This window comes from Streptomyces sp. NPDC002044 (assembly GCF_040296725.1).
Classification (GTDB): domain Bacteria; phylum Actinomycetota; class Actinomycetes; order Streptomycetales; family Streptomycetaceae; genus Streptomyces; species Streptomyces antarcticus.
Genome location: NZ_JBEOXU010000017.1, coordinates 1 through 57,671, shown reverse-complemented (window position 1 = coordinate 57,671; position 57,671 = coordinate 1). Strand labels below are relative to the sequence as shown.

40 protein-coding genes (1 of these 40 running past the window's edge) are annotated in these 57,671 nt (G+C 72.4%); 32 read left to right on the top strand and 8 right to left on the bottom strand.

Annotated features, from left to right (window positions below):
• From ABT106_RS07215 to ABT106_RS07200, 4 genes are all read left to right on the top strand, one after another.
• A protein-coding gene (locus tag ABT106_RS07215; RefSeq protein ID WP_502979248.1) for an IucA/IucC family protein crosses the window boundary here: on the top strand, window positions 1–1,126 show its 3' portion. Its footprint begins 926 nt before the window's first position; 1,126 of the gene's 2,052 nt are visible here — the last part of the coding sequence; its start codon lies off the left edge, out of view; its stop codon occupies window positions 1,124–1,126.
• 32 nt (window positions 1,127–1,158) lie between these two features.
• Window positions 1,159–1,842 (top strand): GNAT family N-acetyltransferase, encoded by a 684-nt coding sequence (locus tag ABT106_RS07210; protein WP_502979244.1) that lies wholly within the window; start codon window positions 1,159–1,161, stop codon window positions 1,840–1,842.
• Between the two features lie 101 nt (window positions 1,843–1,943).
• Window positions 1,944–3,857: an IucA/IucC family protein gene (locus ABT106_RS07205; RefSeq protein WP_502979243.1), complete on the top strand. Its 1,914-nt coding sequence runs from the start codon at window positions 1,944–1,946 to the stop codon at window positions 3,855–3,857.
• A gap of 52 nt (window positions 3,858–3,909) precedes the next feature.
• Window positions 3,910–5,880, top strand: a complete 1,971-nt coding sequence (locus ABT106_RS07200) for an ATP-dependent DNA helicase (protein WP_351273531.1) — start codon at window positions 3,910–3,912, stop codon at window positions 5,878–5,880.
• Between the two features lie 67 nt (window positions 5,881–5,947).
• Here the strand turns inward: ABT106_RS07200 and lexA are convergent, their stop codons facing one another.
• Window positions 5,948–6,739, bottom strand: a complete 792-nt coding sequence (lexA, locus tag ABT106_RS07195; RefSeq protein WP_150517501.1) for a transcriptional repressor LexA — start codon at window positions 6,737–6,739, stop codon at window positions 5,948–5,950.
• Window positions 6,740–7,207: 468 nt separating this feature from the next.
• On the opposite strand from lexA, the gene nrdR reads away from it, so the two are divergent.
• Both nrdR and ABT106_RS07185 read left to right on the top strand, forming a co-directional pair.
• Window positions 7,208–7,720, top strand: coding sequence for a transcriptional regulator NrdR (gene nrdR, locus ABT106_RS07190; RefSeq protein ID WP_351273527.1), 513 nt, complete (start codon window positions 7,208–7,210; stop codon window positions 7,718–7,720).
• 145 nt (window positions 7,721–7,865) lie between these two features.
• Window positions 7,866–10,754: a vitamin B12-dependent ribonucleotide reductase gene (locus ABT106_RS07185; RefSeq protein ID WP_351273524.1), complete on the top strand. Its 2,889-nt coding sequence runs from the start codon at window positions 7,866–7,868 to the stop codon at window positions 10,752–10,754.
• A 153-nt stretch (window positions 10,755–10,907) separates the two neighbouring features.
• Here ABT106_RS07185 and ABT106_RS07180 read toward each other — a convergent pair whose 3' ends face one another.
• The gene (locus ABT106_RS07180; protein ID WP_351273522.1) at window positions 10,908–11,867 is read right to left on the bottom strand and encodes a DUF1152 domain-containing protein; all 960 of its coding nucleotides are present in this window, start codon (window positions 11,865–11,867) and stop codon (window positions 10,908–10,910) included.
• 69 nt (window positions 11,868–11,936) lie between these two features.
• Between ABT106_RS07180 and ABT106_RS07175 the strand changes: the two genes are divergently transcribed.
• From ABT106_RS07175 to ABT106_RS07145, 7 genes are all read left to right on the top strand, one after another.
• Complete coding sequence (locus tag ABT106_RS07175) at window positions 11,937–12,773, top strand: arylamine N-acetyltransferase family protein (RefSeq protein ID WP_351273519.1); 837 nt, start codon at window positions 11,937–11,939, stop codon at window positions 12,771–12,773.
• Window positions 12,774–12,805: 32 nt separating this feature from the next.
• Window positions 12,806–13,411: a YdbC family protein gene (locus ABT106_RS07170; protein WP_267723847.1), complete on the top strand. Its 606-nt coding sequence runs from the start codon at window positions 12,806–12,808 to the stop codon at window positions 13,409–13,411.
• Between the two features lie 72 nt (window positions 13,412–13,483).
• Window positions 13,484–14,143 (top strand): histidine phosphatase family protein, encoded by a 660-nt coding sequence (locus ABT106_RS07165; RefSeq protein WP_267723845.1) that lies wholly within the window; start codon window positions 13,484–13,486, stop codon window positions 14,141–14,143.
• An 11-nt stretch (window positions 14,144–14,154) separates the two neighbouring features.
• Window positions 14,155–15,069: an ADP-ribosylglycohydrolase family protein gene (locus ABT106_RS07160; RefSeq protein ID WP_351273514.1), complete on the top strand. Its 915-nt coding sequence runs from the start codon at window positions 14,155–14,157 to the stop codon at window positions 15,067–15,069.
• A 193-nt stretch (window positions 15,070–15,262) separates the two neighbouring features.
• Complete coding sequence (locus ABT106_RS07155; protein WP_351273511.1) at window positions 15,263–16,999, top strand: DUF4153 domain-containing protein; 1,737 nt, start codon at window positions 15,263–15,265, stop codon at window positions 16,997–16,999.
• 383 nt (window positions 17,000–17,382) lie between these two features.
• Window positions 17,383–18,093 carry a ribonuclease HII gene (gene rnhB / locus ABT106_RS07150; protein WP_351273509.1) on the top strand — a complete coding sequence of 237 codons (711 nt, stop codon included), beginning with the start codon at window positions 17,383–17,385 and terminating at the stop codon, window positions 18,091–18,093.
• An 8-nt stretch (window positions 18,094–18,101) separates the two neighbouring features.
• Window positions 18,102–18,800 carry a hypothetical protein gene (locus ABT106_RS07145; RefSeq protein ID WP_351273506.1) on the top strand — a complete coding sequence of 233 codons (699 nt, stop codon included), beginning with the start codon at window positions 18,102–18,104 and terminating at the stop codon, window positions 18,798–18,800.
• 172 nt (window positions 18,801–18,972) lie between these two features.
• On the opposite strand, the gene ABT106_RS07140 is transcribed toward ABT106_RS07145, so the two are convergent.
• Window positions 18,973–19,602: a hypothetical protein gene (locus ABT106_RS07140; protein ID WP_351273504.1), complete on the bottom strand. Its 630-nt coding sequence runs from the start codon at window positions 19,600–19,602 to the stop codon at window positions 18,973–18,975.
• Window positions 19,603–19,955: 353 nt separating this feature from the next.
• On the opposite strand from ABT106_RS07140, the gene ABT106_RS07135 reads away from it, so the two are divergent.
• The 8 genes from ABT106_RS07135 to ABT106_RS07100 all read left to right on the top strand — a co-directional run bounded on the left by ABT106_RS07135 (window position 19,956) and on the right by ABT106_RS07100 (window position 33,089).
• Window positions 19,956–22,115 carry a RecQ family ATP-dependent DNA helicase gene (locus ABT106_RS07135; protein WP_351273501.1) on the top strand — a complete coding sequence of 720 codons (2,160 nt, stop codon included), beginning with the start codon at window positions 19,956–19,958 and terminating at the stop codon, window positions 22,113–22,115.
• A 300-nt stretch (window positions 22,116–22,415) separates the two neighbouring features.
• Window positions 22,416–23,681 carry a DUF4192 domain-containing protein gene (locus ABT106_RS07130; protein ID WP_351273499.1) on the top strand — a complete coding sequence of 422 codons (1,266 nt, stop codon included), beginning with the start codon at window positions 22,416–22,418 and terminating at the stop codon, window positions 23,679–23,681.
• Between the two features lie 209 nt (window positions 23,682–23,890).
• Window positions 23,891–25,879 carry a glycogen debranching N-terminal domain-containing protein gene (locus ABT106_RS07125; RefSeq protein ID WP_351273496.1) on the top strand — a complete coding sequence of 663 codons (1,989 nt, stop codon included), beginning with the start codon at window positions 23,891–23,893 and terminating at the stop codon, window positions 25,877–25,879.
• Window positions 25,880–26,239: 360 nt separating this feature from the next.
• The gene (locus ABT106_RS07120) at window positions 26,240–26,986 is read left to right on the top strand and encodes an NUDIX hydrolase (RefSeq protein ID WP_351273493.1); all 747 of its coding nucleotides are present in this window, start codon (window positions 26,240–26,242) and stop codon (window positions 26,984–26,986) included.
• A gap of 131 nt (window positions 26,987–27,117) precedes the next feature.
• Window positions 27,118–28,935, top strand: a complete 1,818-nt coding sequence (locus tag ABT106_RS07115) for an ATP-binding cassette domain-containing protein (protein WP_351273491.1) — start codon at window positions 27,118–27,120, stop codon at window positions 28,933–28,935.
• A gap of 137 nt (window positions 28,936–29,072) precedes the next feature.
• Window positions 29,073–30,014 carry a FadR/GntR family transcriptional regulator gene (locus tag ABT106_RS07110; RefSeq protein WP_351273489.1) on the top strand — a complete coding sequence of 314 codons (942 nt, stop codon included), beginning with the start codon at window positions 29,073–29,075 and terminating at the stop codon, window positions 30,012–30,014.
• Window positions 30,015–30,478: 464 nt separating this feature from the next.
• On the top strand, window positions 30,479–32,056 hold the full coding sequence (locus tag ABT106_RS07105) for an RNA polymerase sigma factor (protein WP_351273486.1): 1,578 nt from the start codon (window positions 30,479–30,481) through the stop codon (window positions 32,054–32,056).
• A 97-nt stretch (window positions 32,057–32,153) separates the two neighbouring features.
• Entirely contained in the window at window positions 32,154–33,089 is a 936-nt protein-coding gene (locus tag ABT106_RS07100; protein ID WP_351273483.1) for a serine protease, read from the top strand.
• Window positions 33,090–33,350: 261 nt separating this feature from the next.
• Here the strand turns inward: ABT106_RS07100 and ABT106_RS07095 are convergent, their stop codons facing one another.
• The gene (locus ABT106_RS07095; protein ID WP_351273481.1) at window positions 33,351–33,587 is read right to left on the bottom strand and encodes a DUF7455 domain-containing protein; all 237 of its coding nucleotides are present in this window, start codon (window positions 33,585–33,587) and stop codon (window positions 33,351–33,353) included.
• Window positions 33,588–34,034: 447 nt separating this feature from the next.
• Here ABT106_RS07095 and ABT106_RS07090 point away from each other — a divergent pair, with 447 nt between their 5' ends.
• The 3 genes from ABT106_RS07090 to ABT106_RS07080 all read left to right on the top strand — a co-directional run bounded on the left by ABT106_RS07090 (window position 34,035) and on the right by ABT106_RS07080 (window position 38,399).
• Window positions 34,035–36,155, top strand: a complete 2,121-nt coding sequence (locus ABT106_RS07090; RefSeq protein ID WP_351273478.1) for a DNA gyrase/topoisomerase IV subunit B — start codon at window positions 34,035–34,037, stop codon at window positions 36,153–36,155.
• A gap of 169 nt (window positions 36,156–36,324) precedes the next feature.
• Entirely contained in the window at window positions 36,325–36,810 is a 486-nt protein-coding gene (locus ABT106_RS07085) for a DUF485 domain-containing protein (protein ID WP_351273475.1), read from the top strand.
• A complete protein-coding gene (locus ABT106_RS07080; protein ID WP_351273472.1) occupies window positions 36,807–38,399 on the top strand; it encodes a monocarboxylic acid transporter in 1,593 nt (530 codons plus the stop codon). Before ABT106_RS07085 ends, ABT106_RS07080 begins: the two co-directional genes overlap by 4 nt.
• Window positions 38,400–38,465: 66 nt before the next feature.
• On the opposite strand, the gene ABT106_RS07075 is transcribed toward ABT106_RS07080, so the two are convergent.
• Complete coding sequence (locus tag ABT106_RS07075) at window positions 38,466–39,173, bottom strand: response regulator (RefSeq protein WP_351273470.1); 708 nt, start codon at window positions 39,171–39,173, stop codon at window positions 38,466–38,468.
• A complete protein-coding gene (locus ABT106_RS07070) occupies window positions 39,170–40,786 on the bottom strand; it encodes a sensor histidine kinase (protein ID WP_351273467.1) in 1,617 nt (538 codons plus the stop codon). The genes ABT106_RS07075 and ABT106_RS07070 overlap by 4 nt, the downstream gene beginning before the upstream one ends.
• A 216-nt stretch (window positions 40,787–41,002) precedes the next feature.
• On the opposite strand from ABT106_RS07070, the gene ABT106_RS07065 reads away from it, so the two are divergent.
• The 6 genes from ABT106_RS07065 (at window position 41,003) to ABT106_RS07040 (ending at window position 51,672) form a co-directional block, all read left to right on the top strand.
• Window positions 41,003–45,289, top strand: a complete 4,287-nt coding sequence (locus ABT106_RS07065) for a galactose-binding domain-containing protein (protein ID WP_351273464.1) — start codon at window positions 41,003–41,005, stop codon at window positions 45,287–45,289.
• Between the two features lie 188 nt (window positions 45,290–45,477).
• Window positions 45,478–46,488 carry a LacI family DNA-binding transcriptional regulator gene (locus ABT106_RS07060; RefSeq protein ID WP_351273461.1) on the top strand — a complete coding sequence of 337 codons (1,011 nt, stop codon included), beginning with the start codon at window positions 45,478–45,480 and terminating at the stop codon, window positions 46,486–46,488.
• 213 nt (window positions 46,489–46,701) lie between these two features.
• Window positions 46,702–48,099, top strand: a complete 1,398-nt coding sequence (locus ABT106_RS07055; RefSeq protein WP_351273458.1) for an ABC transporter substrate-binding protein — start codon at window positions 46,702–46,704, stop codon at window positions 48,097–48,099.
• A gap of 93 nt (window positions 48,100–48,192) precedes the next feature.
• Window positions 48,193–49,101, top strand: coding sequence for a carbohydrate ABC transporter permease (locus tag ABT106_RS07050; RefSeq protein ID WP_351273455.1), 909 nt, complete (start codon window positions 48,193–48,195; stop codon window positions 49,099–49,101).
• 28 nt (window positions 49,102–49,129) lie between these two features.
• Window positions 49,130–50,005 carry a carbohydrate ABC transporter permease gene (locus ABT106_RS07045; protein ID WP_351273452.1) on the top strand — a complete coding sequence of 292 codons (876 nt, stop codon included), beginning with the start codon at window positions 49,130–49,132 and terminating at the stop codon, window positions 50,003–50,005.
• Between the two features lie 59 nt (window positions 50,006–50,064).
• On the top strand, window positions 50,065–51,672 hold the full coding sequence (locus ABT106_RS07040) for a glycoside hydrolase family 13 protein (RefSeq protein ID WP_351273449.1): 1,608 nt from the start codon (window positions 50,065–50,067) through the stop codon (window positions 51,670–51,672).
• A gap of 84 nt (window positions 51,673–51,756) precedes the next feature.
• Here the strand turns inward: ABT106_RS07040 and ABT106_RS07035 are convergent, their stop codons facing one another.
• A complete protein-coding gene (locus ABT106_RS07035) occupies window positions 51,757–52,986 on the bottom strand; it encodes a citrate synthase (protein ID WP_351273447.1) in 1,230 nt (409 codons plus the stop codon).
• A gap of 70 nt (window positions 52,987–53,056) precedes the next feature.
• On the opposite strand from ABT106_RS07035, the gene ABT106_RS07030 reads away from it, so the two are divergent.
• Entirely contained in the window at window positions 53,057–54,208 is a 1,152-nt protein-coding gene (locus ABT106_RS07030; RefSeq protein ID WP_351273444.1) for a citrate synthase, read from the top strand.
• A gap of 14 nt (window positions 54,209–54,222) precedes the next feature.
• Entirely contained in the window at window positions 54,223–55,365 is a 1,143-nt protein-coding gene (locus ABT106_RS07025) for a CobW family GTP-binding protein (protein WP_351273442.1), read from the top strand.
• 110 nt (window positions 55,366–55,475) lie between these two features.
• Here the strand turns inward: ABT106_RS07025 and ABT106_RS07020 are convergent, their stop codons facing one another.
• A complete protein-coding gene (locus tag ABT106_RS07020) occupies window positions 55,476–57,551 on the bottom strand; it encodes a restriction endonuclease (protein ID WP_351273439.1) in 2,076 nt (691 codons plus the stop codon).
• Window positions 57,552–57,671 lie beyond the last annotated feature (120 nt).

Sequence of the window (57,671 nt, the reverse complement as noted above, 5' to 3'; positions counted from 1 at the left end):
GGCCGCCCGGCTCCTCGGCCGGCTCGCGCCCGGAATCCCGCTTCCCGACGGCGCCACCCCCCTTCCCCTGCACCCCTGGCAGGCCCGCGAACTCCTCCGGCGCCCCGCCGTCGCCGCACTGCGCGACGCGGGACTCCTGCACGACCTGGGCCCCTACGGTGCCCCCTGGTACCCCACCTCCTCGATCCGCACGGTCCACCGCCCCGGCGCCCCGGCGATGCTCAAGCTCTCCCTCGGCCTGCGCATCACCAACTCCCGCCGCGAGAACCTCCGCAAGGAACTCCACCGCGGCGTCGAGGTGCACCGGCTCCTCCGCACCGGCCTCGCCGAGCAGTGGCAGGCGGCTCACCCCGGCTTCGACATCGTGCGGGACCCCGCCTGGGTCGCCGTCGACGCCCCGGACGGCACACCCGTACCCGGACTCGACGCCCTGTTGCGCCACAACCCCTTCCGCTCCGGCGACGACGCGGTCTGTGTCGCCGCACTCACCTCCCCCCGCCCAGGGCCGGGGCGGCCCGGCATGCGCTCCCGGCTCGCCGACATCGTGCGCGGCCTCGCCGTCAGCACCGGGCACACCACGTCCGCCGTCGCCGCCGAGTGGTTCCTGCGTTACCTCGACCACGTGGTCCTGCCGGTCCTCGCCTTCGACGCCCTCGCCGGAATCGCCCTCGAAGCGCACCAGCAGAACACCCTGGTCCTCCTCGACCCGGCCGGCTGGCCGGTCGGTGGCCGCTACCGGGACAATCAGGGCTACTACTTCCGCGAATCCCACCGCGGGGAACTGGAAGCCCGACTGCCCGGCATCGGCGGCGCCAGCGACACCTTCGTCTCCGACGCCGTCACCGACGAACGGTTCGCCTACTACCTCGGCATCAACAACGTGCTCGGGCTGATCGGCGCCTTCGGATCCCAGCAGCTCGCCGACGAACGTGTACTCCTCGCCGCCTTCCGCCGCTTCCTCGGCAAGGCCGCGGGCCTCGGCCCGCTCCCCACACGGCTGCTCGACTCACCCACCCTGCGGTGCAAGGCGAATCTGCTCACCCGCCTGGGCGGCCTCGACGAACTCGTCGGTCCCGTCGACACCCAGTCCGTCTACGTCACCATCGCCAACCCCCTTCACGATTGACGCGTCACCACCGACGCGGAGAAGAGCCTCCGATGCCCTCCACCGACACCCCCACGCATCCCGCGGCCATGGCAACCACCCACGGAACCGGCCGCATCGGCGCCCCGCGACGCCCCGCCCAGCTGCTGCCCCTGCTCGCCGAGGCGGACCTCCTCGACTCCCCGGCGGCCTGGGGCAGCGCCGCCACCCCGGCCGGAGCTTTCCGCCTCGAACCCGTACGCCCGGTCCGCGACCTGGAACTCCTCACCCACTGGATGAACGACCCCCAGGTCAACGCCTACTGGGAGCTGGCCGGCCCCGCCGACGTCACCGCCGCCCACCTGCGGCCCCAACTCGACGGGCACAGCAGCAGCATCCCCTGCCTCGGCCTCCTCGACGGCACACCGATGAGCTACTGGGAGATCTACCGGGCCGACCTCGACGCGCTCGCCCGGCACTACCCGGCGCGCCCCCACGACACGGGTATCCACCTGCTCATCGGAGACGGCACGAACCGCGGCCGGGGTCTGGGCACCACCCTGCTGCGCGCCGTCGCCGACCTCGTGCTGGACAACCGCCCCCGCTGCACGCGTGTCATCGCCGAACCGGACATCCGCAACACCCCCTCCGTAACAGCCTTCCTGAACTCCGGCTTCCGCTGCTCCGCGGAAATCGACCTGCCCGAGAAGCGGGCGGCTTTGATGATCAGGGAGCGGGCGCTGCGCAATCTCCTCTGAATGCCGCCCCGCGTCTCCCGGTGACCCTCACCGCTCGCTCACACCTCTCCCTTCGAAAACTCTGCGCGACGCAGCAAAGTTCCCGATCTTCGAGGAGTCCCGTGCCGAATCTCCCCGCAGCCCCCGACTCCGCGGAAACCTCAGTGCCGCCGTCCCCCCAGGACCCCCGCACACCCCCCGAGCTCACCCGGGCGACCTGGGACGCCGTGGCCCGGCGGCTGCTCGCCAAGATGCTCGCCGAGTTCGCCTACGAGGACATCGTCACCCCGGCCCCGGCCCCGGTCCCGGTCCCGGTCCCGGCCCCCGCCCCGGCCTCGGACCCGACTTCCGTCACGGTCCCCGCCGCCGGCACTGTCTGGACCCTGACCCTCGACGACGGCAGCACCCTCGCCTTCCGGGCCCGCCGCCGCGCGTACGGCAGCTGGCAGGTCGACCCGGACACCATCACCCTCGCCCCGGCCCCGCCCTCCGAGCAGCCCCCGACCGCCTTCGGCGACCCGTACGCCTTCCTGATCCGCGCCCGGACCCTCCTCCGCCTCGACGGGCCCACCCTCGGCCACCTCGTCCGCGAACTCAGCGCCACCCTCTGCGCCGACGCGCGGATCGCGCACACCGCCCTCGCCGCCGGAGACCTCGCCGCCCTCGACTACGCCGCCCTCGAGGGCCACCAGACCGGTCATCCCTGGCTCGTCCTCAACAAGGGCCGGATCGGCCTCTCCGCCTCCGACACCACCGCCTGGGCCCCCGAGGCGCGCACCCGGCAGCGCCTGCCCTGGCTCGCGGCCCACACCTCCCTCGCCGCCTACCGGGGCACCGCCGGACTCGAAGACCCCGCGCGCCTCTACGCGGCCGAGCTGGATCCCGCCACCCGCGCCGCTTTCGGCCAGACCCTGCGCGACCGCGGACTCGATCCCCTTCAGTACCTCTACCTCCCCCTCCACCCCTGGCAGTGGGACGAGGTCGTGCTCCCCCTCTTCGCCCCCGCCCTCGCCTCCGGGGCCCTCGTCCCGCTGCCCGCCGACCCGGACGTCCGCCTGCCCCAGCAGTCGATCCGTACCTTCCTCAACCTCACCCGCCCCGAGCGTCACAGCGTCAAGCTCCCGCTGTCCGTCTTCAACACCATGGTCTGGCGGGGCCTGCCCACCGAGCTGGCCCTCGCCGCCCCCGCCGTCACCGCCTGGATCCACTCGCTGCGCGACGCCGACCCCTTCCTCCGCGACGAGTGCCGGGTGATCCTGCTCGGAGAGGTCGCCTCCGTCACCGTCCGCCACCCGGTGTACGAGCAGCTCCCCGAGGTCCCCTACCAGTACAAGGAGCTCCTCGGAGCGATCTGGCGCCAGCCCCTGACCGGCCTCCTCGCGCCGGGCGAGCGTGCCCGCACGCTCGCCTCGCTCCTCCACACCGATCCGCGCGGCCGGTCCTTCACCGCCGAGCTCGTCGCCCGGTCCGGGCTGGCCCCGGACGTCTGGCTCCAGCGGCTCTTCGACGCCCTGCTGCCCCCGCTGCTCCACTTCCTGTACCGCTACGGCACCGTCTTCTCCCCGCACGGCGAGAACGCCATCGTGGTCTTCGACGAGCACGACGTCCCCGTCCGCCTCGCGGTCAAGGACTTCGTGGACGACGTCAACATCACCGCCGAACCGCTTCCCGAGCTGGACTCGCTCCCCGACCGGGTCCGGGCGGTCCTGCTCACCGAGCCCGCCGACTTCCTGCCCCAGTTCATCCACTCCGGGCTCTTCATCGGCGTCTTCCGCTACCTCGCGACGCTCTGCGACGACCAGCTGGGCGTTCCGGAACACGCCTTCTGGTCCCTCGCACGGGCGGAGATCCTGCGCTACCAGTCCCGGTTCCCCGAGCTCAAGGACCGCTACGAGCTCTTCGACCTGCTCGGCGAGCGCATCGGCCGCCTCTGCCTCAACCGGAACCGGCTCTACGAGGACGGCTACCGCGACCGCTCCGACCGCCCGCACGCCGTGGTTCACGGCACCGTGCCCAATCCCCTGCACCAGCCGTGAACCCACATCGGTGCAGCGGCTGTCGGTGGCGCCCCTTAGGGTTGGCAGTGCTATGACGAAGCCCTCCCTCCCCGACCTGCTGCACGCCGCCGTCTCCGCCGTCGGCGGCACGGAGCGCCCCGGCCAGGTGGCCATGGCCGAAGCCGTCGCCGCGGCGATCGACGACAGCTCGCACCGGCTCATCCAGGCCGGCACCGGCACCGGAAAGTCCCTCGGCTACCTGGTACCGGCCCTCGCCCACGGCGAGCGCGTGGTCGTGGCCACCGCCACCCTCGCCCTCCAGCGCCAGCTCGTCGAGCGCGACCTGCCCCGGACGGTGGAGGCGCTGCATCCGCAGCTGCGCCGCCGCCCGCAGTTCGCCATGCTCAAGGGCCGCTCCAACTACCTGTGCCTGCACCGTCTGCGCGAGGGGGCGCCGCAGGACGAGGAGGAGGGCCTCTTCGACCAGTTCGAGGCGGCCACCCCCACCAGCAAGCTCGGCAAGGACCTGCTGCGCCTGCGCGACTGGGCGGACGAGACGGAGACCGGCGACCGCGACGACCTGACCCCGGGCGTCTCGGACAAGGCCTGGGCGCAGATCTCCGTGTCCTCCCGCGAGTGCCTGAGCGCGACGAAGTGCGCGTACGGCGCGGAGTGCTTCGCCGAGGCCGCCCGCGAGCGGGCCAAACTGGCGGACGTGGTCGTCACCAACCACGCGCTGCTCGCCATCGACGCCATCGAGGGCGCCCCGGTGCTGCCGCAGCACGAGGTGCTGATCGTGGACGAGGCCCACGAGCTGGTCTCCCGGGTCACCGGCGTCGCCACCGGCGAGCTGACCCCGGGCCAGGTCAACCGAGCCGTGAAGCGCGCGGCCAAGCTGGTCGACGAGAAGACCGCGGACTCCCTCCAGACGGCCTCCGAGACCTTCGAACGGGTCATGGAGCTGGCGCTCCCGGGCCGCCTGGAGGAGGTCCCCGAGGACCTCGGCTACGCGCTGATGGCATTGCGTGACGCCGCCCGCAACGTGATCTCCGCGATCGGATCCACCCGCGACAAGTCCGTCCACGACGAGGACGCGGTGCGCAAGCAGGCCCTGGCCGCGGTAGAGAACGTTCACAGCGTGGCGGAACGGATCAGCAACGGTTCCGAGTACGACGTCGTCTGGTACGAGCGGCACGACCGGTTCGGCGCCTCCGTCCGCGTCGCGCCGCTCTCGGTGTCCGGTCTGCTGCGGGAGAAGCTGTTCGAGGACCGCTCGGTGGTCCTGACCTCGGCGACCCTCAAGCTCGGCGGCGATTTCAACGGGGTCGCGGCCTCGCTGGGGCTGTCCCCCGAGGGAGTCGAGGGCGAGGACGTTCCGCTGTGGAAGGGCCTGGACGTCGGTTCGCCCTTCGACTACCCGAAGCAGGGCATCCTCTACGTCGCCAAGCACCTGGCCACACCGGGCCGCGAGGGGACCCGCGGAGACATGATCGACGAGCTGGCGGAGCTGATCGAGGCGGCCGGCGGCCGTACCCTCGGACTCTTCTCCTCCATGCGCGGAGCCAAGGCGGCGGCCGAGGAGCTGCGCGGCCGGATCGACAACCCGATCCTGCTCCAAGGCGAGGAGACCCTCGGCGAGTTGATCAAGACGTTCGCGGCCGACGCGAAGACCTGCCTGTTCGGGACCCTGTCGCTCTGGCAGGGAGTGGACGTGCCCGGCCCTAGCTGCCAGCTCGTGATCATGGACCGGATCCCGTTCCCGCGCCCCGACGACCCGCTGATGAGCGCCCGGCAGAAGTCGGTCGAGGAACACGGCGGGAACGGCTTCATGGCCGTGGCCGCCACGCACGCGGCCCTGCTGATGGCCCAGGGCGCGGGCCGGCTCGTACGGGCCACGGGCGACCGGGGCGTCGTCGCGGTGCTGGACCCCCGGCTGGCGACGGCCCGGTACGGGAGCTTCCTCCGGGCGACCCTGCCGGACTTCTGGTACACCACGGACCGCAACCAGGTCCGCCGGTCCCTCGCGGCCATCGACGCGTCCGCCCAAGCGGACGGAAAGTAGCCCTCCGGACGCAAAGCAGCCCTGGGACCGGCGCAGTGAGTCCCAGGGCTGGTTGGTGGCGGCGGAATCAGATCCGGCGCAGTACGGCGACGACCTTGCCGAGGATGGTCGCTTCGTCGCCGGGAATGGGCTGGTACGCGGCATTGTGCGGCAGGAGCCACACGTGGCCGTCCTCGCGCTTGAAACGCTTGACCGTGGCTTCGCCGTCCAGCATGGCGGCGACGATGTCACCGTTCTCCGCGACCGGCTGGCGACGGACCGTGACCCAGTCGCCGTCACAGATGGCGGCCTCGATCATCGAGTCGCCGACGACCTTGAGGACGAAGAGCTCGCCGTCGCCGACCAGCTGGCGGGGGAGCGGGAAGACGTCCTCGACCGACTCCTCCGCGAGGATCGGGCCGCCGGCCGCGATCCTGCCGACCAGGGGAACGTAGGAGGCGGCGGGCTTGCCGGTGGTGTCGGTGGGCTGCGAGCTCGGCTGGTCCGAGCCGCGCACCTCATAGGCCCGGGGGCGGTGCGGGTCGCGGCGCAGGAAGCCCTTGCGCTCCAGGGCCATCAGCTGGTGGGCGACCGACGAGGTGCTGGAGAGGCCGACCGCCTGGCCGATCTCACGCATCGACGGCGGGTAGCCGCGACGCTGCACCGAGTCGCGGATGACTTCGATGACCCTCCGCTGCCGGTCCGTGAGTCCGGAGCTGTCGGCGCGGATGCCTGGAGGTCGACCTGGCAGCGAGCGTGCGGGGCGTACGGGCTCCGCCTCCGGGTTCAGGTTTGCGTCATTCATGGCATGCACCGGCTCAAGTCGGCTCTGGGAGCGGTTCTGGGCAGTGATGGTGGCACTGTCTGCGGTGGTGGTCACGTCGGCCCCTCTCGAAATGTTCTCCCTAGCTGGACAACGGTAGTTGCTTTCGAAAGGTTGCGCCAAACACACGTTCGAGTGAAAAAACGCAGATTGCCCGGCGTGGCTATATGCAGAGGTGTATGGGCTATCGGTTTGCCGAACGCGGGTTCGGCCCGGCGTCCGCCGCCTACGGTACCCTTCCGGGTCGGATCGCCACCGGCCGGGCCGGGCCCAGTGTGACATCGGCAGACCGCGTGTCCGCCCTTCGGGCGTTGCGACACGCGGAGCCGTGAAAATCCACCACAACCCCAGATCTAGTGGTTGGATGAGCGCTGCCGCCCAGAGGTTGTGGTTCCTCGGTCTTCCGTGGGTCCCGACATCGCCTATGCTGGTGGCTGCTTCACAGGCCCCCGGAAGAGCACTTCTCTGCCGTTGAGGGGCCTCGTGGAGTGATTCAGCCGTGCCGAGAAGGAGGGTGAGGGAACCATGCACTGCCCCTTCTGCAGGCACCCCGACAGCCGCGTCGTCGACAGTCGCACCACGGACGACGGCACGTCGATCCGCCGTCGCCGTCAGTGTCCCGACTGCTCCCGTCGTTTCACGACGGTGGAGACGGCCTCGCTGATGGTGATCAAGCGCAGCGGGGTGACCGAGCCCTTCAGTCGTACCAAGGTCATCTCCGGCGTGCGCAAGGCGTGCCAGGGGCGGCCGGTCACCGAGGATGCCCTCGCCAAGCTCGGCCAGCGGGTCGAGGAGGCGTTGCGCGCCACCGGGAGCGCCGAGCTGACCACCCACGACGTGGGTCTGGCCATACTCGGCCCGTTGCAGGAGCTCGACCTGGTCGCCTACCTCCGGTTCGCGTCCGTTTACAAAGCGTTCGACACGCTCGAAGACTTCGAGACCGCCATCGCGGAACTCCGCGTGCACCGGCCTCACCCCGGCGAGTGTGAGCACGGTGGGACCGCTCCGGTCCCCGTGCCCGCCTCCGCCGCCGACTGACCGGACGGTCCGCGACGGGGAGCCTTTCGCCCCGAGGTGCGGCCGGTCGGCCCGGCGAAGAAACGTAGATACAGAGACACAGCACCGTGCCGCGGAATAACGCGCGCACTTTAGGGCGTTTTTGCCCTCACATGGGAGGCCTGGCATGACAGAGACGGCGAGCAGCTCGGCACGTGGTTCCCGCGCCAAGGGGACCAAGGCTGCCAAGGGCGGCCTGCGGATCGAGCGCATCCACACCACCCCCGGCGTGCACCCGTACGACGAGGTGAGCTGGGAGCGCCGTGACGTCGTCATGACCAACTGGCGCGACGGCTCGATCAACTTCGAGCAGCGTGGCGTCGAGTTCCCCGACTTCTGGTCGGTGAACGCGGTCAACATCGTCACCAGCAAGTACTTCCGCGGCGCGGTCGGCTCCGCGCAGCGCGAGACCGGTCTGAAGCAGCTCATCGACCGGATCGTGAAGACGTACACGAAGGCCGGTGAGGACTTCGACTACTTCTCCTCGCCCGCCGACGTGGAGATCTTCGAGCACGAGCTCACCTACGCCCTCCTGCACCAGATCTTCAGCTTCAACTCGCCGGTCTGGTTCAACGTCGGCACCGCCCAGCCGCAGCAGGTCTCCGCGTGCTTCATCCTGGCCGTCGACGACTCCATGGAGTCGATCCTCGACTGGTACAAGGAAGAGGGCATGATCTTCAAGGGCGGCTCCGGCGCCGGCCTGAACCTCTCCCGCATCCGCTCCTCCAAGGAGCTCCTGTCCTCCGGCGGCAACGCCTCCGGCCCGGTCTCCTTCATGCGCGGCGCCGACGCGTCCGCAGGAACGATCAAGTCGGGCGGCGCCACCCGCCGCGCGGCCAAGATGGTCGTCCTGGACGTGGACCACCCGGACGTCGAGGACTTCATCGCCACCAAGGTGAAGGAAGAGGAGAAGATCCGCGCCCTGCGTGACGCGGGCTTCGACATGGACCTGGGCGGCGACGACATCACGTCCGTCCAGTACCAGAACGCCAACAACTCCGTCCGTGTGAACGACGAGTTCATGACGGCCGTCGAGAACGGCACCGAGTTCGGCCTGCGGGCCCGCATGACCGGCGAGATCATCGAGAAGGTCGACGCCAAGGCGCTCTTCCGTCAGCTCGCCGAGGCCGCGTGGGCCTGTGCCGACCCGGGCATCCAGTACGACGGCGTGATCAACAACTGGCACACCTGCCCCGAGTCCGGCCGCATCACCGCGTCCAACCCGTGCAGCGAGTACATGCACCTGGACAACACGTCCTGCAACCTCGCCTCCCTCAACCTGATGAAGTTCCTCAACGACGACGGCAAGGGCAACCAGTCCTTCGACGCCGAGCGCTTCGCCAAGGTCGTCGAGCTCGTCATCACCGCGATGGACATCTCCATCTGCTTCGCGGACTTCCCGACGCAGAAGATCGGCGACAACACCCGCGCCTTCCGCCAGCTGGGCATCGGCTACGCCAATCTCGGCGCCCTGCTGATGGCCACCGGCCACGCGTACGACTCGGACGGCGGCCGTACCCTCGCCGCCTCGATCACCTCGCTGATGACCGGCACCGCGTACCGGCGCTCCGCCGAGCTCGCCGCCATCGTCGGCCCGTACGACGGCTACGCCCGCAACGCCGAGTCGCACAAGCGCGTCATGAAGCAACACGCCGACGCCAACGCCGTCGCGCCGCGCACCGAGGACCTGGACAACACCATCTGGGCCGCGGCCACCGAGGCCTGGCAGGACGTCCTGCGCCTGGGCGAGAAGAACGGCTTCCGCAACGCGCAGGCGTCCGTCCTCGCGCCGACCGGCACCATCGGCCTCGCGATGTCCTGCGACACCACCGGTGTCGAGCCGGACCTGGCCCTGGTCAAGTTCAAGAAGCTCGTCGGCGGCGGCTCGATGCAGATCGTCAACGGCACCGTTCCGCAGGCCCTGCGCCGCATGGGCTACCTCGAGGAGCAGATCGAGGCGATCGTCACCCACATCGCCGAGCACGGCGTGGTCGTCGACGCCCCGCACCTGAAGCCCGAGCACTACTCGGTGTTCGACTGCGCCATGGGCGAGCGTTCCATCTCCGCGATGGGCCACGTCCGCATGATGGCCGCGATCCAGCCCTGGATCTCCGGCGCGATCTCGAAGACGGTCAACATGCCGGAGACGGCGACCGTCGAGGAGATCGAGGAGATCTACTTCGAGGCGTGGAAGCTGGGCGTCAAGGCGCTCGCGATCTACCGCGACAACTGCAAGGTCGGCCAGCCCCTCTCCGCGAAGAAGAAGGAAGCGGAGAAGACCGAGGTCACCGGGAAGGCCGAGGAGACCATCCGCGCGGCGGTCGAGAAGGTCATCGAATACCGCCCGGTCCGCAAGCGCCTCCCGAAGGGCCGCCCGGGGATCACCACCTCCTTCACGGTCGGTGGCGCCGAGGGCTACATGACGGCCAACTCCTACCCGGACGACGGTCTGGGCGAGGTGTTCCTGAAGATGTCCAAGCAGGGCTCGACCCTCGCGGGCATGATGGACGCCTTCTCGATCGCCGTCTCGGTCGGTCTGCAGTACGGCGTCCCGCTGGAGACGTACGTCTCGAAGTTCACGAACATGCGCTTCGAGCCGGCCGGCATGACGGACGACCCCGACGTGCGGATGGCGCAGTCGATCGTCGACTACATCTTCCGCCGCGTGGCGCTCGACTTCCTGCCCTTCGAGACCCGCTCGGCCCTGGGCATCCACTCCGCCGAGGAGCGTCAGCGGCACCTGGAGACCGGCTCGTACGAGGCCTACGAGGAGCAGCTGGACACCGAGGCCCTGGCCCAGTCCGCTCCGCTGGCCGCGGTGCCCTCGGCGCCGAAGCCGGTCGCGGTCGCGCCGGTCCCGGCACCGAAGACGGCGCACAGCAACGCCGAACTGGTCGAGATGCAGCTCGGAGTCTCCGCCGACGCCCCGCTCTGCTTCTCCTGCGGTACGAAGATGCAGCGCGCCGGCTCCTGCTACATCTGCGAGGGCTGCGGCTCCACCAGCGGCTGCAGCTGACACCGCACGGGACCGCGCCGGACGTACTGTCCGGCGTGGCCCGCACGGATGGCTGACCAGCAGCTTACGAAGGGGACCGGCCACGGGCCGGTCCCCTTCGCCGTGGTTCGCGGACGTCAGACCCCCCAAGCGGTGCCACCTGCATCCTCACTGTCAGTGGGGGATGCGCCGGGCCGGGCGGGTGACGAGGTCCTCGCGGAACTCCGCGATCCGGGAATGGACCTGCCGCATCAGCGACGTGTCCTCGATACGGTCCAGGTAGAGACAGCGGGCCGCCAGCGCCGGCAGTTCGAAGGCGAAGCACAGCGACATCAGCGGGTTCACGAAGAGCTCGCCGTCGCGGGTGCGCTCGGTGAACCGGACGTCGCCGAAGCCACCGCGGACGGCCGCCGCGATGGAGCCGTTCACGATGCTGGGACGGTCGGGGGTGCGCTCCTGGGCGTGCGCCACCGCGTCCAGGAAGAGGGCGCCCTCGCGGGTGGCCCGCGGTATCGAGAACGCCCCGAGGTACGCCCCCTCGCGTTCCAGCGCCGCGATGTTCTCCAGCACCAGGCCGTGGCTGACTCCGTGGTACGCGTCCACGCCGAAGCCGACCGACACGACGAGGCGTTCCGGTACCTCGTCCAGTGCCGCCAGCGCCGCGACGCTGGCCAGGTCCTCCTCGGGGGTGCCGAGCCCGGCCTCGTCGCCGCGCATCAGGATGTCCGTTCCCCCGTCGACCAGGACGACCGCGTCGATGCGGTGGAGGTCGATCAGTGCCCGGTAGGCCGCGCGCAGGGGCTGCACCCCGACCTGGGGGAAGGCGTACACCGTGGACGGGTAGCCGAGTCTGCGGAGCCACTGGGCGAGGGTGCGCTCGGGGAAGTAGGCCTGGTGGGGCGCCGTCTCGGCGGTGATGGCGGCGAGGTCGGGCGCCACCCAGTCCTCGGCGGGCAGACCGGCGAGGGAGCTGAAGGAGAGGTTCGCCAGGTGGACGTCCTTGCCCTGGTGCATGAGGGAGAGGGCGACGGGGAGTCCGGCGTAGATGTCGAACCCGCCGCCCGCGCCCGCCACCAGGATGCGTTCGGCACGGTCGAGACGGGCGAAGAGCGGGTTGGCGTGCAGGGCGGTCATGCCGATCATTGTGGGGGCGGCGTGGAGATCACGCCCCGGAATTTCCGTGCTGGTCGGAGTGGGGGAGCCATGTGGAGCGGTGACGAGCTGGACCTGGACGCGTACCTGGCGCGGATCGGGTACGAGGGCGGGCCGGCGGGCGGGGAACTCCGGGCGGACCTCGCGACGTTGTACGCAGTGCACCGGGCCCACACCGCCACCATCACCTTCGAGAACCTGGACGTCGCGCTCGGCCGCCCCGTCGGGCTGGACGTCAAGGCGCTCGAGGCCAAGCTCGTGCACGCCCGCCGCGGCGGCTACTGCTACGAGCAGAACTCGCTGCTGGCCGCCGCCCTCGAGCGGATCGGCTTCGAGGTGTCCGGGCGTGGTGCCCGCAACCGCACCCGCGGTGACTCCCTGCTCGCGGTGACGCACGCCGTCCTCGTCGTCACCGTCGACGGGGAACCGTGGCTGTGCGACGCGGGGTTCGGCTACCTGACTCCCACCGAGCCCGTTCCGCTGGCGAGGACCGGGGCCGTGGTGGCCCAGGGGGAGTGGAGCTTTCGCGTGCGCGAGGAGGCGGGAGGCGTCCTCGTCCTGTGTTCGCCGCGCGCGGGGGCCTGGCGTGACCTGTACGCGTTCTCCCCGCAGCCCTACCACCCGGTCGACTACGTCGTGCTGAGCCACTACAGCTCCTCACACCCCGCGTCCTCCTTCGTCGGGCGGGTCGTCGTCCAGCGGCCGGGCGAGCACGTCCGGCAGGCACTGGTCGGGCGCCGGCTCACCTCCCTCCACCCCGACGGGCGGACCGGGGAGCGGCTCGTCGGCCCGGACGAGCTCGCCGTCCTGCTCGACCGGGAGTTCGGTCTTCGGCTACCCGAACGGGAGACCGCGGAACTGGTGGCGATCCACGGCGCCGGGGACTGACCCGGGCCGCATCGGGACCGTACGATGGCGCCGTGCTGGTCAAGTGGATTCGCTGCACGGTGACGGACCGACGCGGGTTCGAGCGCGGGCAGCGCAAATGGGCGGGGCTGCCGGGAGAACCGGGTTTCCGGGGACAGGGCGGCGGCTGGAGCCGGGGCCGGCAGGGGGTCGCGCACGTCTTCACGTTCTGGGAGAGCCGTTCCTTCTACGACTCCTTCATGGCGCGGGCGCACGACCGGCTGGCGGCGGCCCAGAACGGCACCTACACCGACCTGCGGGCGACGCTCTTCGACCACCGCTTCGACGTGAAGACCGGCTTCGAGCCGCGGTTCACCGACGCCGACGTCGTCCGGGTCGCCCACACCCGGGTCCGGGAGGGCCGGGTCGACCACTTCGCGCTCATGCAGGAGAAGGTGTGGAATCCGGCCATGGCGGGCTCGCCGGGCATGGTCCGGGGCCTGTTCGGCGAGGCACCGGGCCGCGAGTTCCTCGTGCTGTCGATGTGGCACGCGGCCGGCGAACACGGCAAGTACCGGCAGGAGCGGGTCGAGAGGCTCTCTCTGCGCGCCCAGATCCAGGCCGACGTGGAGGCCCTGACCGGGGACGTCGTCGACCTCGAACCCTCCTGGACGGTATGACCGTAGGACAATCGCCGTCCTGATCGGCGTGCCCGACGGGTCGGCCCGCCGGTGGCCGAATAGGGTCGTGGGATGGTTCGACCACGGCGCATCGTCCTTGTCCGGCACGGGGAATCGGAAGGGAACGCCGACGACTCGGTGTACGAGAGGGAGCCCGATCACTCCCTGCGACTGACCCGGAACGGACGGGAGCAGGCGGCGGAGGCGGGCGAACGCCTGCGGGAGCTGTTCGGCGACGAGACGATCAGCGCGTACGTCTCCCCGTACCGCCGGACCCTGCAGACCTTCCGGGAACTGGGGCTGGACCCGGCGCGCGTGCGGATGCGCGAGGAGCCGAGGCTGCGCGAGCAGGACTGGGGCAACTGGCAGGACCGGGACGACGTACGGCTGCAGAAGGCGTACCGGGACGCGTACGGACACTTCTTCTACCGTTTCGCACAGGGCGAGTCGGGGGCCGACGTCTACGACCGGGTCGGCTCCTTCCTGGAGAGCCTCTACCGCAGCTTCGAGGCGCCGGACCACCCGCAGAACGTACTGCTGGTGACGCACGGGCTGACGATGCGGCTGTTCTGCATGCGCTGGTTCCACTGGTCGGTGGCCGAGTTCGAGGCCCTGTCCAACCCGGGGAACGGCGAATTCAGGATGCTCCTGCCCGGTCCGGACGGCCGGTACCGGATGGACCGCCCGTTTGAGCGCTGGACCACACCCGAGCCTTATGACCTCGACGGCTAGAGTGACGCGCGATGACCTCTGACTCCTCTTCCGAAAGGCGCTACGCACGCGCCGTGGCCAGCCTCCGAGGGCTGGCCCTGGGTGACGCCCTGGGCTCCCAGTACTTCGTCCCCGTGAACTATCCGCTGCTCAAGCGGCGCGAACTGCCGGCCGACGAGACCTGGCAGTGGACCGACGACACCGAGATGGCCTGCTCGGTGGTGGCGGTGCTGGCCGGGCACGGCCGCATCGACCAGGACGCCCTGGCCTCCTCCTTCGCCCGCCACCACGACTTCGACCGCGGGTACGGACCCGCCGTCAACCGCATGCTGCGACTGGTCCGGGAGGGCCAGGACTGGCGCACGCTGGCCGCCGAGCTGTTCAACGGGCAAGGCTCGTGGGGCAACGGCGCCGCCATGCGGATCGCTCCGCTCGGTGCCTGGTACGCCGACGACCCGGAGCAGGCCACGCATCAGGCGGAGATCTCCGCCTACACCACCCACCAGCACCGCGAGGCCGTCTGCGGGGCCATGGCCGTGGCCGCGGCGGCGGCGCTCGCGGCGGCCCCGGGAGGCCCGCCGAGCCCCGCCGACCTGCTGGACGGGGTGATCGCGCTGGTGCCGCGCAGTGCCGTCGGCGCCGGGGTGCGGCGGGCGCGGGACATGCTGGACTACGGCGACGCGACCACGGTCGCCGCGGTACTGGGCTGCGGGCGGCGTACGAGCGCGCACGACACCGTGCCGTTCGCCCTGTGGTCGGCGGCCCGGGCCCTCGACGACTACGAGCGGGCGTTCTGGACCACCGCCCAGGTCGGCGGGGACGTCGACACGACCTGCGCGATCGTCGGCGGGGTCCTGGGCGCGCGGGGGGAGGCGGTGCTTCCGGCGGCGTGGCTCGCGCGCACCGAGGCATTGCCCGCCTGGCTGCCGGAGTCGGCGGGGCGCTGAGGGATACCGGTCCGGCCGGATCCAGCCGGTCCGGCCGGTCGTTTCCGGGGCTGAATCAAGCCGTTCTCATTGTCACGGTCCTGCCACAGGGCCCTGCTGGATCTGGCTGGAATCGCACGTCACGGGCCTACTCTGTCCGCTTCGCCGTACCCGTGGGAAACATCCGGGGCGGCCGGCAGGGGAGGGGAACCCGATGTCAGACCAGAGCGACGGGGCGGACAGGACCGGGGCGGCCGCGGCGGCCGCGGCGCAGGCGGCCGACGCGGCCGGGCCAGGTGCGGCGGGAGGTCCCGCGGCGGCTTCCGCCCCGGGGACCGCGACCGCCGGAGCGGCCCGGGCCGTTCCGCCCCGGCCGACCCCGGGCGACGCCGCCGCCTGGCACGCCTGGCAGGAGCACCTCTTCCAGCAGCGGGCCGCCGCCGCGCGGGCCAAGGCCGCCGCTCCCGCCGACTGGACCGTACGGGTGAGGCCCGCCGAGGCCGCCCCCGTTGGTACCGCCACCCTCGCCGCGGCCCTGGTCGCGGGCCTCGGCTCGGCCCTGCTGCTGGGGGACGGCCTCGGGCCCGGCCTGCTGCTCGCGGTGGTGCCCGCCGCCCTCGCCGCGTACGCCGCCGCCCGCACGGCCCGGCGTACCGCCCGCCCCTGGAGCGTGGCCTGGGCGGTCGGCTGCCTCGGACTCCTCGCGATACCCGCCCTGCGCGACTCCGCGTGGCCGTCCACGCTCGCGATCCTCGCCGCCGTACTGCTCGGGGCGCTGGCCCTGCACGGCAGCCGTACCTGGCCCGGCATCGTGCTCAGCCCGATCGGTTTCCTCGAGGCCGCCGTGTCCGGCGTCGGCTGGGCCTGGGCCGGGCTGCGCTCCCGCAGCGGAGGCAGCCGGGACCGCTGGCTGCCGGTGGCCAAGGCGACCGCCGTGGCCGCGGCCCTGCTGCTCGTCTTCGGCGCCCTGTTCGCCTCCGCCGACGCCGCCTTCGCCGATCTGCTGGGCGGCCTGACGCCTGACGTGTCCGTCGGCGACGGGCCCGTACGCGTCGTGCTCTTCCTCGCCGGAACCGTCCTCGCGCTCGCCGCGGCCCGGATCGCCGCGGCGCCGCTGCGCTGGGACCGGATCGAGACGGCTCCCGGCAAGCCGCGGTCCCGGGTCGAATGGGCCCTTCCGCTCGTCGTGCTCAACCTGCTCTTCGCGGGCTTCAACGCGGTACAGCTGGCCGTCCTGTTCGGCGGGTACGACAAGGTCCTGCACAGCACCGGCCTGTCGTACGCCGAATACGCCCGCCAGGGCTTCTGGCAGCTGCTGTGGGCCACGCTTCTGACCCTTGCGGTGATCGCGCTCGCCCTGCGCTGGGCCCCACGCGACGGCGTCGGCGACCGGCGTTTCGTCCGCGTCGTGCTCGGCTCGCTCTGCGTCCTGACCCTGGTCGTGGTCGCCGCCGCGCTGCGTCGGATGGACCTCTACGTGGACGCGTACGGGCTGACCCGGCTGCGGGTGTCGGTGGCGGCCATGGAGCTGTGGCTCGGGCTGGTGATCGTACTGATCATGGCCGCCGGGGTGTTCGGCACGCGCCGGCTGCCGCGCGCCGTCGCGGGGAGCGCCGCGGCCGCCGTCCTCGCCTTCGGACTGCTGTCCCCGGACGGCATGGTCGCCGAGCGGAACGCGGCACGCTTCCAGCAGGACGGCAAGATCGACCTGGCCTACTTCCAGTCCCTGTCGGCGGACGCGGTACCCGCCCTCGACGGCCTGCCGGAGCCCCAGCGGTCCTGCGCGCTGCGCGGGATCGCCGCCGGGCTGGCCAGGTCCGCGGACGCCCCCTGGTACGCGACCAGCCTGGGCGAGTACCGGGCGCGCCAGATCCTGCGCGAGCGTCCGGTCACCGCGTCGTACGAGGTCTGTTCGCGCCTCGGGGCCTTCGGCAGCCGCGTCGCGTACTGACGCCCTTACGTCCGTGGGGGCGGGGATGTCAGGCACCGGCTGACGTACGTCCTGGCACCGCGAGAGGTGCTTCACGAATGCGACCCAGCCGTGCCGAACGCCTTGACCGGGTCTCCCGGTCCGGGCCCGTACCGCCCCGGGCGGAGGTGGGTCGGGGCAGTCATCGAGCCCGTAATCACAGGGGATGACGCGAGACCGGACACGCCGCCTCCGCTCGTCGTGGACGTGGTTCCGGCGGCGTTGATCCGCTGAGAGGGGTGTGCGGGAGCGAAGGGCGGGAGGCGGATCCCGAAGGGACGGCCGGCCGTCGGCCCCGTGGGGCCGGGGCCTGCGCGGGGCCGGGGTGTGCAGGCGGCCCGGGGCGGCGTAACCTTGCTGGCGCCATGCCGTACGAAGCACCCACCCACACCGTCGAACGCTCCCTCCGTGCAACCACCGGCGCCAAGGTCATCGCCGGGGTCGACGAAGTCGGACGAGGGGCCTGGGCCGGTCCCGTCACCGTGTGTGCGGCGGTCACCGGTCTGCGCCGGCCGCCCGCCGGACTCACCGACTCCAAACTGCTCACCCCCAAACGACGCGAGGCGCTGCTCGACGTCCTGGAGGGCTGGGTCACCGCGCACGCCCTCGGCCATGCCTCCCCGGAGGAGATCGACGAGCTGGGCATGACCGCCGCCCTGCGGCTCGCCGCGGAGCGGGCGCTGGGGGCCCTGCCCGTGCGGCCCGACGCGGTGATCCTCGACGGCAAGCACGACTACCTCGGCCCGCCCTGGCGGGTCCGGACGGTGATCAAGGGCGACCAGTCCTGCGTCGCCGTCGCCGCCGCCTCGGTCATCGCCAAGGTCCGGCGCGACCGCATGATGGCCGAGATCGGCCAACAGGACGCCGGAATCGAGGGTTTCGCCTTTGCCGCCAACGCCGGGTATCCCTCGCCGGTGCACCGGGCGGCGCTGGAGGAGCAGGGTCCGACCCCCTACCACCGGCTCTCGTGGTCGTACCTCGACGCGCTGCCCCGGTGGCGCCACCTCAAGAAGGTGCGCCGCAGCGAGGAAGCGGTGGAACTGGAAAACGGAGGCCAGCTCGGCTTCGATTTCTGATCGCACCCATGTGCCACCGACCGGTACGTTTCGTACCGGTGTTTGATAGACATCAACTCCCGCCTCTCACCCCCGCCATCGAGGAGCCTCAGATTCACGAGAGTGCCCAGGGTCCCCGCGTCACGCCGGCCGCGAGCCGCACCGCGCAGACCCCCCGTCCCGTACCTGGTCCGCGTCCCGCCGCCGTACCGCGGCCCGGACGCCCCGGTCCCGTCCGGCCCGCACCGCCCGCGCAGCGTGCGCCGCAGGCCACCCCCGGACCCGTTTCCGCAGCCGCCCCCGCCCCGGCCTCCCCCGCGCCGTCCGTCTCGGCGGCGGTGCCGCAGGTCCAGCTGATCCCGGCCTCGGCCGAGGGCGCGCTGGACGCGGCCGAAGAGGCCGTCGACCTGCTGCTCGACACCGGGCGCGCGCCCGGCGACATCCTGGTGCTCACCACCGGCGACCCGCACCCGTGGGCCGCCCACGAGCTGTCCTTCGGCGAGGCCGCGTACTGGGCCCTCCACGCCGCGGGGGACGACGTGTTCTACGCGGACGCGGCGCAGGTCCGGCGAGCCGGCGGCCGGCCGGTCGTGGTCGTCGCCGCCAACGGCGGACCGGCCGACGCGCTCGCGGCCGTACTGCCGCTCGCGCGGGCCGGTGCCGGCGCGCTGCTGATCGTGTGCGGCGAGACGGAGCTGGTCAACTCGGTTCTGGGTGCGGGCGTCTGACGCACCGCAGCCGGATCGGGCACGGGCGGCGGGCGGGGCGGGCCACGGAGCCCGCCCCGCTGAAGCCCGGGGCCTGATCCGTCGTGCGCCCGGTTCCGCCGTGCCCGGTTCCGGACGCGTACGCCCGTCCGCGTACGCACCCGCGTACCGGGCCGGGCGGTGGTGGCGGGGGTCAGCGCGCGGCGGTCCGGCGCAGCACGTCGCTCGCGCCGCCCCCGGTGTGCAGGGCGAGCGGGGCGAACTCGGCCCTCGTGTCGCCGAGCCGCTCAGGCTTCGAGTCGGAGCTCGGCCGCCGTCCGCCCCGGCCCTCGCCGAGCACCTGCCAGCCGCCGCGCGTCAGGGTGATGTAGGCGCCACAGCGCAGCCCGTGCAGGGTGCAGGCGTCCCGCAGCCCCCACATCCAGGCGCCGTCCTCCTCGGTCCAGCGCTCGTCACCCTCGCGGCAGTAGAGCAGTACCGCGGTCCGGACCGGCGTCCGGCGCCGCAGGTCGTGCGGGAGGACCCGGCGCAACCGTGACAGCAGTGCGTTGCGGTACTCCCAGCCGTCGGCGGAGGGCGACCGCTGTACGAACGAGGCGCTCGCGACGAGCCGCTCCTCCGGGCCGAGGACGGCGATCACCGCGGTCGACGGCACGGGGCCGTGCCGGGAGTGGAGCCCGCTGACGATCTCCCGCGGATTGCGCAGCAGCGGAATGCCCGCCGCCGTCCACTCCGCGGGTTCCAGTCGCCGGCCGTGCCGGCTGGCGCCGCCGCTGAGCATGGCCAGGGACGTGGTCGAGGGCTGGGCGAATCCGAAGGTCACGGTCCTCCCTTCGGGTACACGCCCGCGAGCGGGCACGGCTGGAGTGTGGGCGCGCCGCGGCCGGGCCCGGGAGGGTGCCGGGAAACCGAGCGGGAACACTCCAATTCTCGCGTGGGCCCCGAGCATGCGGCAACGAGCAATTGCCGCCGCCGACCGGAATTCGCCGGTATGCCGTTCATATCCTTGCCCCACCGCGCCGAAGATGACGCATTCGGGCCCGGCGGGAGCGCCCGTACCAGCGGGAACCCCCGCGCCCCCGCCCGGGCGCTGGGGGGCCGGAGGGGCGCTCGTGAGCCCCGGGTCACGCTGGGTGAGTTGCGCGATTTTCCGTGCCATCGGGTTGCATGGGGGGCATGGACAACCTGGAGCTCCGTACTGAAGCCGACGCCATCCTCGCTGAGCTCGTCGGTGACCCCGGGGGCTCGGCGCGGCTGCGGGAGGACCAGTGGCAGGCGGTGGCGGCCCTGGTGGAGGACCGCCGACGGGCGCTCGTGGTGCAGCGCACCGGCTGGGGCAAGTCGGCGGTGTACTTCGTCGCCACCGCGCTGCTGCGCCGGCGCGGCTCCGGCCCGACGGTGATCATCTCGCCGCTGCTGGCACTGATGCGCAACCAGGTCGATTCGGCGGCCCGGGCGGGAATCCAGGCCCGCACCATCAACTCCGCCAACCCGGAGGAGTGGGAAACGATCTACGGGGAGGTCGAGCGCGGCGAGACGGACGTCCTCCTCGTCAGTCCGGAACGCCTCAATTCCGTCGACTTCCGTGAGCAGGTGCTGCCCAAGCTCGCGGCCACGACCGGCCTGCTGGTGGTCGACGAGGCGCACTGCATCTCCGACTGGGGCCACGACTTCCGCCCCGACTACCGCCGGCTGCGGGCGATGCTGGCCGAGCTCGCCCCGGGCGTGCCGGTGCTGGCCACGACCGCCACGGCCAACGCGCGCGTCACCGCGGACGTCGCCGAGCAACTGGGCACCGGCGCCGGCGAGGCCCTCGTCCTGCGCGGCCCCCTGGAGCGCGAGAGCCTGCGGCTCGGGGTGGTCCGGCTGCCGGACGCCGCGCACCGCCTGGCCTGGCTGGCCGAGCACCTCGACGAGCTGCAGGGCTCCGGGATCATCTACACGCTGACCGTCGCCGCCGCCGAGGAGGCCACCGCCTTCCTGCGGCAGCGCGGCTTCAACGTGGCCTCCTACACGGGGCGCACCGAGAACGCCGACCGGCTGCAGGCCGAGACCGACCTCCAGGAGAACCGGGTCAAGGCGCTGGTCGCCACGTCCGCGCTCGGCATGGGCTTCGACAAGCCCGACCTGGGCTTCGTGATCCACCTCGGCTCGCCGTCCTCACCGATCGCCTACTACCAGCAGGTCGGCCGCGCCGGCCGCGGCGTCGAGCACGCCGACGTGCTGCTGCTGCCGGGCAAGGAGGACGAGGCCATCTGGCGCTACTTCGCCGATACCGCCTTCCCGCCCGAGGCCCAGGTCCGCCAGACCCTGTCGGCCCTCGCCGACGCGGGCCGGCCGCTGTCCGTACCGGCGCTGGAAGCGGCCGTGGAACTGCGGCGCACCCGCCTGGAGACCATGCTGAAGGTCCTGGACGTGGACGGGGCCGTCAAGCGCGTGAAGGGCGGCTGGGCTTCCACCGGGTCTCCGTGGACCTACGACTCCGAGCGGTACGCCTGGGTCGCCCGCCAGCGGGCCGCCGAGCAGCAGGCCATGCGCGACTACGTTGCTACGACCGGATGCCGGATGGAGTTCCTGCGCCGCCAGCTGGACGACGAGGGAGCCACCGCGTGCGGCCGCTGTGACAACTGCGCGGGGGTCTGGGCCGATTCCTCGGTCTCGTCCGAGACACTGACGGGGGCGGCGAAGGAACTGGACCGTCCGGGAACGGAGATCGAGCCGCGCCGCATGTGGCCGACGGGCATGTCCGCGCTGGGCATCGAGCTCAAGGGGCGCATCCCGGCCAAGGAGCAGTGCTCGACCGGGCGCGCGCTCGGCCGGCTCTCGGACATCGGCTGGGGCAACCGGCTGCGCCCGCTCCTCGCGGAGAACGCCCCCGACGGGCCGGTGCCCGACGACGTCCTGCACGCGGCGGTGGCGGTCATCGCCGACTGGGCGCGGTCCCCGGGCGGCTGGGCGCCGAACGTCCCGGACGCCTCCGCCCGGCCGGTGGGCATCGTCGCCGTACCGTCCCTGACCCGCCCGCAGCTGGTCGGTTCCCTCGCCCAGGGCATCGCGACCGTCGGACGGCTCCCGTTCCTGGGCACCCTGACGTACACCGGGCCGGACGGCACGCACGTGGCGCGCCGCAGCAACTCCGCCCAGCGCCTCAGGGCGCTGTCCGGGGCCTTCGCCGTCTCCGAGGAGCTGGCCGCGGCCCTGGCCGCGTCGCCCGGTCCCGTCCTGCTCGTGGACGACTACACCGACTCGGGGTGGACCCTCGCCGTGGCCGCCCGCCTGCTGCGCCGGGCGGGCAGCGCACAGGTCCTCCCGCTGGTCCTCGCCGCCGCGGGCTGAGCGGCGCCCTCTCCCGGGGTGGGCTCCGGGGGTGGAGGGCCCCGGGCGTCAGTCCCGGTCTCGGCGCGGCCTCGGCGCGGCCTCAGCCCCGGCGTCGGGGCGGCGCCGGCGGAGGCACGCGGGCCGTGCATGTCCCCCTTTCGCGCAGCTCGTGGTCCGGCATGGTTCTGAAGGCGCTGTTCCGATGTAACCCGATGCGTCCGGCAGGGCGCCAGCGACGGCCTCGACCTGTGGATGTTGAAGAGGAAACAGTTATCCACAGGGGTTTTCGGATCGGGTCACACACGGGACCTTCGGGACATGACGAACAATCACGAATCACGCGTCCCGTCCGATCACCACTCCTCTGCCCCGGCCGACTCCGGCACCGACCCCCGGATCACCCTGCGCAGCCCGGCCGAACTGGCCGACGCCCTGCCCTACATGCTGGGTTTCCACCCGACCGACTCTCTCGTGATGGTCGCCGTCCACGGCGAGGGCGGCCGCTTCGGCGGCCGGCTCCGTGTCGGCATTCCCACCGCTCCCGCGGAGTGGGAGGAGACCGCCCGGCAGGCCGCCGACTGCCTGATCCGCGGCAGCGAGCGGCGCGGCGGCAAGCCCGACGGCGTCGTCGTCTTCCTCTGCCAGGAGCCGCGCGACGACGAGAGCGGCCAGCGGGTCATGACCCGGCTGCGACCGCTCGCCCAGCGCGTCCGCCTGGCCTGCGGAGCGCTGGACGTGCCGGTCCTGGAGGCCCTGTGTCTCTCCTCCGGGCGCCTCTGGTCCTACGTCTGTCCGGACGCCCGCTGCTGCCCCGTCGAGGGCAGCAGGCTCGCAGCGGTCGGCACCTCGGTGATGGCGGCCGCGGCCACCTTCGCCGGACTTCAGGTCAGGGGCTCTCTCGGTGAGATCGAAAGCCGGCTGGCGCCACTGCGCGGAGCTGTGGCGCAGGAGATGGAAGGAGCCCTGGACCGGGCGGCCGCAGCCCTGGTGCCGAAGATCCTCGACAGGGCGACCCGGGAGGAAGCGGGCGCCGAAACCCTCGCCCTGGCCAGGGCCGTCATCCGGCGCATCACCCTCACCCCGCCGGTCGAAGGGACCCGCGGCGCCGACGACCGGGACGACGCGCTGCTGGGCCACGACGAGGCGGCCGCGCTGATCCTCGGCCTCCAGGACCGCGAGATCCGGGACGTCGCGGCGGAGTGGATGGAGGACGAGGAGGCCGCCCCCGCCCTGCGGCTGTGGCGGGCGCTGGCCCGGCGCTGCGTCGGGGCCTACGGCGAGCACGCGGCCGCCCCGCTCACCCTCGCCGGCTGGGTCTCCTGGTCCACCGGGGACGAGCCGACCGCCCGGATCGCCCTGGGCATGGCACTGCGGGCGGACGCCGAGTACCGCTTCGCCCGACTGCTCCACCACGCTTGCAATGAAGGCATCGACCCGGAGGGCCTGAGGCAGTGCCTACGGGAGGAACGCCGCCGCCGTGAGCCACGGCGCGGTCGCCCGGCGGCCGGTACCCGTCCCCCGGGCCGCCGCGACCGCGCCACCGCCCGCCGCGCGTCCCGCCGTAACGCCGGGGCCGGGCAGTGAGCCCGCGACCCGGCCGACGGGACAGCCCCGAGTGCCGCCTGCGCGGGGTCCTCCGCGCGCCCCTGCGACGTCGCTCCCGACCCCGGCACGCGAGGCCGTCGCCCGGGCCCGTGACCCGCGCGGGGGTGGGGGCGTTCAGCTGGGGGGTGGTGGGGGCCCGGCCACGCCGCCGCCCAGCTGAACCGACCGGAGCGCAGACAAGGCGACACATGTCCCACCCCGCACCTCCCCGCCCGCCCGGTGTGCCCGCCGCCGGCAGGTCCGAGCTGCCGCCCGTGCACGACGCCGTCATCTGTGTCGCCGCGCCCTGCCTGGTCATCTCGCCCGAAAACGGCCAGCTGACCGGGCGGGGGATCGAGGGGATCTACCGCTCCGGCCGCCGGCTGCTGTCCCGCTGCGTCCTGCGCGTCGGAGGCCGGGAGCCCGTCGCCCTCCAGGGCCGCAGCCTCGGTGCCGACCGGGCCTCCTTCACCGCGACGGTGCGCACCGGGTCCGAACCCGGTCCCGATCCCGACATCGGCGTGGAACGGGTGCGCCACGCGGACGGCACCGAGCGGATCACGCTGCGCAGCTACACGGCCCGCCCGGTACGGATCCCCGTGGAGGTGCTGCTCGCCACCGACCTGGCCGACCTGGCCGCGGTGGCCGCCGGCCGGGCGGGGCCCGAGCTTCCCGCCGCGGTGCACGCCGCGGGCCTGCGCTGGAGCACCGGCGAGACCCAGGCCGTCACCGCCGCCGCACCGGCTCCGGACGACGCGCTCGCCTCGACGGGACTGCTGCGCTGGCAACTCGAACTGGGCCCGGGCGAGTCCCGCACCATCGAGCTGCGGACCACTCAGGAAGGGGTGCCGCGCGCGCGTGCCGGGCGGGTGGCGAACCCGCTGTCCGACGCCCGGGCCGAGGGGGACGATCCCAGGGCCGAGGCATGGTTCCGCACCAGCGTCGAGGATCTCGGCGCGCTGCTGCTGCGGGACCCCGAGGCGCCGGGCGACGCCTTCGCGGCGGCAGGCGTTCCGTGGCGGCTGGGGCTGGCGCCGGCGGAGTCGCTGTGGGCCGCGAGGATGGCGCTGCCGCTCGGCAGCGGACTCGCCGCCGCCACCCTGCGCGTCCTGGCCCGTGCCCAGGCCGGCGGGTCCGGGCCCGACGCCGGGAAGATCCCGGGGCCGCTGCGCGGGGCCGGCCCCCAGCTCCCGCCGGGATGCACCGGCACGGAGGCGACGCTGGCCTTCCCCGCGGTGCTCGCCGAGGCCCGGCTGTGGGGGATGCCCGAGGAGGAGGTCGGCCGGCTGCTCCCCACGGCGGAGCGGTGCCTCGGCTGGCTGCGCGGAGCGCTCGGGAAGGACGGCTTCCTGGCCGACCCCGACCCGGGACCGCGGCGCTGCGAGACGCAGGCCCACGCCCACCGGGCCGCCCTGCTCGGAGCCGATCTCCTCGCCGGGTGCGGGCGGCCCGGCGCCGAGGAGTGGCGGGAGTGGGCAGCCGAACTGCGGGAGAGGTTCCGCCTCCGCTTCTGGATCGACGGCCCTGACGGCGGCCGGCCCGCGGCGGCCCTCCACCCCGACGGCCGGCAACTGCCCCGGCTGACCGGGGCCGCCGCCCACCTGCTCGACACCGGACTGCTCGGCGGCGGCCGGTTCGCCCCCGGGCTCCTGGACCGGACCCGCACCGAACAGCTGGCCCGGCTGCTCGGAGCTCCCGGCATGGACTCCGGCTGGGGGCTGCGGAGCATGGCGGTCAGGGAGCCGGGACACAACCCGTTCGGCCACCGCTCGGGTGCCGTACGGGTCCACGAAAGCGCCGTCGCGGTGGCGGGGCTTGCCCAGGCCGGCTTCGAAAGTGAGGCCGCGGGCCTGCTCCGGGGCCTGCTCGACGCGGCGGAGAGCTTCGGGTACCGGCTGCCGGAGATGTTCGCGGCTGTGCAGAGAACCCTCGGCAGTGCCCCGCTCCCGCATCCGGCCGCCTGCCGCCCGGCAGCGGTGGCGGCCGCGGCCGGGATCCACGTACTGACCGCCCTGGCGGGCATCCGCCCCGACGCCCCCGCGGCGACGGTCGCCCTCGCTCCGCTGCCCGGCGCCCCCCTCGGGGCCCTGCGGCTCTCCGGCCTCCGGGTGGCGGGGGCCCCCTTCGCCGTCCGGGTCAGCCGGCTCGGACTCGGCATGGTGGAGGAGGCGGCCGATGCGCTCCAACTGGGCGGGTAGCAGCCGTCGTTCGGAACTCCTCCGCACCGCGGTGGTGCGTGGCGCGCAGGTTCGACGCGGTACCGGGACCGCCGGATCGCGTCGAGACCGCGGGCGCCCCTCCGGCGTGCGGGCGGACGCCCCGGACGTCGTTGGCCACGTCCTTCGCGCGGACGGCGCGGCGTCGGAGGCGCGCCCCGGTCGGAGCCTCGCCGGACGAGGTGATCCGGCCGGACGGCCGGGGGTCCGCGGGGTCGGTGCCGACACGGGCGACGGTTCGGAAGCCCGGCTCGGCCGTCGGCCGGACCGTGCTCTCCGGACAGGGGTCCTCAAGGTCACCAAAGCGCTGTTTATCGTCAGGCAGACGACTATGATCGCGGCATGTCGCCCTACGACCCGTCGGCCTTTCCGCCCTTTGCCGTCACCGTCGACCTGGTCGTGCTCACCGTGCGGCGCCACGCGCTCTGCGCGCTGGTCGTCCGGCGGGGTGAGCAGCCGTTCCAGGGCCGCTGGGCGCTGCCCGGAGGCTTCGTGCGGGGAGACGAGGACCTGGCCGGGGCCGCGGCCCGCGAACTCTCCGAGGAGACCGGGCTGTGCGCGCACGACCCCGCCGTTCCGGGCGTGGACAACGGGGCGCACCTCGAACAGCTGGCCACCTACGGCGACCCGAAGCGCGATCCGCGGATGCGTGTCGTCAGCGTGGCGCACCTGGTGCTGGCTCCCGACCTGCCGGCCCCCCGGGCCGGAGGCGACGCGAACGGCGCGCGCTGGGCCCCCGTCGACGAGCTCCTGGCCGCCGGCGACCAGTCCACCGCGGGACTCGCTTTCGACCACGCCCGGATCCTCGGCGACGGAGTGGAACGGGCCCGCTCGAAGATCGAGTACTCCTCCCTGGCCACCGCCTTCTGCCCGCCCGAGTTCACCGTGGGCGAGCTGCGCCGCGTCTACGAGGCGGTCTGGGGCGTGGCCCTCGATCCGCGGAACTTTCACCGCAAGGTCACCGGGACCCCCGGATTCCTGGTTCCGGCCGGAGGGACCACGACCCGTCAGGGTGGCCGCCCGGCCCAGCTGTTCAGGGCGGGCGGGGCCACCCTGCTCAATCCGCCGATGCTGCGCCCGGAGGTCTGACGCCCCGCCGCCCCTGACGGCGATATCGGCAGTCCATCGGACCGGTTGCGCAGAAAATCGGACATATCGCGTTATCTTGCTTGCGGTACCCACGTTGCCGCAGAGCGGTCTCACCCCCCGCGAGAGAAGCGATGCTCCAGGCCATCGGACTGACCAGCACATCCCGCCCCGCCGCCCCGCCCGTGGTGGACGACCTCACCTTCGAGGCCCGCCCCGGGACCGTGACGGCCCTGCTCGGCGAGCCGGGCTCGGGCAAGACCACCGCGCTGCGGCTCATGCTCGAACTCGAACCGGGCCGCGGGGTCACCTACTTCCGCGGCCGCCCCCTGCACCGGATCGCACACCCCGGCCGCGAGGTCGGCGTCCTGCTGGGCGATGTCCCCGGCAACCCCTCCAGGACCGTCCGCAACCAACTGCGGATGCTGTGCGCCGCCGCCGGGGTGCCGGCCTCCCGGGCCGACACCATGCTGGAGGTCGTCGGCATCGCCGGGCTGCGGGATCAGCGGCTCGGGTCGCTCTCCCTCGGCATGGAGCGCCGCGTCGCGCTCGCCTCGGCGCTGCTCGCGGACCCCTGCACCCTGCTCCTGGACGAGCCCGCCGCCGGACTCTCCCCCCGTGAACGCGGCTGGCTCCACGCCCTGTTGCGCGGACACGCCTCCCTCGGCGGGGCGGTGCTCTTCACCACCGACGACGCCAAGGAGGCCGCCCGCAGCGCCGACCGGGTGGTCAGCATCGAGGCCGGCCGCCTCGTCGCCGACCAGGACGCCGCCGAGTTCGCCCGGACCCGGCTCCGGCCCCGGGTGGCCGTCCGGACCCCGCACGCCGCCCGGCTGGCGGACGTACTGGGCCGCGAGGCCCGGGCCGCCCAGCGCGCGGTGGAGGTCGTCGAGGAGAGCGGCAGCCGCCTGTCGGTGTACGGGAGCAACTGTGCCGAGGTGGGCGAGGCGGCGTTCCGGCACGGTGTGCTGGTCCACCAGCTCGCGGACGAGACCGGCGCCGCGGGCGCGGCCGTCTCCCCGCTCCCGCACGCCCGTGCCGAAGCTGCGGCCGGAGCCGGAGCCGGAGCCGGAGCCGGGGCTGTGCAAGGCCGGGCGGCGGTTGCGCCGGCCGCCGGACCGGAACGGAGCCGACCCCGGCACTCCCGCGCCCGGCGGCCGGACTCGGCGGTGCGCCGCGTCGGCGGGCCGCTGCGGCCGCTGCGCTACGAGCTGCTCCGGGTCTTCGGCACGGCCACCCCCGTCCTGACCGCCGCCCTCGTCATCACCGCCTCCGTCCTGACCACCCTCGTGCTGGCCCGGGCCGGCCACACCCCGCAGAACCGGCTGCTCGCCGCCTGGCCGGAGCTGCTGCCGCTGCCGCCCGCCGCCCTCGGGGCGGGACTGCTGGGCGCACTGGCCTTCGGTGAGGAGTACCGCTACCCCGCGCTCGCCGCCGACCGCGGCACCGTGCCCCGGAGGATGGGACTGCTCACCACCAAGCTCGGCGTCGGCGCGGCCCTGGCCCTGCTGCTCGGCGCCGCGGCCGTGACGGCCGACGCCGCGGCGCTGGCCCTCGTGTTCGACAGCGGCCCGCTGCGCACGCCCGCGGAGTGGTTCTCCCCGGCGGTGAGTTGGGCCGGGCTGCTCATCGGCTGCTCCTGGGCCGGAGTCCTTGCCTCCGGCGTCTTCCGTTCCGCCACCGCAGGACTGGCCGCGGTCCTCGCCGTGCCGGTGATGGTGGTTCCGCTGGTGCGCCGGATCCTGGAGGGCCCGTCCGCGTACCCGGCGACCGGACTGGCGGCCCGGCTGCGCGGACTGACCTGGGGGCAGTGGCCCCCCGAGGTGGACCGCGTACTCCTCGGAGCCCTCCGGCTGATGGCCCAACCCGTGGGGACCGCACTGGTGTTGTCGCTGACGGTCCTGCTGTGCGCCTACGGATTCACCGGGTTGCGCAGCCGGATCCGCTGGTGATCGTTTCCGGTCCGGAGGGGGCGCCACCCGGACCGTCACGGCCCCTGCCGGAGGCAGCGGACCGCAACTCCCCGTAATGGGCCCGGTTCTTTCCGATAAGTCGTCAATTGCGTAGGTGGCACCGATCACCCTTTCGTGTGCTTTTCACCAAAGACCTCAAGGGTGACGGAGGCACGACCGACAAAGGATTCGTGAGTACCCTTGCGCACACCATGATGACCGCCGCCCGCCATGCCGACTCCGGCCTCGCCGGCCCGGGCGATCTCGACCGCTACCCCTACGCGGAGACCCCCGGGTCCGACCGTGCCGGAGCGCCCCACTGGGACGGTGCCGACGTCGAGTTGAGCCGCGTGGGCCGCCGCGCGGCAGGCAGCCGCGGCCGCGGACTGCACGGCCAACTCGTCCAGCAGCTCGGCCAGATGATCGTCTCCGGCGACCTCGGCGCGGACCGCCCGCTGGTCCCGGAGGAGATCGGCCAGCGATTCGAGGTCTCCCGGACGGTCGTCCGCGAATCCCTGCGGGTCCTGGAGGCCAAGGGCCTCGTCAGCGCCCGCCCCAACGTCGGCACCCGGGTCCGTCCGGTCGCCGACTGGAACCTGCTCGACCCCGACATCATCGAGTGGCGTGCCTTCGGACCCCAGCGCGACGAGCAGCGCCGCGAGCTGGGCGAGCTCCGCTGGACCATCGAACCGCTCGCCGCCCGCCTCGCCGCCGGCCACGGCCGCCCGGACATCCAGCAGCGGCTCGCCGACATGGTCGAGATCATGGGCCACGCCCTCGGTCAGGGCGATTCCATCACCTTCGCGCGCGCGGACAACGAGTTCCACGCGCTGCTCATCCAGGTCGCCGCGAACCGCATGCTGGAGCACCTCTCCAGCATCGTCTCCTCCGCGCTGCAGGTGTCCGGCAGCCCCATCACCGCCTGTGACCGTCCGAGCGAGACCTGCGTGGCGCACCACGCCCGGATGGTCGAGGCCCTCGCCGCCGGTGACGCGATCGGCGCGGAGAACGCCATGCGCCAGCTCCTGACGGTGCATCCGGAGGTCGAGCGCGTGGTGCCCGCCCCGCGCGAGCACTGACGGGCGAACGCGCGGGGGCGCGGGGGTGCACGACGTGTCGCCGGGCCCGGTCGGGTCCGGCGACACGGGCGTCCGGCCCCGTTCGGCCGAGGCCGTCGCGGCCCTGTCCGACCCCCACCGCCCCCGCGGGTCCCCGTCGGCCCCGCCGGGCGCGCGGGCCTGAGGCCGTGCGGCGACCGGGGCGTGGCCGTGCCGGAACCGGGGCGTATGACCGTATGACCGCGATGAGCGCATACGGGGTGTGACTCGGGCCACGAAGATTGGGCGTAACGCTCCGCGAGGTCACGCGATGACCTAAGAGGTGATGGCCGACGGAGGGAATGCAGCAGCCCTTGGGGGTGCTGCGAAGCTCCCCGGCCCCTGCCCGCGCCGCCGGCCCATCCCCAGTCGGTGGTCGTCGGCTCCGGTCCAGCACCACCAGGCCCGGGGTCGGAAGCCGTTTCCATCGTTCCGAGAGGTTGTTCGTGTCGGCCAGCACATCCCGTACGCTCCCGTCGGAGATCGCCGATTCCGAGTCTGTGATGGCGCTCATCGAGCGGGGCAAGGCCGAGGGGCAGATCGCCGGCGATGACGTGCGTCGGGCCTTCGAGGCTGACCAGATTCCTGCGACCCAGTGGAAGAATGTTCTGCGCAGCCTCAACCAGATCCTCGAGGAAGAGGGTGTGACGCTGATGGTCAGTGCCGCGGAGTCGCCCAAGCGCACCACCCGCAAGAGCGTCGCAGCGAAGACTCCGGCCAAGCGGACGGCGACCAGGACCGTCGCGGCGAAGACGACGGCGCCCCAGTCCTCCGCCACCGCGACGGCCGCGGTACCGGCGGCCGCCACGGAGGACCCGGACACCGCGGACGCGGTGGCGGAGGAGACCGGAACCGGCGCCGCCGCCAAGAAGACGGCGGCGAAGAAGACCACGGCCAAGAAGGCCGCACCCGCGAGGAAGACCGCCGCCAAGAAGACGGCGGCGAAGAAGACCGCCGCCAAGAAGGACTCCGACGACGGCGGGGAGTCCTCGGAAGAGGGGCCCGAGGCCGCCAAGGGCGAGTCCGACGAAGAGGAGGAGGGCGGGGAGAACAAGGGCTTCGTCATCTCCGACGACGAGGACGACGCCCCCGCCCAGCAGGTCGTGGTCGCCGGCGCGACGGCCGACCCGGTCAAGGACTACCTCAAGCAGATCGGCAAGGTGCCGCTCCTCAACGCCGAGCAGGAGGTGGAGCTCGCCAAGCGGATCGAGGCGGGCCTGTTCGCCGAGGACAAGCTGGCGAACTCCGACAAGCTGGCCCCCAAGCTCAAGCGCGAGCTGGAGATCATCGCCGAGGACGGCCGCCGCGCGAAGAACCACCTGCTGGAGGCCAACCTCCGCCTCGTGGTCTCCCTCGCCAAGCGCTACACCGGCCGCGGCATGCTCTTCCTGGACCTGATCCAGGAGGGCAACCTGGGTCTGATCCGCGCCGTGGAGAAGTTCGACTACACCAAGGGCTACAAGTTCTCCACGTACGCCACGTGGTGGATCCGGCAGGCGATCACCCGGGCCATGGCCGACCAGGCCCGCACCATCCGCATCCCGGTGCACATGGTCGAGGTCATCAACAAGCTCGCCCGCGTGCAGCGCCAGATGCTCCAGGACCTGGGCCGCGAGCCCACTCCGGAGGAGCTGGCCAAGGAACTCGACATGACCCCCGAGAAGGTCATCGAGGTCCAGAAGTACGGCCGCGAGCCCATCTCCCTGCACACGCCGCTCGGCGAGGACGGCGACAGCGAGTTCGGCGACCTGATCGAGGACTCCGAGGCGGTCGTCCCGGCCGACGCCGTGAGCTTCACACTCCTGCAGGAGCAGCTGCACTCCGTCCTGGACACCCTGAGCGAGCGCGAGGCCGGCGTGGTCTCCATGCGCTTCGGCCTCACCGACGGTCAGCCCAAGACCCTCGACGAGATCGGCAAGGTCTACGGGGTCACGCGCGAGCGGATCCGCCAGATCGAGTCCAAGACGATGTCGAAGCTGCGCCACCCCTCCCGTTCCCAGGTGCTGCGCGACTACCTGGACTGACCGGCGGGGACCGGTCGCGGGTGGCCGCGCGGGTGCGCACGGCCACCGGGCATCCCACTCTGGGTGGAGTCATGCACACTCGGAGTCAGGAGGCCTCATGCGTCGTCCCTTTGCCCGCGCTCTGGCGGGCGCGCTGACCCTGGCGGCGGGCGCGGCCGCGGCGCCGCTGGCCCAGGCACCGCAGGCGGCCGCCGACAGCGTGGTGATCGGCGGAAAGCCGGTGAAGGTCGCCGACAGCCCCTGGGTCGTGGCCCTCGCCAGCCGTGACCGGTTCGGGGGTACGCGGGGCGGGCAGTTCTGCGGGGGCGTCATCGTGGCCCCGGCGAAGGTGCTGACCGCGGCCCACTGCCTGGGCCGCGAGGTGCTGGGCGGCCCGGTCGAGTCCGTCGCGGACCTCCGGGTCGTCGCCGGGCGCACCGAGCTCCGGGCGGCCGACGGCCGCGAGATCGCGGTGCGCGGCGCCCGGGTGAACCCCGCCTACGATCCCGCCAGCAACGCCGGGGACCTCGCCGTACTGGACCTCGCCGAGGCGGTGCCGGCCCACCACGTGCTCCCGATGGCCGGAGCGGGACATCCCGCCTACGCGCCCGGCACCGAGGCGGCCGTGTACGGGTGGGGCGACACCAGCGGCTTCGGTGACTACGCGTACGCGCTGCGGGCGGCGCGGGTGACGGTACTGGCGGACGAGGTCTGCGGGCGGGCCTACCCGGGGGACGCCAACGGGCAGTACCGGGCGGAGTCCATGGTGTGCGCGGGGGACGGGCAGGGCGGCAAGGACGCCTGCCAGGGGGACAGCGGAGGCCCGCTGGTGGCCGGTGGGCGGCTCATCGGGCTGGTGTCGTGGGGGCGGGGCTGCGGGCGCGCGGACAGCCCGGGGGTGTACACGCGGATCGCCCCGCTGGCCGACTTCGTGACGGGCCCGGAGAGCCGCTCGCGGCGGTCCGGTGACCCCGAGGGCGCACGGGAGGCCGGGAGGGCCTCCGAGGGGGCTGTGGGGGCCGTGCGGGGGCAGGCGTCGGCGGGGGACGAGTAGCCGGACGCCGGACGTCCCCGGTCGGGCCTGCCGAGAGCCTGCCGGCCCTCGCGCACCCGCGGGTAATCCGGCGGGTGCGCACGGGCGCCCGCCGGCGCGAGCGGAGCGGGGGAACACGCCGATGAGGGGACGCGCCGTCAGGCGCGCCCCCTCATCGCTGCCGGGGCATGAGGACGGGCGCCACACCTGGGTCACAGGGGTGACGCCCGTCGACCGGCCTGGCCGGTCCTGGCTCGTCGGATGCGAGGTGCGGGCCTTGTGTCAGCGGTCCTCGGGTTCGGCGGCAGTCGCTGCCGGAGCGGACGTGAGCCGCTCGGTCTCATCCTGTATTTCCGCGGCGATCTTCTTGAGTTCCGGCTCGAACTTGCGACCGTGGTGGGCGCAGAAGAGCAGTTCACCGCCGCTCAGCAGGACGACGCGCAGATATGCCTGGGCGCCGCAACGGTCGCATCGGTCAGCGGCCGTCAGCGGGGTCGCGGGTGTCAGAACAGTAGTCACGTCGCCTCTTCTCTAGCTCGACGAGCTGTCGTACCAGGGTCAACATCCAACCAGGCCGAAAACGTTCCCGCTCGCGGCTTTTCCTCGAAACTTCCTTCCGAAGCTGGCCGGCTGTTGCCGGTTGGCGGCGAAGGAGCCGTATTGCGTTGCTTTACGGTTTCGCGTTGTCAGTCGTTGGCTTCTTGCAGTTCCATCCTCCCCGGCGTGAGTGCCAGGTTGTTCATGAGGACGTGCCCGAACACTAAATGGTTCATGCCTGGAAGGGAACGTGATGTTTGCTTCACCCTCTCGGGGGATCGAACATCCGTGCGGATCTGCACTAGGCTGAGCGCCGCGCGAGGGTGGCGTTACATCGGCTCTACCAGGCGTCGGTACCCTTCGACCGGCAAGCAAGCCACCCCTGCGCCCGACCGGGCCAGAAAAGAAATTCAGCGAGGAGCGAACTGCGTGACCGCCGACACGTCCGTGCCTTCCAGCGCGCTGCTGTCCGGAGCAGACCGGGACGGTTCCAACTACACCGCGCGGCACCTGCTCGTCCTCGAAGGGCTGGAGGCCGTCCGCAAGCGCCCCGGCATGTATATCGGGTCCACCGACAGCCGGGGCCTCATGCACTGCCTGTGGGAGATCATCGACAATTCCGTCGACGAGGCCCTGGGCGGCTACTGCGACCACATCGAGGTCATCCTCCACGAGGACGCCTCCGTGGAGGTCCGGGACAACGGCCGCGGCATCCCCGTGGACGTCGAGCCCAAGACGGGCCTGTCCGGCATCGAGGTCGTCATGACCAAGCTGCACGCCGGCGGCAAGTTCGGAGGCGGCTCGTACGCGGCCTCCGGCGGCCTGCACGGCGTCGGCGCCTCCGTGGTCAACGCCCTCTCCGCCCGCCTGGACGTCGAGGTCGACCGCAACAGCGCGACGCACGCCATCAGCTTCCGCCGCGGCGTCCCCGGAATGTTCACCGAGCAGGGACCCGACAGCCCCTTCGACCCCGCCAACGGCCTGCGCAAGGCCAAGCGGGTCCCCAAGGGCCGTACCGGAACCCGGGTCCGCTACTGGGCCGACCGGCAGATCTTCCTCAAGGACGCCCGGCTCAACCTGGAGACGCTCTACCAGCGCGCCCGCCAGACCGCCTTCCTCGTCCCGGGCCTGACCCTGGTCGTGCGCGACGAGCGGGGCCTCGAGGGCTCCGGCAAGACGGAGGAGACCTTCCGCTTCGACGGGGGGATCAGCGAGTTCTGCGAGTACCTCGCCCAGGACAAGGCCGTCTGCGACGTGCTGCGCCTCACCGGCACCGGAACCTTCAAGGAGACCGTGCCGGTCCTGGACGACCGCGGCCACATGACCCCCACCGAGGTCACCCGCGAGCTCGGGGTGGACATCGCCCTGCGCTGGGGCACCGGGTACGAGACCAACGTCAAGTCCTTCGTGAACATCATCGCCACCCCCAAGGGCGGCACCCACATGTCCGGCTTCGAGCGTTCGGTCGCCAAGACCGTGAACGAGGTGCTGCGCTCCGCGAAGCTGCTGCGCGTGGCCGAGGACGACGTGGTCAAGGACGACGCGATGGAGGGCATGACGGCCGTCGTCACCGTCCGTCTCGCCGAGCCGCAGTTCGAGGGCCAGACCAAGGAGGTCCTCGGCACCTCCGCGGCCGCCCGGATCGTCGCCGCCGTGGTGGCCAAGGAACTCAAGGGCTTCCTGACCTCCACCAAGCGCGACGACAAGCAGCAGGCCCGCTCCGTGATGGAGAAGATCGTCGCGGCCGCGCGCACCCGGATCGCGGCCCGCCAGCACAAGGAGGCCCAGCGCCGCAAGACCGCGCTGGAGTCCTCGTCGCTCCCCGCCAAGCTGGCCGACTGCCGCAGCGACGACGTGGAGCGCAGCGAGCTCTTCATCGTCGAGGGCGACTCCGCCCTGGGCACCGCCAAACTCGCGCGGAACTCCGAGTTCCAGGCCCTCCTGCCCATCCGCGGCAAGATCCTCAACGTCCAGAAGTCGTCGGTCTCGGACATGCTCAAGAACACCGAGTGCGGGGCGATCATCCAGGTCATAGGAGCCGGCTCGGGCCGGACCTTCGACATCGACGCCGCCCGCTACGGCAAGATCGTCCTGCTCGTCGACGCCGACGTCGACGGCGCGCACATCCGCTGCCTGCTGCTCACGCTCTTCCAGCGCTACATGCGGCCGATGGTCCAGGCGGGCCGGGTCTTCGCGGCCGTGCCGCCGCTGCACCGGATCGAGCTGGTCCAGCCGAAGAAGGGCCAGGACAAGTACGTCTACACGTACTCGGACAACGAGCTGCGCCAGACCCTGCTGGAGTACCAGCGCAAGAACATCCGCTACAAGGACTCGATCCAGCGCTACAAGGGCCTCGGCGAGATGGACGCGGACCAGCTGGCGGAGACCACCATGGACCCCCGCTTCCGCACCCTGCGCAGGATCAACATCGGTGACCTGGACGGGGCCGAGCAGGTCTTCGACCTGCTCATGGGCAACGAGGTGGCCCCGCGCAAGGAGTTCATCACCAGCTCCGCGGCGACGCTGGACCGCTCGCGCATCGACGCCTGACCGGGCGCCGGGCGCCGGACACCGGCACGCGTGACCGCACGGCACACCGGCGCTCTTCACTCCATCACCTGAAGGAGTGAAGAGCGCCGGGACACCAGTCCGGAAAGCGGCCATTGAGCACATCCTTGTGGGACACGCGGCCAATGCGGCGGCGGACAAGGAGAGTTCGGTGGACAAGCACGCAGGTCGCGATGCCGGAACGATCCGGCTGGACGACCCCTGGTACGACGCGCTGGCCGTCGGCTGGGGTGAGGGTGAGGAAGCGTCCCCGCCGAGCCCGGCCCCCGGAGGCCGGTCCGCGCCCGGCGCGTCCGACATCTACCTCGAAGTGCAGCGGAGCGCCGCCTTCCAGGAAGTCCGCAGCCGCTACCGAGGGTTCGTCGTCCCCGCGACCGCCGGTTTCTTCCTCTGGTACGTGGCCTACGTGGTCGCCGCCACCGCGGCGCCCGGCCTCATGGCCCGGCCGGTGGTGGGCGCGGTCAACGTGGCCATGCTGGCGGGGCTCGGACAGTTCCTCAGCACCTTCCTGCTGACCTGGGCGTACGCCCGGCACGCGCGGCTGCGCCGGGACCGGGCGGCGCTCGACCTGCGCTGGACCGTCTTCGAGCAGGAACGCGGCCAGGAACGCAGCCGGGCGAGGGGGAACGGCCGGTGACCACCGAGCACCAGACCCTCGCGCTGATCCTCTTCAGCGTCTTCATCGCCGTCACCCTGGGCATCACCACCTGGGTCAGCCGGAACCGGCACGGTTCGCCCGAGGAGTTCTATGCGGGCGGGCGCCTGTTCTCGCCCATGGAGAACGGTTTCGCCATCGCGGGGGACTACATGTCCGCCGCCTCCTTCCTCGGCATCTCCGGACTGATCGCCCTGTTCGGCTACGACGGCCTGCTGTACTCGGTGGGCTTCCTCGTCGCCTGGCTGGTGGTGCTGTTCCTGGTCGCCGAACTCGTCCGCAACTGCGGCCGCTTCACCCTCGCCGACGTGGTCGCCGCCCGGATGAGCGAGCGGCCGGTGCGGATCGCGGCCGGCACGTCCTCGGTCGTCGTCTCGGTGCTCTACCTCGTCGCGCAGATGGTCGGCGCGGGCAGCCTGGTCGGCCTGCTGCTCGGCAGCTCGAGCGCCGCCGCCCGCACGCTGACCGTGATCGGGGTCGGCGCGCTGATGGTCGTCTACGTGTCCTTCGGCGGGATGCGGGCCACCACCTGGATCCAGATCGTCAAGGCCGTGCTGCTGATGGGCGGGGCCGTCACCCTGACCGTGCTCGTACTGCTGCGCTTCCACGGGAACTTCGACCAGCTGCTCACCAGCGCCGCCGACCGCAGCGGGCACGGGGCCCGCTTCCTGGGACCGGGCCTGAAGTACGGCGGCGACTGGACCGCCCGCATCGACTTCATGAGCCTCGGCCTCGCGCTGGTCCTCGGGACCGCCGGGCTGCCTCACATCCTGTCGCGCTTCTACACCGTGCCCACGGCGCGGGCGGCCCGCCGCTCGGTGGTCTGGGCGATCGGCCTCATCGGCGGCTTCTACCTGATGACCATCGTGCTCGGCTTCGGGGCGGCCGCCCTGGTGGGCCCCGACGCGGTGCGGGCCTCCAACGCCTCCGGGAACACGGCCGTGCCGCTGCTCGCCGCCTTCCTCGGCGGGGGCGCCGGTTCCACCGGGGGCGCGGTGCTCTTCGCCTTCGTGGCCGCCATCGCCTTCGCCACCATCCTCGCCGTGGTCGCCGGGATCACCCTGGCCTCGTCGGCGTCCGTCGCCCACGACCTGTACGCCTCCCTGAAGCGCCGGCACGCCCGGCAGCGCAGCGAGGTGGCCGTGGCCCGGGCCGCCGCCGTCGGGATCGGGGCGGTGGCGATCGGCCTCGGGCTGCTCGCCCAGGACCTGAACGTGGCCTTCCTGGTGGGGCTGGCCTTCGCGGTGGCCGCGTCGGCCAACCTGCCGGTGCTGCTGTACTCGCTCTTCTGGCGCGGATTCACCACGCGGGGGGCCGTCTGGTCGGTGTACGGCGGGCTGGTTCCGGCGGTCCTGCTCGTCCTGGTCTCACCGGTGGTGTCCGGCAGCCCGGAGTCGCTCTTCCCGGGGGTGGACTTCCAGTACTTCCCGCTCCAGAACCCGGGGATCATCTCGATCCCGCTGGGCTTCCTCGCGGGCTGGCTGGGGACCGTCGCGTCGGGCGAGGAGCCCGACGAGAGGAAGCACGCGGAGACCGAGGTCCGCTCCCTGACCGGAGCCGGGGCGGTCTGAGCGGGGCGGGCGGGGCGCCCTGAGCGAGCCGGGCGCTTCCGAGCGGGGCGGGCCGCCGGGGGTGGCTCAGGCGCCCTCCGAGGGGAGCCAGGTGTAGCGGTGTTCGGGGCGGCCGGTCTCGCCGTAGCGCAGGGCCAGGGTGACCCGGCCCGCGCGGTCGAGGAGCTTCAGGTACCGCTGGGCGGTCTGGCGGCTGATGCCCGCGCGGTCGGCGATCTGCTGGGTGGACAGGGGGCCGCCGGCGGAGCGGAGCACCCGGCGGACCAGGTCCGCGGTGGTGGGGGAGTGGCCCTTGGGGAGTTCGTTGGCCGGACCGGCGGCGGCCAGGGCGCCGAAGATCCGGTCGACCTCCGCCTGCTCGGCCTCGCCCCCGGTCTCCAGGGTGCGGCGCAGTGCCCCGTACGCCTCCAGCCGGCCGCGCAGGCCGGCGAAGGTGAAGGGTTTGACCAGGTACTGGAGGGCGCCGAGGCGCATCGCGGCCTGGACGGTCACCAGGTCCCGGGCCGCGGTGACCATGATCACGTCGGTGCCGTGGCCGCGTTCGCGCAGGCGGCGCACCAGGTCCAGGCCGTTCTCGTCGGGGAGGTAGTGGTCGAGGAGGATCAGGTCCACCCGGTGCGAGGCGAGGAAGGCCAGGGCCTCGGCGGCGCAGTGGGCCTGCGCGGCCACGCGGAAGCCGGGGACCTTCGCCACGTACGCGGCATTGACGCGGGCGACGCGCACGTCGTCGTCGACGACCAGCACGTCCAGGTCACCGCTCGTGGTCCCGTTCACCGCAGGGCCTCCGGGAGCACGACGGAGAACTCGGTCCCGCCGTCCGCCGCTTCGCCGGCCCGGGCGCTGCCACCCTGGCGCTCCGCGAGGCGCCGTACGAGGGCGAGGCCCAGCCCGCGCTCGCGGTGGGCCCTGGGCTGCTTGGTCGACCAGCCCTCGGTGAAGATCTCCTCGCGGCGCGCGGCGGGAACGCCGGGGCCGCTGTCGCGCACCCGCAGCACGGCGGTCCGGCCCTCGGCGCGCAGCTCGACCTCGACCAGCGGCTCCGGTGAACCGGCCGCGGCGTCCAGGGCGTTGTCGACGAGGTTGCCGACGATGGTGACGAGACCGCCCGGGTCGGCCAGCCGGTCCGGCAGGAGGGTGGCCGCGGCCAGCCGCAGGGGGACGCCGCGCTCCGCCGCCACGGTCGCCTTGCCCACCAGGAGGGCGGCCAGCAGCGGGTCGCGCACCTTCTCGGTGACCTGTTCGGCGGTGGTCCGGTGCACCCCGGCGACCTCCGTCACGAACTCCACGGCCTCCTCGTGCAGGCCCAGCTCCAGCAGGCCGAGGAGGGTGTGGAGGCGGTTGGCGTGCTCGTGGTCCTGGGCGCGCAGGGCGTCGATCAGGCCCCGTGTGGAGTCGAGCTCGCGCCCCAGGTGTTCCAGCTCGGTGCGGTCGCGCAGGGTGGCGACGGCGCCGCCGTCCTCGGTGGGCATCCGGTTGGCGACCAGGACCCGAGGACCCTGAACGGCGAGCAGGTCCCGGCCGGTGACCCGGCCGGAGAGGACGTCGGCGGTCCGGCCCGTGCCGAGCAGGTCGTCCAGCGGGCGTCCGGCCAGGGAACCGGCGGAGTCGGGGGCGAGGCCCAGCAGGCGTGCGGCCTCGTCGTTGACCAGTCTGACCCGGCCGTGCCGGTCGAGGGCGATCACCCCTTCGCGGATGGAGTGCAGCATCGCCTCGCGCTCCGCGAGGAGCCCGGCGATGTCGGAGAAGGCCAGGTCCCGGGTCTGCCGGTGGATCCTGCGGGACAGCAGGCAGGCGGCGAGGGCGCCCGCCGCCAAGGCGCCGCCCGCGTAGGCGAGCAGGCCGGGGATGGCGCCGAGCAGCCGGTCGCGGACGCTGTCGTACGCGATGCCGACCGAGACGGCGCCGACGATCTCGCCGTCCGCGGCGACGAGCGGCACCTTGCCGCGGGCGGAGCGGCCCAGCGTGCCGTCGTCGATCTCCATGACCTCGCGCCCCGCCAGGACGGCCGCGGGGTCGGTGGAGACGGGCAGCCCCACCCGCTCGGCGCTGGGGTGCGAGCGGCGGATGCCGTCCAAGCCGAGGACGACCACGTACTCGGCGCCGGTCGCCCGCCGGATCCGTTCGGCGGCGGACTGCACCGGGCCGTCCGCCGAGGCCCCGGAGCCGAGGAGGTCGGCGGCCAGTGACGGATCGGCCGCCGCGCTCTGCGCGATGGCCAGCGCACGCCGCATGGCCTGGTCGTCGAGCTGTGCGCTGAGCGGGGCCAGGAACAGCCCGGTGGCCAGCACGACGACCCCGCCGGCGATGGCCAGCTGGGTCAGCAGGATCTGGGAGACGGCCCGTCTGGGCAGCCCGAGGCGCCGAGCGCTCATGAGGAGGAACCGCATGGGGACCAACGGTAGGTCGGCGCGGGCCTCAGTGGAATTTCCATGGTGCACGCAAATCGCTTGCGTGATTTGCGCCCAGCTTGCGCAAGAGATGAAGGCATGAAAGTGCGGTCACAGCAGTAGACGAGTCGGCAAAGCTCTGCAACTCTCGCACCGCACGACGCAAATTCCTATCTCACCTGGTTCAGAAAACTCATGCCCGAGGGACGAGGACATATGAGAAGGCTCAATTGGAGATGGCGGGCCCTGGCCGCCGTCATCAGCACAGCCCTGTTGATGATGGGCTGGCCCGCCCTGACCGCCGCGGCCGCCGGCGGTCCGAGCATCGCCGCGGGCCGCCCCGCGGCCGCGAGCAGCACCAACGGCGCCTATGCGGCCGCCAACGTCACCGACGGCAACCAGTCGACGTACTGGGAGAGCGCGGGCGGCACCCTTCCGCAATGGGTGCAGACCGATCTGGGCGCCACCACCCGCGTCGACCAGGTGGTGCTCCGACTGCCCGCCGCCTGGGAGAGCCGCAGCCAGACCCTGTCCGTCCAGGGCAGCGCCGACGGCACCGGCTTCAGCACCCTGGTGAACCCGGCCTCCTACGCCTTTGCCCAGGGCAGCGGGAACACGGTGACTGTCACCTTCCCCGCCACCCAGACCCGCTACGTACGGATCAACATCACCGCCAACACGGGCTGGCAGGCCGCGCAGCTCTCCGAGCTGGAGGTACGCGCCCCCGGTGACTCCTCCGCGAACCTGGCCCTCGGCAAGACCCTGACCGCCAGCAGCAACACCCAGGTCTACGTACCGGCCAACGCCAACGACGGCAACACCGCCAGCTACTGGGAGAGCGTCAACAACGCCCTGCCGCAGTGGATCCAGGCCGACCTCGGGTCCTCCGTACGCGTCGACCGCGTGGTCCTGCGGCTGCCCGAAGGCTGGGGCGCCCGTACCCAGACCCTGAAGATCCAGGGCAGCGCCAACGGCTCGGACTTCACCGACCTGACCGCCTCCAAGGCGTACGAGTTCGCCCCGGCCGGCGGCAACGCGGTCTCCGTCACCTTCGACGCCGCGACGACCCGGTACCTGCGCGTGCTGATATCGCTCAACTCCGTCCAGCCCGGCGGCCAGCTCTCCGAGCTGGAGATCTACGGTCCGCAGACCGGGGACACCCAGGCTCCGACCGCGCCGTCCGGTCTCGCCCTGACCGAGCCCGCCACCGGCCAGGTCAGGCTGACCTGGCAGGCGTCCACCGACAACGTCGGTGTCACCGGTTACGAGGTGTACGCGAACAACCAGCTGCGCACGAGCGTCGCGGGCGGCGCCACCACCTTCACCGACACCCAGCCGGCGAGCGCGACCGTCACCTACGTGGTCCGCGCCAAGGACGCCGCGGGCAACCAGTCGCCGAACAGCAACAGCGTCACCCGCACCGGCGACACCGGGGACACCCAGGCTCCGACCGCGCCGTCCGGTCTCGCCCTGACCGAGCCCGCCGCCGATCAGGTCAGGCTGACCTGGCAGGCGTCCACCGACAACGTCGGTGTCACCGGTTACGAGGTGTACGCGAACAACCAGCTGCGCACGAGCGTCGCGGGCGGCGCCACCACCTTCACCGACACCCAGCCGGCGAGCGCGACCGTCACCTACGTCGTCCGCGCCAAGGACGCCGCGGGCAACCGCTCGGGAGACAGCAACCCCGTCACCCGCAACGGCTCCGGGGGCGGCGGCTCCAACCTGGCCGTCGGCAGGCCGATCGCCGGATCCTCCGTGATCCACACCTTCGCCGCGGAGAACGCCAACGACAACAGCACCGCCACCTACTGGGAGGGCGCGGCCGGCGCCTATCCGAGCACCCTGACGGTCAGGCTCGGCGCCAACGCCGACACCGACCGCGTCGTCCTCAAGCTCAGCCCGGACAGCGCCTGGGGCGCGCGCACCCAGAACATCCAGGTCCTCGGCCGCGAGCAGAGCGCCCAGGCCGTCACGAGCCTGGTCGCCGCCAGGGACTACGCGTTCAACCCGGCCTCCGGGAACACCGTCACCATCCCGCTGACCGCCCGCGTCGCGGACGTCCAGCTGCGCTTCACCTCCAACACCGGTTCCTCCAACGGGCAGATCGCCGAGTTCCAGGTCATCGGCGTTCCGGCACCCAACCCCGACCTGGTGGTCACCGCGCTGAGCGCGGCTCCGGCCGCTCCGGTCGAGTCGGACCCCGTCACCCTCTCCGCGACCGTCAAGAACGCCGGTCCGGCTCCGGCCGCCGCCACCGCCGTCACCTTCCAGCTCGGCGGCTCGAAGGCCGCTGCCGCCGCCGTTCCCGCGCTCGCCGCGGGTGCGTCGGCCACCGTCACCGCCGCCATCGGCCCGCGGGACGCCGGTACGTACCCGCTGAGCGCGGTCGTCGACGAGGCGAACACGATCGTCGAGCAGAACGACACGAACAACACCTTCACCGGAGCGCCGCTGGTCGTCCGACCGGTCGACAGCTCCGACCTGGTCGCCGCGGCCGTGACCTGGTCGCCGGGCGCCCCCTCCGCGGGCCAGCCGGTGAACTTCTCCGTCACCGTACGCAACCAGGGCACCGTCGCGGCCGCCGCCGGGACGCACGAGGTCACCCTCACCCTGCAGGACGCGGGCGGAGCCACCGTCCGTACGCTCACGGGTTCCTTCAGCGGCGCCCTCGCCGCCGGCGCCTCCACCGCCCCGATCGCGCTCGGCAGCTGGCCGGCGGCGAACGGCAAGTACACCGTGAAGACGGTCCTCGCCGCGGACGCCAACGAGCTGCCGGTCAAGCGCGGCAACAACACCTCCGCCAAGCCGTTCTTCGTGGGCCGGGGGGCGAACATGCCCTTCGACATGTACGAGGCGGAGGACGGCGTCGTCGGCGGCGGAGCCGGTGTGGTCGGCCCCAACCGGACCATCGGCGACATCGCGGGCGAAGCCTCGGGCCGCAAGGCGGTCAGCCTCGACGCGACCGGCGAGTACGTGGAGTTCACCACCCGGGCTGCCACGAACACCCTGGTCACGCGGTTCTCCATCCCGGACGCGCCGGGCGGCGGGGGCATCGACTCCACGATCAACGTCTACGTCAACGGCGTCATGAAGAAGACCCTGCCGCTGACCTCGAAGTACGCCTGGCTCTACGGGGCCGAGGCGTCCCCGGGTGACTCGCCCGGCTCCGGCGCCCCGCGCCACATCTACGACGAGGCCAACATCCTGCTGGGCGAGACCGTCCCGCAGGGCAGCAGGATCCGCCTCCAGAAGGACGCGTCCAACACCTCCGTCTACGCGATCGACTTCGTGAGCCTGGAGCAGGCCACCGCGCTCCCCAACCCGGACCCGGCGACCTACACCGTGCCGGCCGGCCTGAGCCACCAGGACGTGCAGAACGCCCTGGACAAGGTCCGGATGGACACCACCGGCAAGCTCGTCGGCGTCTACCTGCCGCCCGGCGACTACCAGACGGCCAGCAAGTTCCAGGTGTACGGCAAGGCCGTGCAGGTGGTGGGCGCCGGACCGTGGTTCACGCGCTTCCACGCCCCCTCGTCGCAGGACAACACCGACATCGGCTGGCGCGCGGAGGGCACGGCGAAGGGCTCGTCCTTCTCGGGCTTCGCCTACTTCGGAAACTACACGTCGCGCATCGACGGTCCGGGCAAGGTCTTCGACTTCGCCAACGTCTCCGACATCACCATCGACAACATCTGGAACGAACACATGGTGTGCCTGTACTGGGGCGCCAACACCGACCGGATCACCATCAAGAACTCCCGGATCCGCAACATGTTCGCCGACGGCATCAACATGACCAACGGCAGCACGGACAACCTCGTGACCAACAACGAGGCGCGGGCCACCGGGGACGACAGCTTCGCGCTGTTCTCCGCGATCGACGCGGGCGGCGCGGACATGAAGAACAACGTCTACGAGAACCTGACCGCGATCCTGACCTGGCGCGCGGCGGGCGTCGCCGTCTACGGAGGCTTCAACAACGCCTTCCGCAACATCCACATCGCCGACACCCTCGTCTACTCGGGCATCACCATCAGCTCGCTGGACTTCGGGTATCCGATGAACGGGTTCGGGACGGATCCGACGACCTTCGAGAACATCTCGATCGTCCGGTCCGGCGGCCACTTCTGGGGCGGCCAGACCTTCCCCGGCATCTGGGTCTTCTCGGCCTCCAAGGTGTTCCAGGGCATCCGGATCAACAACGTCGACATCGTCGACCCGACGTACAGCGGGATCATGTTCCAGACGCAGTACGTGGGAGGACAGCCGGTCAACCCGATCAAGGACACCGTCCTGAGGGACATCACCATCACCGGCGCGAAGAAGAGCGGTGACGCCTTCGACGCCAAGTCGGGCTTCGGCCTCTGGGCGAACGAGATGCCCGAGGCGGGGCAGGGTCCCGCGGTCGGGGAGGTCACCTTCCACAACCTGCGGATGAACGACAACGCGGTGGACGTACGGAACACGACGTCCACGTTCAGGATCAATCAGCTGCCGTAGTCGTGCCGTAGTCGTGCCGTAGTCGTGCGGCGGCGGGCGGGGTGCCCCTGGGGGCGCCCCGCTTTCCGCGGCGTCGTCCGGCTCCGGCGGGGACCGGGCCCGACCCCTTCCGGGGCGGGCCCGCATGCGTCAAACTGGTCGTAATCGAACCGCAAGGAACTTGCATTCCTTGCGCTACTCTTGCGTTCATGACGCGACGACTTGCTCAAGTGGCGAAGAAGGTGGGAGTCAGCGAGGCGACGGTCAGCCGGGTGCTCAACGGCAAGCCGGGCGTTTCGGAGGCGACCCGACAGTCCGTGCTCACCGCCCTCGACGTCCTCGGCTACGAGCGCCCCACCCAGCTGCGAGGCGAGCGGGCCCGGCTGGTCGGGCTGGTCCTGCCCGAGCTGCAGAACCCCATCTTCCCGGCCTTCGCCGAGGTCATCGGCGGCGCCCTGGCCCAGCAGGGCCTGACGCCGGTGCTGTGCACCCAGACCACCGGCGGGGTGTCCGAGGCCGACTACGTCGAACTGCTGCTCCAGCAGCAGGTGTCCGGCGTCGTCTTCGCCGGAGGTCTCTTCGCGCAGGCCGACGCCCCGCACGAGCACTACCGGCTGCTCTCGGAGCGCAAGGTTCCGGTGGTGTTGATCAACGCCTCCATCGACGACCTCGGGTTCCCGTGCGTGGCCTGTGACGACGCGGTCGCGGTCGAGCAGGCCTGGCGCCATCTGGCCTCCCTGGGGCACGAGCGGATCGGCCTGGTACTGGGGCCGCCCGACCACATGCCCTCGCTGCGCAAGCTGGTCGCCGCCCAGGCGGTGGCCGCCGCGGCCGGCGCCGAGCTGCCCGCCGCCCACGTGGAGCGGACCCTGTTCTCGCTGGAGGGCGGCCACGCGGCCGCCTCCCGGCTCCTGGACCGCGGGGTCACCGGCATCATCTGCGCGAGCGACCCGCTGGCCCTGGGGGCCGTACGGGCCGCCCGACGCCGGGGGCTGGACGTGCCGCGGGAGGTCTCCGTGGTGGGGTACGACGACTCCGCGTTCATGAACTGCACCGAACCGCCCCTGACCACCGTCCGGCAGCCCATCGAGGCCATGGGCCGGGCCGCGGTCGAACTGCTCACCGCGCAGATCCAGGGGGCCGCCGTCCAGCCCGGCGAGCTGCTGTTCGAGCCTGAGCTGGTGGTCCGCGGCTCCACCGCGCAGGCTCCGCGCGCGTAGCGGGCGCAGGGCCCGTACGGCCCGCAGGCGAAGCGACCAGGGCTTCGGAACGTCCATCGGACGTTCCGAAGCCCTTTTTGCGTCCGGCGTGCGACGTTCCACTGTCAATGACTTGCCAAATCTGCGCGAGATATTGCGTTCATCTGTGGGTGGTGGTTGAGTGTGCCGCGCTCGCCCCCACGCCTCCTGCCCGATGCTCGAAGGGGTCCACCGATGAGAACCAACGTCCGCCGCAACGTCGCGGCCGCCCTCGCCTCCGCCCTCGCCGTCACCGCCCTCGCGGCCTGCGGTACGAGCAGCAGCGGCGACGACAAGCCCCAGGCCGGCGGGAGTTCCACCGACGCCGCCACCCCGCTCGACCCGAAGGCCAAGGTCACCATCTCCATCGACTGCATGCCGCCCGCGGCCAAGGCGGCCGAGCTCAAGGAGTGGAAGGAGGACGTGGCGGAGTTCAACAAGACCTATCCGAACGTCACCATCGAAGGCCGTTCCACTCCCGGCCAGTGCCTGGAGCCCCCGCGCTTCACCGCGATGCTCAAGGCCAAGTCCCAGCCGGACGTCTTCTACGCCTACTTCACCGACCTCCAGCAGGTGCTGGACAACGACGGTGCGCAGGACGTCTCCGCGTACGTCACGCCCGCCACGGTCCCCGCACTCGGCGACATCGACAAGAGCGTGATGGACGTCCTCGGGCGCGACGGCAAGCTCTATGGCGTCCCCACCAGCAACTACACGATGGGCCTGCTGGTCAACCGCAAGCTCTTCCAGCAGGCGGGCCTCAACCCCGACAATCCGCCGCGCACCTGGGAGGAGGTCCGGGCGGCCGCCAAGAAGATCGCGGCCCTCGGCAACGGCGTCGCCGGCTTCGGCGAGTACAGCGTCGAGAACACCGGCGGCTGGCACTACACGGCCACCATGTACGGCCTCGGCGGCGACATCGTCGGCCCCGACGGCAAGGCGGCCTTCAACAACGCCACGGGCCGGCAGATCGTCGACAACCTCCGCGCCATGCGCTGGGAGGACGACAGCATGGGCAAGACCCAGCTGCTCAAGTGGGGGGACCTCCAGAAGCAGATGGCCTCGGACAAGCTCGGCATGTTCCTCGCCGCGCCCGACGACATCACGTACATGGTCCAGCAGCTCGGAGCCGCGTACGAGAACTTCGGCATGGGCCCCATCCCCGGCGGCGCGGCCACCCTGGCCGGTGGCAACGGCTACATGTTCAAGAAGGGCAGCTCGCCCGACCAGGTCAAGGCAGCCGTCGCCTGGCTGAACTTCAAGACCCTCACGATCGGCAAGGGGCAGTTCCAGTACGACCGCAGCAAGGCCGACGGCCTGCCGGTCGGCCTGCCCCAGCCCGCCTTCTTCACCGGCGCGGGCAAGGCCAAGGACGACGAACTGAAGGCGGCGAGCGCCACCATGCCGGTCGCCAACTTCAAGCCCTTCCTGGACAACCCGGTGCCCGGCAAGCCGGAGCCGGTCAAGGCGCAAGAGGTCTACAAGGTCCTCGACAAGGTGGTGTCGGGCGTCCTCACCAACAAGAACGCCGATCCCGCCCAACTGCTCGGCGAGGCCGAGAAGTCGGTCAACCAGGTACTGGGGAACCAGTAGCGGCCCGGGTGGGCCCGGCGGTGAGCCTCCCCGCCCCCCGGTCCCACCCGCCCCACCCCCAGACGGCGACGATCCACCAAGGAGCGAGCGGCGATGTCGGCCCCCACCCTGCCCCGGGACTCCCGCGCGGAGTTCCTCCGGGCCTTCAAGCGCAACCTCACGGCCCACGGCTTCCTGATCGGCGCCGTCCTCTGCTTCTCCTTCTTCTCCTGGTACCCGATGGTCCGGGAGTTCCTGCTGGCCTTCCAGAAGACCGAGGGCGGCGCCACCCGCTGGGTCGGATGGGACAACTTCCGCTATGTCTTCGCGGACCCGAACGTCTGGCAGGCCTGGCGCAACACCCTGCTCTTCACCGGACTCGCCCTGCTCCTCGGGTTCCTGGTCCCCTTCGTGGTCTCCCTCGTGCTGAACGAGTTCCGCCACGCGCAGGGCTACCTGCGGCTGCTCGTCTACCTGCCGGTGATGATGCCGCCGGTGGCCTCGATCCTGCTCTTCAAGTACTTCTACGATCCCGGCTACGGCCTCTTCAACCGGGCGCTGGAGTTCCTGCACCTCCCGGCGCAGGACTGGCTGCAGTCCACCGACACCGCGATGCTCTCCGTCGTCATCGCCTCCACCTGGATGAACATGGGCGGCGCGACGCTGATCTACCTGGCCGCCCTCCAGGGCGTCCCGGGCGAGCTCTACGAGGCCGCCGAACTCGACGGGGCCGGACTGCTGCGCAAGATCTGGCACGTCACGATCCCGCAGACCAAGCTCATCCTCTCGCTCATGCTGCTGATGCAGATCATCGCGACGATGCAGGTCTTCGTCGAACCCTTCCTGCTGACCGGCGGCGCCGGGCCCGAGGGATCGACCACCACCGTCGTCGTCCTCATCTACCAGTACGCCTTCAGCTTCAACCAGTACGGCGGCGCCGCGGCCCTCGGCCTGTGCCTGCTCGTCCTGCTCGCGGGCTTCTCCGCCCTGTACGTCCGCCTCAGCCGCGACAACGAGAACTGACCAGGAACCCGCCGGGGGAGTACTTCACATGGCAGAGCGCACGCTGATATCACCGGCCCAACTCGGCCGCACCCGGGGCAAGATCCTCTACTGGACCGTGCTCGTCCTGGTCGTGGCCGGCTTCACCCTCGCCTTCCTCGGCCCCCTCTACTGGATGGTGGCGAACGGCCTCAAAAGCACGGAGGAGTTCGCCCAGGTCCCGCCGACCCTGGTGCCCGACTCCCTGCACACCGCGAACTACGAGGCCGCCTGGAAGGTCATGGACCTCGCCAAGCTGCTGTTCAACACCCTCTATTACGCCTTCGGGGCCCTCGCCTTCCAGCTCGTCCTCGACGTGGCCGCCGCCTACTCGCTGTCCCGGTTGCGGCCCGTCTTCGGCAAGGCCGTGCTCGGCATGATGCTGGCGACCCTGATGATCCCGGCGACCGTCCTCGTCGTACCGCAGTACCTCACGGTCCTGGACATGCCGATCATCGAGCGGAACCTGCTGAACACGCCGTGGGTGATCTGGCTCCCGTCCGTCACCAACGCCTTCAGCATCTTCCTGCTGAAGCGGTTCTTCGACTCCATCCCGCAGGAGATCCTCGACGCCGCCGCCATCGACGGGGCGAGCGCCCTGCGCATCCTGCGCTCCATCGTCCTGCCGATGTCGCGGCCCATCCTCGGAGTCGTGTCGATCTTCGCGATCGTCGGTGTCTGGAAGGACTTCCTCTGGCCCATGCTCACCCTTCCGGACCCCGCCCTGCAGACCCTCAACGTCGGCATCTACTCGTTGTCCACGGGGGTCCCCGAGAACCACCTCATCGCCGCGCTCGCGATGGCCTCGGCGCCCACGCTCGTCATCTTCCTGATCTTCCAGCGCAACATCATGAGCGGTCTGACGGCGGGCTCCCTCAAGGGCTGACCACCCCGATCCCCAGCTCCGCCGCCGTGCCCGGCCGCCCCCTGCGAAAGGACCCCTCCGTGGCTGACTTTCCCCTGCCCCGACCCGCCGCCGACTGGTGGCGCACGGCCGCCATCTACCAGGTGTACGTACGCAGCTTCGCCGACGGCGACGGGGACGGCACCGGTGACCTCGCAGGCGTCCGGGGCCGCCTCCCCTACCTCGCCGACCTGGGCGTGGACGCCCTCTGGTTCACCCCCTGGTACCTCTCCCCGCTCGCCGACGGCGGCTACGACGTCGCCGACTACCGCACCATCGACCCCGCCTTCGGGACCCTGGCCGAGGCGGAGAAGCTCATCGCCGAGGCCCGTGAGCTGGGCATCCGCACCATCGTCGACATCGTCCCGAACCACGTGTCCGACCGGCACGCCTGGTTCCGGGCCGCCCTCGCCGCCGGCCCCGGCAGCCCGGAGCGGGAGCTGTTCCACTTCCGACCCGGCCGCGGCGAGCACGGCGAACTGCCCCCCGGGGACTGGCCCTCGCAGTTCAACGGCGCCGACACCTGGACGCGGGTGCCCGACGGGGAGTGGTACCTGCACCTGTTCACCCCGCAGCAGCCCGACCTGAACTGGGACCACCCGGCCGTGCGCCGGGAGCACGAGGAGGTGCTGCGCTTCTGGTTCGAGCGCGGGGTGGCCGGCGTACGGATCGACTCCGCCGCCCTGCTCGCCAAGGACCCCGCGCTGCCCGACCTGGCGGGCCGCTCCCCGGAGCCCTGGCCGGGCGAGACCCACCCGTACATCGACCGCGACGAACTGCACGCCGTCTACCGCTCGTGGCGCGCCATCGCCGACGAGTACGGCGCGGTCTTCGTCGGGGAGGTCTGGCTGCCCGACTCCGAGCGCTTCGCCCGCTACCTGCGCCCCGACGAGCTGCACACCGCGTTCAACTTCTCCTTCCTCAGCTGCCCGTGGGACGCCGGACGGCTGCGCACCTCGATCACGGAGACCCTCGCCGAGCACGCCCCGGTCGGAGCCCCGGCCACCTGGGTCCTCTGCAACCACGACGTGACCCGTACGGTCACCCGCTACGGCCGCGCCGACACCGGCTTCGACTTCGCGGCCAAGGCTTTCGGGACCCCGACCGACCTGCGGCTCGGCACCCGGCGGGCGCGCGCCGCCGCCCTGCTGACGCTGGCCCTGCCCGGCGCCGTGTACGTCTACCAGGGCGAGGAGCTGGGACTCCCCGAAGCCGACGTGCCGATCGGCCGCATCCAGGACCCGATGCACTTCCGGTCCGGCGGCACCGACCCCGGGCGGGACGGCTGCCGGGTGCCGCTGCCCTGGACCGCCGAGCCCTGGAACGAGCCGTGGCTGCCGCAGCCCGCCGACTGGCCGGCGTACGCGGCCGACCGGCAGGACGGCGACCCGGACTCCATGCTCACCCTCTACCGGACCGCCCTCGGGCTGCGCCGCGCGGCGGCCGGATTCGGCGGGGGCGCGCTGGAGTGGCTGAACGCGCCGCCCGGGGTGCTGGCCTTCGCCCGCCCCGACGGGCTGCTCTGCGTGGCCAACCTGTCCGGGGGGCCGGTCGCGCTGCCGGCCCACACGAGTCTCCTGCTGGGCAGCTCCGCCCTTGACGACACGGGGCTGCTCCCGCAGGACACGGCGGTCTGGCTGCGGACCTGACGCCGCGGCCGGACCGCCGGCACCACCGCCCGCACGGCCGGGTCATCCCATGCGCCGCGGGCGCGGGCCGGGGGCCCGCGCCCGTCAGGGCATCGGCCGGGGCGGGCGGGGGCCCTGGTACTGGCCGCTGGGCCGCATGCGCAGCGGCCGCTCCTGGTACTCCTCCAGCGCGTGCGCGATCCATCCCGCCGTTCGTGCCACGGCGAACACCGTCTCCCCGGCCTGCGCCCGCATCCCGTACGACACCGTCAGCACGGCCAGCGCCAGGTCCACGTTCGCGTGCAGCCCGGGCCTGCGGGCGGCGGTCGTGGCCACCACCTCCCGGGCCGCCGCCAGCGCCGGCCCCGCCTGGGGCAGCGCCTCCAGACGGGCGAACAGCGCGCTCGCCCGCGGGTCCTCGCCCCGGTACAGCCGGTGTCCCAGCCCCGGCACGCGCCGTCCCGCCCGCAGGTGGTCGGCCACGACGGGCGCGGCGCCGTCGCCCCGCTCCAGCGCCTCGGCCAGCATCCCGTGGGCGAGCCGCCCGGCCGCCCCGTGCAACGGTCCCTCCAGGACGCCGAGTCCGGCGGACACCGCCGCGTACGGATGCGCCCGCGCCGACGCGGCCACCCGTACGGCCAGGGTCGACGCGGCCAGGTCGTGGTCGATCAGCAGCCCGAGCGCCAGATCGAGCACGGCCAGCGCGTCCGGGTCCGGCTCCCGCGCCGTCAGCCGCGGCCACAGCTGCCGGGCGATGCGGCCGTCCCCGGCCCACTGCGCCCGCCCCACCACGGGCAGCGCCCCGACCAGCGTCGGAATCAGGCAGCGGGCGGAGCCCAGTACGGCCTCGGGGGAGAGGTCGAAGCGCAGCGGATCCGTGACGGCGGCCGCCGCCGTCGCCACCCTCAGCCGGTCGGCCGGCCCGCTGTGCCCGGGCAGCGCGTCCACCGCCCGCCGGGCGGCGGCCAGGGTCTCCGGGGGAGCGGTGAACCGCGCCCCGCGGGGCAGGGCGCCGGTCCAGAGCCACTCGGCGACCTCTTCGCAGGGGTGCGCCGAGGCCAGCTCCACCGCGTCGACGCCCCGGTAGTAGTACCGGTCGTCCTCGATGAGGGTCAGCGAGGTCCGGACCGAGAGTTCCCCCGCCGGAACCGCCGCCTCACGCCTGCTGCGCACGGCGAGCGCCTCCACCTCGCGCGCGTCGAAGGTGCTGCCGCGGCCCACCGGGTCCCGCCGGCTCGTGAGCTGGCCGCGGCTGACGTAGGCGTACACGGTCGCGGGCTTCACCCCGAGCAGCTCGGCCGCCTGCCGGGTGGTGAGCCGTCCCTCTTCGTCCATGCACAACACCCTATCCACATTGATTGAATCAACATTGACAATGATTACATCAATCATCGATGGTCGATCCATGAACACCACCGTCGAAGTACCCCGCGGTCTCGCGGGAGTCGTGGTCACCGAGACCGAACTGGGCGACGTCCGAGGCCGTGAGGGCTTCTACCACTACCGTCAGTACTCCGCCGTCGAGCTCGCCGACAGCCGGGGCTTCGAGGACGTGTGGCACCTGATGTTCCGCGGCACGCTCCCGGCGGACGCCGCCGAGAGCGCCGCGTTCGCCGCCGAGGTCGCACCGCTGCGCAGGCTGCCCGCCGCCGTCCGGGACGCCCTGCCGGGCCTCGCCCGGGCCACCGCCCTCTCCGGACCCCTCGCCGGGCTGCGGACGGCGCTCTCGCTCCTGGGCGCGTCCGCCGGCTTCCGCCCCGTCTTCGACCTCGACCCCGGCCGCCGGGCCGCCGACGCGCTGGCCGCCTGCGCCGCCGTACCGACCCTGCTCACCGCCCTGCACCGGCTGGGGCAGGGGCAGGAGCCGGTCGAACCGCGTGAGGACCTCCCGTACGCCGCCAATTACCTCTACATGCTGACCGGCCGCGCGCCCGACCCGGTCCGGGCCCGCGCGGTCGAGCGGTACCTCGTCTCCACCATCGACCACGGATTCAACGCCTCGACCTTCACCGCCCGCGTGATCGCCTCCACCGGCGCCGACGTCGTGGCCTGCCTGACCGGCGCCGTCGGCGCACTCTCCGGACCTCTGCACGGCGGTGCCCCGAGCCGGGCCCTGGACACCCTGGACGCCATCGGCACCGTCGACCGCATCGAGCCGTGGATCCGCGAGCGGGTGCTCGCGGGTGACCGGATCATGGGCTTCGGGCACCCGGTCTACCGGACCGAGGACCCGCGCTCGCGCATGCTCCGCGACATCGCCCTGGGCTTCGGCGGACCGCTGGTGGAGTTCGCGGTCGAGGTCGAGCGCCAGGTCGAGCGGATCCTCGCCGAGCTCAAGCCGGGCCGTGAGCTGCACACCAACGTGGAGTTCTACGCCGGCGTGGTCATGGAACTGTGCGGGCTGCCGCGTGCCATGTTCACGCCGACCTTCTGCGCGGCCCGCGTCGTCGGCTGGAGCGCGAACATCCTGGAACAGGCCGCCGATTCGAAGATCATCCGTCCCGCCGCCCGCTATGCCGGACCTCCCGCGCCGCGACCGGTCCCGCCCCGCGGCTGACTACGATCGACCGGGTGAACAGCAGGCAGCCCGTCCCCGTCGTCGTCCTCGCCGGTTTCCTCGGCTCGGGCAAGACCACCGTGCTCAACCACCTCCTCACCCACCGGGGAGGCACCCGCATCGGCGTCGTCGTCAACGACTTCGGCTCGATCGAGGTCGACGCCATGTCGGTGGCCGGCCGGCTCGGCGACTCGATGGTCTCCCTCGGCGGCGGCTGCCTGTGCTGCGCCGTCGACGGCAGCGAGCTCGACGCGTACCTGGAGAAGCTGGCGGCGCCCGCCCACCGCATCGACGTGATCGTCATCGAGGCGAGCGGGCTGGCCGAGCCCCAGGAGCTGATCCGGATGCTGATGGCCGGCGAGAACCCCGACGTCCGCTACGGCGGCATGGTGCAGGTCGTGGACGCGGCCGAGTTCGACGCGACCCGGCGCAAACACCCGGAGACCGACCGGCACCTCGCGGTCGCCGACCTGGTCGTGCTCAACAAGACCGACCGGGTGGACCCCGCCGAGCGGGCCCGGATCGAGGCGGTCCTCGACGCGCTCTGCGCCCCGGGCACCCCACGGGTCGGCGCCGAACACGGCCGGATCGATCCGGAGCTGCTCTTCGACCGCCGGCCCTGGACCGAGACCCGCGGACAGCTGTCCTTCGAGGACCTGCTCGCGCAGGCCGACGGGCCCGGGCGCGAGCAGGGCCCCGATTGCGGTCCCGGGCACGAACACGGCCCCGGGCACGAACACGGCCCCGGGTGCGGCCACGGCCGCGCCTCCCACCCGCACGCGGCCTACGAGAGCGTGGAGTTCACCTCCCGCGAAGCCCTCTCGCCGCGCCGGTTCATCGACTTCCTCGACCGCCGCCCGCCCGGCCTCTACCGGATCAAGGGCTTCGTCCACTTCGGCGTACCCGGACACGGGGAACGGTACGAGGTCCACGCGGTCGGCCGCTTCCTCCGCTTCGCCCCGGGGCCCTGGGGACGGGGCGGAGCGCGCCTGACCCAGCTGGTCCTGATCGGCTCCGGCATCGACGCCGCCGGGCTGCTCCGCGACCTGGAGGACTGCCGTGAGCCCGCGCCGCACGAGCTGGGCCCCGAGAGCATGTGGGGCGTACTGCGGTACGTGGCGCGGCCCGGGCGGGAGCCCGACCGCACCGAGGAGTGACCCGCTCGCCGGCCGGGCCGGGTGCCACGGCACGCACCCCGGGCACGCCCCGCCCGCGCCGACACGCACCGCGGGCAGGCCGCCCCCGCACCCGGGGCGATCCCCTGGTCCTACGCGACCTCGATGCCGTACTCCCGCAGCAGGTCTTCCAGGCCGCCCCGGTAGCCCTTGCCGCCGATCACGAAGTCCCAGTCGCCGTTCCCCCGGCGCCGGAACGAGCCGAGGACCAGGGCCGTCTCGCCCGCCCTGCCGTCGGAGACCTCCAGCCACCCGGCCTCCGCGCCCGCCGCGTCGAGGAGCCGGATGCGGGCGTCCGTGAATCCGGCCAGGTCGCCGTGCGGGTCGGCCTCCGGGTCCACGGCGGCCACCAGGACCAGGCGGTCGGCCTCCTGCGGCAGGGCGTCGAAGGACACCTCGACGGCCGCCCGGTCGGGCGCCGCGTGCGCGCGCGAGCGGACCGAGCCGTCGGGGGTCCGCGGGTTGTTGAAGAAGACGAAGTGGTCCTCGCTCAGCACCCGGCCGCCCGCGCAGACGAGTGCGCACACGTCCAGCGCCACCGAACCCGACCAGGACATGCCGAGCACGTTGTGGTCGGCGGACGGGCCGGGCTCGGGTTCGGGCGCGCGCCGCGCCGCGACGCCCCCGGCCGCGTCCCCCAGCCGCCCCCGCAGCCCGTACTGGTGCAGCAGCTCCACGAGCGCGTCACCGGGAACCAACTCCAGCGGCTTGCCGTTGGCGAAGGTGTACGACCCCGGTCCGAAGGTCGCGGTGGTGACCAGCACCCCCTTGTTCGCCCCCTTGTCCTGGACCGTGCCGTACAGGTCCCGTACCGCCGTGGGCGGCACGGTGTTCCGGTAGCGCTTGACCTGCACCACGATCCGACCGCCCCGGATCGGGGCCGGGTCCAGTGCCTCGACGTCCACGCCGCCGTCGCCCGACCGCTGCGTGGTCACCGCCTCCATGCCCATCGCCCGGAACAGCTCGGCGACCAGGTTCTCGAAGGCGATCGGGTCCATCGCGAACAGGTCCGGTTCGCCATCGCCGCCGGCGTCACCGCCGCCGTGGCTCACGACCCCACCGCCGACCTCCTCCGGCCGGCGGCCCGGACGTACGGCGGTCAGCTGGTCCGGCCGCGCCGACAGCTGCCCGCGCACCCCCTCCACCAGGCAGTCCACCGCGCTGACCTGCTCCAGCCGGAGCCCCGCGAACGCGGTGCGCGCCGCCTTCGCGGTCGCGAGTATGAACTGTGCCTCGTGCCCCGTCGCCGGATCGGGGCAGTCCACGAAGCCGTTGACCGCGACCGAGTCCAGCACGCCGAACTCGTCCGCCGCGTACAGCTCGCGCACGACCAGCAGCATGCACTGCGCCAGCAGGTCCCGGTACAGCGACCGCCGCTCCGTGGCCGGACGGGGCCTGACCTTGTCCTGGCCCGTGCTCGGCAGGTACTGCACCGACCTGGCCTCCGGCACCACCGCGTACCCGGGGAGCTCCCAGTCCAGCACCAGCTCGCGCGCGCCGGGGTCGTACGCCGCCGCCACCTGCCTCGGCAGCGCCTCGGGCCAGGCCGCCGAGGCGTAGAGGGCGGCCGAGAAGTACTCCACCACCGCCTCCGCGTCACCGCCGCGCAGTGCCGCGGCCAGCTCGGCCAGCCCGCTGTTGTGCGCCCGGACCTCGGAGAGCCGGTCCGCAGCCCACCGGTCGTACTGCTGCCGGTACGCGGCCAGCTCCTGCTGCCGCCGGCCCTCCGCGGCGTGGGCCGCCTGCCAGGCCCCGGCGTACCGGGCGTGCGCCTCGCGCTCCGCCTGGGCCCGCTGGCCCGAGCCGAGGGTCCAGCCGTCGCCCTGCTGCTGGAACTGCTCGATGCGCGGCATCGGTACGGGGTGCGCGAGGGTCCCGGGGGCGAACGGCTCCAGCCGGTCGGACCGGACCAGGCCGGCCATCCGGAAGACCGGCGCCCGGCACCCCGCGACCAACAGCCCCTGGAGGGCCTCCACCTCGGCGTCGAGCATGGCGGTCCGCCGCTGCGCCTCGGCCTCGCGGTGCCGGCGCTGGTCGCGCGCCGCCTCCCGCTCGTAGGTCCGCTGACGGCGCTCGGCCTCCCGCTGCTGAACCTGCAGCGTCTGCTGTTGGCGGCGCTGCGCCTGCGCCCACTCCCCGATCAGGCCGCTGCTCGACCGACGGCTCATCAGCTCTGTCTCCCCCCACCGCGTGCATCGGGGAAAACACTAGTCGGCGTGCGGGGTGTCCGGACCGGGTCCGGCAAGTACCAGCTCAACATCACCGGCCGCGGCAAGGTCGCCCTGATG

Excerpts from the sequence above, each read along its gene's own strand:
- ABT106_RS07115 (WP_351273491.1), top strand. The coding sequence starts at position 27,118 with ATGCTCCAGGCCATCGGACTGACCAGCACATCCCGCCCCGCCGCCCCG.
- ABT106_RS07130 (WP_351273499.1), top strand. The coding sequence starts at position 22,416 with ATGACGAACAATCACGAATCACGCGTCCCGTCCGATCACCACTCCTCT.
- ABT106_RS07035 (WP_351273447.1), bottom strand. The coding sequence starts at position 52,986 with ATGGACGAAGAGGGACGGCTCACCACCCGGCAGGCGGCCGAGCTGCTC.
- ABT106_RS07070 (WP_351273467.1), bottom strand. The coding sequence starts at position 40,786 with ATGCGGTTCCTCCTCATGAGCGCTCGGCGCCTCGGGCTGCCCAGACGG.
- ABT106_RS07060 (WP_351273461.1), top strand. The coding sequence starts at position 45,478 with ATGACGCGACGACTTGCTCAAGTGGCGAAGAAGGTGGGAGTCAGCGAG.
- ABT106_RS07165 (WP_267723845.1), top strand. The coding sequence starts at position 13,484 with ATGGTTCGACCACGGCGCATCGTCCTTGTCCGGCACGGGGAATCGGAA.
- nrdR (WP_351273527.1), top strand. The coding sequence starts at position 7,208 with ATGCACTGCCCCTTCTGCAGGCACCCCGACAGCCGCGTCGTCGACAGT.
- ABT106_RS07050 (WP_351273455.1), top strand. The coding sequence starts at position 48,193 with ATGTCGGCCCCCACCCTGCCCCGGGACTCCCGCGCGGAGTTCCTCCGG.
- ABT106_RS07065 (WP_351273464.1), top strand. The coding sequence starts at position 41,003 with ATGAGAAGGCTCAATTGGAGATGGCGGGCCCTGGCCGCCGTCATCAGC.
- ABT106_RS07100 (WP_351273483.1), top strand. The coding sequence starts at position 32,154 with ATGCGTCGTCCCTTTGCCCGCGCTCTGGCGGGCGCGCTGACCCTGGCG.
- ABT106_RS07155 (WP_351273511.1), top strand. The coding sequence starts at position 15,263 with ATGTCAGACCAGAGCGACGGGGCGGACAGGACCGGGGCGGCCGCGGCG.
- ABT106_RS07055 (WP_351273458.1), top strand. The coding sequence starts at position 46,702 with ATGAGAACCAACGTCCGCCGCAACGTCGCGGCCGCCCTCGCCTCCGCC.
- ABT106_RS07145 (WP_351273506.1), top strand. The coding sequence starts at position 18,102 with ATGTGCCACCGACCGGTACGTTTCGTACCGGTGTTTGATAGACATCAA.
- ABT106_RS07030 (WP_351273444.1), top strand. The coding sequence starts at position 53,057 with ATGAACACCACCGTCGAAGTACCCCGCGGTCTCGCGGGAGTCGTGGTC.
- ABT106_RS07200 (WP_351273531.1), top strand. The coding sequence starts at position 3,910 with ATGACGAAGCCCTCCCTCCCCGACCTGCTGCACGCCGCCGTCTCCGCC.
- rnhB (WP_351273509.1), top strand. The coding sequence starts at position 17,383 with ATGCCGTACGAAGCACCCACCCACACCGTCGAACGCTCCCTCCGTGCA.
- ABT106_RS07120 (WP_351273493.1), top strand. The coding sequence starts at position 26,240 with ATGTCGCCCTACGACCCGTCGGCCTTTCCGCCCTTTGCCGTCACCGTC.
- ABT106_RS07135 (WP_351273501.1), top strand. The coding sequence starts at position 19,956 with ATGGACAACCTGGAGCTCCGTACTGAAGCCGACGCCATCCTCGCTGAG.
- ABT106_RS07125 (WP_351273496.1), top strand. The coding sequence starts at position 23,891 with ATGTCCCACCCCGCACCTCCCCGCCCGCCCGGTGTGCCCGCCGCCGGC.
- ABT106_RS07160 (WP_351273514.1), top strand. The coding sequence starts at position 14,155 with ATGACCTCTGACTCCTCTTCCGAAAGGCGCTACGCACGCGCCGTGGCC.
- ABT106_RS07180 (WP_351273522.1), bottom strand. The coding sequence starts at position 11,867 with ATGACCGCCCTGCACGCCAACCCGCTCTTCGCCCGTCTCGACCGTGCC.
- ABT106_RS07020 (WP_351273439.1), bottom strand. The coding sequence starts at position 57,551 with ATGAGCCGTCGGTCGAGCAGCGGCCTGATCGGGGAGTGGGCGCAGGCG.
- ABT106_RS07175 (WP_351273519.1), top strand. The coding sequence starts at position 11,937 with ATGTGGAGCGGTGACGAGCTGGACCTGGACGCGTACCTGGCGCGGATC.
- ABT106_RS07210 (WP_502979244.1), top strand. The coding sequence starts at position 1,159 with ATGCCCTCCACCGACACCCCCACGCATCCCGCGGCCATGGCAACCACC.
- ABT106_RS07045 (WP_351273452.1), top strand. The coding sequence starts at position 49,130 with ATGGCAGAGCGCACGCTGATATCACCGGCCCAACTCGGCCGCACCCGG.
- ABT106_RS07185 (WP_351273524.1), top strand. The coding sequence starts at position 7,866 with ATGACAGAGACGGCGAGCAGCTCGGCACGTGGTTCCCGCGCCAAGGGG.